General features: G+C 63.3%; 54 protein-coding genes and 1 tRNA gene (1 of these 55 running past the window's edge). 34 read left to right on the forward strand and 21 right to left on the reverse strand.

Features of this window, described 5'->3' with window-relative positions:
- Positions 1-8: 8 nt before the first annotated feature.
- Both ACIQ36_RS00830 and ACIQ36_RS00835 read right to left on the reverse strand, forming a co-directional pair.
- The gene (locus ACIQ36_RS00830; protein WP_395824394.1) at positions 9-1,172 is read right to left on the reverse strand and encodes an ABC transporter permease; all 1,164 of its coding nucleotides are present in this window, start codon (positions 1,170-1,172) and stop codon (positions 9-11) included.
- Positions 1,173-1,178: 6 nt separating this feature from the next.
- The gene (locus ACIQ36_RS00835; RefSeq protein ID WP_395824397.1) at positions 1,179-2,117 is read right to left on the reverse strand and encodes an ABC transporter substrate-binding protein; all 939 of its coding nucleotides are present in this window, start codon (positions 2,115-2,117) and stop codon (positions 1,179-1,181) included.
- A 155-nt stretch (positions 2,118-2,272) separates the two neighbouring features.
- Here ACIQ36_RS00835 and ACIQ36_RS00840 point away from each other — a divergent pair, with 155 nt between their 5' ends.
- The 10 genes from ACIQ36_RS00840 (at position 2,273) to ACIQ36_RS00885 (ending at position 14,862) form a co-directional block, all read left to right on the forward strand.
- A complete protein-coding gene (locus ACIQ36_RS00840; RefSeq protein WP_395824400.1) occupies positions 2,273-2,860 on the forward strand; it encodes an ANTAR domain-containing response regulator in 588 nt (195 codons plus the stop codon).
- Between the two features lie 212 nt (positions 2,861-3,072).
- Positions 3,073-4,137 carry a CmpA/NrtA family ABC transporter substrate-binding protein gene (locus ACIQ36_RS00845; protein WP_395824404.1) on the forward strand — a complete coding sequence of 355 codons (1,065 nt, stop codon included), beginning with the start codon at positions 3,073-3,075 and terminating at the stop codon, positions 4,135-4,137.
- Between the two features lie 12 nt (positions 4,138-4,149).
- On the forward strand, positions 4,150-5,421 hold the full coding sequence (locus tag ACIQ36_RS00850; protein ID WP_395824407.1) for a CmpA/NrtA family ABC transporter substrate-binding protein: 1,272 nt from the start codon (positions 4,150-4,152) through the stop codon (positions 5,419-5,421).
- Positions 5,422-5,454: 33 nt separating this feature from the next.
- Entirely contained in the window at positions 5,455-6,303 is an 849-nt protein-coding gene (ntrB, locus tag ACIQ36_RS00855) for a nitrate ABC transporter permease (protein ID WP_395824410.1), read from the forward strand.
- 14 nt (positions 6,304-6,317) lie between these two features.
- Positions 6,318-7,103 carry an ABC transporter ATP-binding protein gene (locus ACIQ36_RS00860; protein WP_395824413.1) on the forward strand — a complete coding sequence of 262 codons (786 nt, stop codon included), beginning with the start codon at positions 6,318-6,320 and terminating at the stop codon, positions 7,101-7,103.
- An 11-nt stretch (positions 7,104-7,114) separates the two neighbouring features.
- Positions 7,115-9,562 (forward strand): nitrite reductase large subunit NirB, encoded by a 2,448-nt coding sequence (gene nirB, locus ACIQ36_RS00865; protein WP_395824417.1) that lies wholly within the window; start codon positions 7,115-7,117, stop codon positions 9,560-9,562.
- On the forward strand, positions 9,563-9,898 hold the full coding sequence (gene nirD, locus ACIQ36_RS00870; protein ID WP_395824419.1) for a nitrite reductase small subunit NirD: 336 nt from the start codon (positions 9,563-9,565) through the stop codon (positions 9,896-9,898). It begins immediately after the preceding gene.
- Positions 9,899-9,903: 5 nt separating this feature from the next.
- Positions 9,904-12,585 (forward strand): molybdopterin-dependent oxidoreductase, encoded by a 2,682-nt coding sequence (locus ACIQ36_RS00875; RefSeq protein ID WP_395824422.1) that lies wholly within the window; start codon positions 9,904-9,906, stop codon positions 12,583-12,585.
- Entirely contained in the window at positions 12,560-13,948 is a 1,389-nt protein-coding gene (cysG, locus tag ACIQ36_RS00880; protein WP_395824425.1) for a siroheme synthase CysG, read from the forward strand. Before ACIQ36_RS00875 ends, cysG begins: the two co-directional genes overlap by 26 nt.
- The gene (locus tag ACIQ36_RS00885; RefSeq protein WP_395824428.1) at positions 13,945-14,862 is read left to right on the forward strand and encodes a glycosyl transferase family protein; all 918 of its coding nucleotides are present in this window, start codon (positions 13,945-13,947) and stop codon (positions 14,860-14,862) included. The genes cysG and ACIQ36_RS00885 overlap by 4 nt, the downstream gene beginning before the upstream one ends.
- On the opposite strand, the gene ACIQ36_RS00890 is transcribed toward ACIQ36_RS00885, so the two are convergent.
- A complete protein-coding gene (locus ACIQ36_RS00890; protein WP_395824431.1) occupies positions 14,844-15,881 on the reverse strand; it encodes a methyltransferase domain-containing protein in 1,038 nt (345 codons plus the stop codon). The genes ACIQ36_RS00885 and ACIQ36_RS00890 overlap by 19 nt on opposite strands.
- 133 nt (positions 15,882-16,014) lie before the next feature.
- Positions 16,015-16,248, reverse strand: coding sequence for a hypothetical protein (locus ACIQ36_RS00895; RefSeq protein ID WP_395824434.1), 234 nt, complete (start codon positions 16,246-16,248; stop codon positions 16,015-16,017).
- A 55-nt stretch (positions 16,249-16,303) separates the two neighbouring features.
- On the opposite strand from ACIQ36_RS00895, the gene ACIQ36_RS00900 reads away from it, so the two are divergent.
- A complete protein-coding gene (locus tag ACIQ36_RS00900; RefSeq protein ID WP_395824437.1) occupies positions 16,304-16,999 on the forward strand; it encodes a CHASE3 domain-containing protein in 696 nt (231 codons plus the stop codon).
- A 63-nt stretch (positions 17,000-17,062) separates the two neighbouring features.
- Positions 17,063-17,875, forward strand: a complete 813-nt coding sequence (locus ACIQ36_RS00905) for a methyl-accepting chemotaxis protein (RefSeq protein ID WP_395824440.1) — start codon at positions 17,063-17,065, stop codon at positions 17,873-17,875.
- A 132-nt stretch (positions 17,876-18,007) separates the two neighbouring features.
- On the opposite strand, the gene ACIQ36_RS00910 is transcribed toward ACIQ36_RS00905, so the two are convergent.
- Both ACIQ36_RS00910 and ACIQ36_RS00915 read right to left on the reverse strand, forming a co-directional pair.
- Positions 18,008-18,484, reverse strand: a complete 477-nt coding sequence (locus tag ACIQ36_RS00910) for a YcgN family cysteine cluster protein (protein ID WP_395824443.1) — start codon at positions 18,482-18,484, stop codon at positions 18,008-18,010.
- A gap of 83 nt (positions 18,485-18,567) precedes the next feature.
- Entirely contained in the window at positions 18,568-19,593 is a 1,026-nt protein-coding gene (locus tag ACIQ36_RS00915; RefSeq protein WP_395824445.1) for a cysteine synthase A, read from the reverse strand.
- 104 nt (positions 19,594-19,697) lie between these two features.
- On the opposite strand from ACIQ36_RS00915, the gene ACIQ36_RS00920 reads away from it, so the two are divergent.
- The 10 genes from ACIQ36_RS00920 to ACIQ36_RS00965 all read left to right on the forward strand — a co-directional run bounded on the left by ACIQ36_RS00920 (position 19,698) and on the right by ACIQ36_RS00965 (position 29,918).
- A complete protein-coding gene (locus ACIQ36_RS00920; protein ID WP_395824448.1) occupies positions 19,698-20,462 on the forward strand; it encodes a class I SAM-dependent methyltransferase in 765 nt (254 codons plus the stop codon).
- 132 nt (positions 20,463-20,594) lie between these two features.
- Positions 20,595-20,720, forward strand: coding sequence for a type B 50S ribosomal protein L36 (gene ykgO, locus ACIQ36_RS00925; protein WP_084627548.1), 126 nt, complete (start codon positions 20,595-20,597; stop codon positions 20,718-20,720).
- Positions 20,721-20,872: 152 nt separating this feature from the next.
- Positions 20,873-21,319, forward strand: coding sequence for an RrF2 family transcriptional regulator (locus ACIQ36_RS00930; RefSeq protein ID WP_395824452.1), 447 nt, complete (start codon positions 20,873-20,875; stop codon positions 21,317-21,319).
- A 76-nt stretch (positions 21,320-21,395) separates the two neighbouring features.
- The gene (locus ACIQ36_RS00935; RefSeq protein ID WP_395824455.1) at positions 21,396-21,968 is read left to right on the forward strand and encodes a flavodoxin family protein; all 573 of its coding nucleotides are present in this window, start codon (positions 21,396-21,398) and stop codon (positions 21,966-21,968) included.
- A 124-nt stretch (positions 21,969-22,092) separates the two neighbouring features.
- The gene (locus ACIQ36_RS00940) at positions 22,093-23,574 is read left to right on the forward strand and encodes an FAD-linked oxidase C-terminal domain-containing protein (RefSeq protein WP_395824579.1); all 1,482 of its coding nucleotides are present in this window, start codon (positions 22,093-22,095) and stop codon (positions 23,572-23,574) included.
- Between the two features lie 9 nt (positions 23,575-23,583).
- Positions 23,584-24,789, forward strand: a complete 1,206-nt coding sequence (locus tag ACIQ36_RS00945) for an FAD-binding protein (protein WP_395824458.1) — start codon at positions 23,584-23,586, stop codon at positions 24,787-24,789.
- 4 nt (positions 24,790-24,793) lie between these two features.
- Positions 24,794-26,104, forward strand: coding sequence for a glycolate oxidase subunit GlcF (gene glcF / locus ACIQ36_RS00950; protein ID WP_395824461.1), 1,311 nt, complete (start codon positions 24,794-24,796; stop codon positions 26,102-26,104).
- A gap of 36 nt (positions 26,105-26,140) precedes the next feature.
- Complete coding sequence (locus ACIQ36_RS00955; protein ID WP_395824464.1) at positions 26,141-26,371, forward strand: hypothetical protein; 231 nt, start codon at positions 26,141-26,143, stop codon at positions 26,369-26,371.
- A 409-nt stretch (positions 26,372-26,780) separates the two neighbouring features.
- Complete coding sequence (locus tag ACIQ36_RS00960; RefSeq protein WP_395824467.1) at positions 26,781-28,958, forward strand: TonB-dependent siderophore receptor; 2,178 nt, start codon at positions 26,781-26,783, stop codon at positions 28,956-28,958.
- 60 nt (positions 28,959-29,018) lie between these two features.
- Positions 29,019-29,918: an ABC transporter substrate-binding protein gene (locus ACIQ36_RS00965; protein WP_395824470.1), complete on the forward strand. Its 900-nt coding sequence runs from the start codon at positions 29,019-29,021 to the stop codon at positions 29,916-29,918.
- Here ACIQ36_RS00965 and fhuF read toward each other — a convergent pair.
- The 7 genes from fhuF to ACIQ36_RS01000 form a co-directional block, all read right to left on the reverse strand.
- Positions 29,915-30,670, reverse strand: a complete 756-nt coding sequence (gene fhuF / locus ACIQ36_RS00970) for a siderophore-iron reductase FhuF (RefSeq protein WP_395824473.1) — start codon at positions 30,668-30,670, stop codon at positions 29,915-29,917. The genes ACIQ36_RS00965 and fhuF overlap by 4 nt on opposite strands.
- Positions 30,643-32,655: an iron ABC transporter permease gene (locus tag ACIQ36_RS00975; protein WP_395824476.1), complete on the reverse strand. Its 2,013-nt coding sequence runs from the start codon at positions 32,653-32,655 to the stop codon at positions 30,643-30,645. The genes fhuF and ACIQ36_RS00975 overlap by 28 nt, the downstream gene beginning before the upstream one ends.
- Positions 32,622-33,437, reverse strand: a complete 816-nt coding sequence (locus ACIQ36_RS00980; protein ID WP_395824479.1) for an ABC transporter ATP-binding protein — start codon at positions 33,435-33,437, stop codon at positions 32,622-32,624. Before ACIQ36_RS00980 ends, ACIQ36_RS00975 begins: the two co-directional genes overlap by 34 nt.
- A 61-nt stretch (positions 33,438-33,498) precedes the next feature.
- Positions 33,499-34,809, reverse strand: a complete 1,311-nt coding sequence (locus ACIQ36_RS00985) for a lysine N(6)-hydroxylase/L-ornithine N(5)-oxygenase family protein (RefSeq protein ID WP_395824482.1) — start codon at positions 34,807-34,809, stop codon at positions 33,499-33,501.
- Positions 34,806-36,623, reverse strand: coding sequence for an IucA/IucC family protein (locus ACIQ36_RS00990; RefSeq protein WP_395824485.1), 1,818 nt, complete (start codon positions 36,621-36,623; stop codon positions 34,806-34,808). Before ACIQ36_RS00990 ends, ACIQ36_RS00985 begins: the two co-directional genes overlap by 4 nt.
- Positions 36,620-37,549: a GNAT family N-acetyltransferase gene (locus ACIQ36_RS00995; RefSeq protein ID WP_395824487.1), complete on the reverse strand. Its 930-nt coding sequence runs from the start codon at positions 37,547-37,549 to the stop codon at positions 36,620-36,622. Before ACIQ36_RS00995 ends, ACIQ36_RS00990 begins: the two co-directional genes overlap by 4 nt.
- 3 nt (positions 37,550-37,552) lie before the next feature.
- Entirely contained in the window at positions 37,553-39,322 is a 1,770-nt protein-coding gene (locus ACIQ36_RS01000; RefSeq protein ID WP_395824490.1) for an IucA/IucC family protein, read from the reverse strand.
- A 120-nt stretch (positions 39,323-39,442) separates the two neighbouring features.
- Between ACIQ36_RS01000 and ACIQ36_RS01005 the strand changes: the two genes are divergently transcribed.
- Complete coding sequence (locus tag ACIQ36_RS01005) at positions 39,443-40,645, forward strand: MFS transporter (protein WP_395824493.1); 1,203 nt, start codon at positions 39,443-39,445, stop codon at positions 40,643-40,645.
- A gap of 233 nt (positions 40,646-40,878) precedes the next feature.
- Entirely contained in the window at positions 40,879-41,424 is a 546-nt protein-coding gene (locus tag ACIQ36_RS01010; protein WP_395824496.1) for a histidine phosphatase family protein, read from the forward strand.
- A gap of 51 nt (positions 41,425-41,475) precedes the next feature.
- Here the strand turns inward: ACIQ36_RS01010 and ACIQ36_RS01015 are convergent.
- From ACIQ36_RS01015 to dapB, 3 genes are all read right to left on the reverse strand, one after another.
- Positions 41,476-41,560, reverse strand: a tRNA-Leu gene (locus ACIQ36_RS01015).
- Between the two features lie 76 nt (positions 41,561-41,636).
- Positions 41,637-42,248: a bifunctional nicotinamidase/pyrazinamidase gene (gene pncA, locus ACIQ36_RS01020; protein WP_395824499.1), complete on the reverse strand. Its 612-nt coding sequence runs from the start codon at positions 42,246-42,248 to the stop codon at positions 41,637-41,639.
- 2 nt (positions 42,249-42,250) lie between these two features.
- A complete protein-coding gene (dapB, locus tag ACIQ36_RS01025; protein ID WP_395824502.1) occupies positions 42,251-43,054 on the reverse strand; it encodes a 4-hydroxy-tetrahydrodipicolinate reductase in 804 nt (267 codons plus the stop codon).
- Positions 43,055-43,186: 132 nt separating this feature from the next.
- Here dapB and ACIQ36_RS01030 point away from each other — a divergent pair, with 132 nt between their 5' ends.
- A complete protein-coding gene (locus ACIQ36_RS01030; protein WP_395824505.1) occupies positions 43,187-44,200 on the forward strand; it encodes an alpha/beta hydrolase in 1,014 nt (337 codons plus the stop codon).
- 23 nt (positions 44,201-44,223) lie between these two features.
- A complete protein-coding gene (locus ACIQ36_RS01035; protein ID WP_395824508.1) occupies positions 44,224-44,859 on the forward strand; it encodes a LysE family translocator in 636 nt (211 codons plus the stop codon).
- Positions 44,860-44,865: 6 nt separating this feature from the next.
- On the opposite strand, the gene metW is transcribed toward ACIQ36_RS01035, so the two are convergent.
- Entirely contained in the window at positions 44,866-45,465 is a 600-nt protein-coding gene (gene metW, locus ACIQ36_RS01040) for a methionine biosynthesis protein MetW (protein ID WP_395824510.1), read from the reverse strand.
- Positions 45,462-46,610, reverse strand: coding sequence for a homoserine O-acetyltransferase (locus ACIQ36_RS01045; RefSeq protein WP_395824513.1), 1,149 nt, complete (start codon positions 46,608-46,610; stop codon positions 45,462-45,464). The genes metW and ACIQ36_RS01045 overlap by 4 nt, the downstream gene beginning before the upstream one ends.
- 240 nt (positions 46,611-46,850) lie before the next feature.
- Here ACIQ36_RS01045 and pheA point away from each other — a divergent pair, with 240 nt between their 5' ends.
- From pheA to ACIQ36_RS01065, 4 genes are all read left to right on the forward strand, one after another.
- Complete coding sequence (pheA, locus tag ACIQ36_RS01050; RefSeq protein WP_395824517.1) at positions 46,851-47,732, forward strand: chorismate mutase; 882 nt, start codon at positions 46,851-46,853, stop codon at positions 47,730-47,732.
- A gap of 33 nt (positions 47,733-47,765) precedes the next feature.
- Positions 47,766-48,863 (forward strand): histidinol-phosphate transaminase, encoded by a 1,098-nt coding sequence (gene hisC, locus ACIQ36_RS01055; RefSeq protein WP_395824520.1) that lies wholly within the window; start codon positions 47,766-47,768, stop codon positions 48,861-48,863.
- Positions 48,860-49,741: a prephenate/arogenate dehydrogenase family protein gene (locus tag ACIQ36_RS01060; protein ID WP_395824523.1), complete on the forward strand. Its 882-nt coding sequence runs from the start codon at positions 48,860-48,862 to the stop codon at positions 49,739-49,741. The genes hisC and ACIQ36_RS01060 overlap by 4 nt, the downstream gene beginning before the upstream one ends.
- A 70-nt stretch (positions 49,742-49,811) precedes the next feature.
- Positions 49,812-50,222, forward strand: coding sequence for a VOC family protein (locus tag ACIQ36_RS01065; RefSeq protein WP_395824526.1), 411 nt, complete (start codon positions 49,812-49,814; stop codon positions 50,220-50,222).
- On the opposite strand, the gene ACIQ36_RS01070 is transcribed toward ACIQ36_RS01065, so the two are convergent.
- Both ACIQ36_RS01070 and ACIQ36_RS01075 read right to left on the reverse strand, forming a co-directional pair.
- On the reverse strand, positions 50,170-50,697 hold the full coding sequence (locus ACIQ36_RS01070) for a MarR family winged helix-turn-helix transcriptional regulator (protein WP_395824529.1): 528 nt from the start codon (positions 50,695-50,697) through the stop codon (positions 50,170-50,172). The genes ACIQ36_RS01065 and ACIQ36_RS01070 overlap by 53 nt on opposite strands.
- The gene (locus ACIQ36_RS01075) at positions 50,697-51,884 is read right to left on the reverse strand and encodes an Acg family FMN-binding oxidoreductase (RefSeq protein WP_395824532.1); all 1,188 of its coding nucleotides are present in this window, start codon (positions 51,882-51,884) and stop codon (positions 50,697-50,699) included. Before ACIQ36_RS01075 ends, ACIQ36_RS01070 begins: the two co-directional genes overlap by 1 nt.
- A gap of 143 nt (positions 51,885-52,027) precedes the next feature.
- Between ACIQ36_RS01075 and ACIQ36_RS01080 the strand changes: the two genes are divergently transcribed.
- Together ACIQ36_RS01080 and ACIQ36_RS01085 are read left to right on the forward strand one after the other, a co-directional pair.
- Entirely contained in the window at positions 52,028-52,867 is an 840-nt protein-coding gene (locus ACIQ36_RS01080; protein WP_395824535.1) for a GyrI-like domain-containing protein, read from the forward strand.
- Entirely contained in the window at positions 52,864-53,688 is an 825-nt protein-coding gene (locus ACIQ36_RS01085; RefSeq protein WP_395824537.1) for a GyrI-like domain-containing protein, read from the forward strand. Before ACIQ36_RS01080 ends, ACIQ36_RS01085 begins: the two co-directional genes overlap by 4 nt.
- 5 nt (positions 53,689-53,693) lie before the next feature.
- On the opposite strand, the gene ACIQ36_RS01090 is transcribed toward ACIQ36_RS01085, so the two are convergent.
- A complete protein-coding gene (locus ACIQ36_RS01090) occupies positions 53,694-54,572 on the reverse strand; it encodes an SMP-30/gluconolactonase/LRE family protein (protein WP_395824541.1) in 879 nt (292 codons plus the stop codon).
- 133 nt (positions 54,573-54,705) lie between these two features.
- Here ACIQ36_RS01090 and ACIQ36_RS01095 point away from each other — a divergent pair, with 133 nt between their 5' ends.
- Both ACIQ36_RS01095 and ACIQ36_RS01100 read left to right on the forward strand, forming a co-directional pair.
- A complete protein-coding gene (locus ACIQ36_RS01095; protein WP_395824544.1) occupies positions 54,706-55,284 on the forward strand; it encodes a YqaA family protein in 579 nt (192 codons plus the stop codon).
- Positions 55,285-55,517: 233 nt separating this feature from the next.
- Positions 55,518-55,775 carry the 5' portion of a hypothetical protein gene (locus ACIQ36_RS01100; protein ID WP_395824547.1) on the forward strand. It continues 78 nt past the right edge of the window, so only the first 258 of its 336 coding nucleotides appear in the window; its start codon is at positions 55,518-55,520; its stop codon lies beyond the right edge, outside the window.

A 55,775-nucleotide genomic window follows, 5' to 3' on the forward strand; every position in this document is an offset into this window, starting at 1 on the left:
GAATTTAATCATGCCGTGCGTCCCCGTTGGGCGAGGGCGGCGAGCAGCCGGAATAGCGCGTCAAGGGTGAGGGCCAGCAGCACAATCGGCACCGCGCCCAGCAGCACAAGGTTTCCGGCATTGGCGGAGACGCCTTGGAACATGAGCGCCCCCAATCCGCCCGCGCCAATCAGGGCGGTGACGGCGGCAAGGCCAATTGTTTGCACAAGGGTAATCCGCACCCCAGAAAGAATGACGGGAAGGGCCAAGGGCAGTTCTACCTGCCAAAAAATCTGCCGAACCGTCAGCCCCATGCCGCGCGCCGCATCCAAAGTGGCGGCGGGAACGCCTGCGAGCCCTTCCGCCATGTTGCGCGTCACCGGGAGAATCGCATAGAGCGTGAGCGCGACCGTTGCCGGGGCAAGGCCGATGCCGCTAATGCCGAGGCGTCCCAAGGCGGGAAACAGCGCCGCGAGTTCAGATAGCGGGGCCATCAGCAGCCCGAAGAGGGCAATCGACGGGATGGTTTGGATCAACCCAAGCGTTCCCAAAACAGGGGCTTTCAGCGCCGGGTTTCGGTGCAGGCGCACCCCGAGCGGCAGGCCGAGCGCGAGGGTGGGCAGCAGCGCGAGGGCGACGATTTCCCCATGCCGGAACACCGCCTCGGCAAAGGCTTCGCGCTTGGCGCCATATTCTTTTAACAGGGCAAGATTATCGAGCGCGCCGCTTGTCAGCAGCAGGACGGCGGGGGCGAGCCCTAGCACCATTAGCAAACCACGCCCGGCAGGGGGCAGGGCTAAGCGCTTGCCCGCATCCACCGCCAGCAGCCCCGCGAGCCCCACTAGCATCCAGCCGCCTGATCCGAAGGCGGTTCGGCCCAGGGGGGAGGCTTGGGCGTCTGCCACCACCCCCGCGCCCCAAAGGTAGAGCGGCGGCACGGTAAGGGCGGCGGTAAGCGCTAGGAGCGCGCGGGTTTTCACACTGAGCCGGGGAAATGCGCCCGCCGCGAAGATCGTCAGCAGGGCGAGCCCGAGGCCGATCACCAGCGGCAGCGGCAGCGCCTCCCACGGCACCGCCCGGCCCGATAGCAGCCGGTTCGGGGCGTGGGTGAGGAGCGGCAGGCCAAGCCCGGCCAAGACAGCGCCCAGGCCGAGCAGGAGATAGACCCGCGTTCCCGTCGCCTCCGGCGGCATGCTGGGTTACTTCTTCACAAAGCCCTTTTCGGCCAAATAGGCGGCGGCAACCTGTTTAGCGTCTTGGCCTTCGATGGCGATTTTGGCGTTGAGACCCCGCAGCACATCGGCGTTCAACGAGGCAAATACCGGCTCCAAGCTGGTGCGGATGGCGGGATAGGCGGCCAGCACCTCCGCCCGAACCACAGGGGCGGGTTCATAGACGATCTGCGCGCCCTTATTATCTTCCAAGGCGACAAGACCCAGGGCCGAAATCGCGGCATCGGTGCCGTAAGCCATGGCGGCATTCACGCCGGAGGTTTTTTCGCCCGCCGCGCGCAAGGTGACAGCGGTATCGCCGCCCGCCAGCACCAGCAGTTGATCGGGTTTCAAGGTAAAGCCATAGGCGGCTTGGAAGGCCGGCAGGGCTGCGGGGCTTTCAACGAATTCCGCCGAGCCTGCGAGCTTCACCGCGCCGCCTTTGGCGACCCACGCGCCAAACTCTTCCAACGTCTTTAGCTTATTCGGCCCGGCCACATCCTGGCGCAGGGCGATTGCCCAGGTATTGTTGGCGGGGGCCGATTTCAGCCAGACCAGCTTGTTCTTTTCATCCAGGCTGCGGGCGCGCTCGTAGCCCTCCGCCGATTTCTTCCAGACGGGATCGGAATCTTGGCTGTGGAAGAAGGCCGCATTGCCCGTGTACTCGGGATAAATATCGATCTCGCCCGCCAGCAGCGCGCCGCGCGTGATTTTCGTCGGGCCGAGTTGCAGCTTGCTCACGGTTTTAATGCCGTTGGCTTCCAGCGTTTGCTGAATGAGATTACCGAGCAAGCTTGCTTCCGCATCAAGCTTGGAGCTCACGCGCACCGGATCGGCGGCGTGCGCGCCCGTCACCAGTCCTAACGCGATGAGGAGCCCCGCCCCTGTGTGAGCGGCACGCTGACGGAGGATGGAACGCATCGTCATGGCTTATCCCTTTCAGGGGAGGGTGAATAAAATGAGAACATAAGCGCCTTCTTGGACAAGCATCAAGTGTTTTCGGCCCGCCCTATTTCGCTCTCACGCGGGAAAGGGTTACAGGCACGGCGGGGCATGGCCCATCCCTTGCTTCCGAAGGCGCTATGAAACTCCGAGTTCTGGTTATCGACGCGAATGAAACGCGGGCAGCGGGCACGCAAGCGGCGCTTGCGGCGGAGGGCTGCATTGTGCTGACCCCGCCGCCCGCGCCGATGCCGCCGCTCGCCGATCTGGTGCAGGCGCTAAGGCCCGATGCCGTGCTGATCGAGATGGATAACCCCAACCGCGACGCGCTGGAGCAAGCGCAAATCCTTCAGCCGGGCGGGCGCGGCGCACCGATTTTGCTCTTCGCCCCCGGCGGCGATGAAGAGGCCGTGGCGGAAGCCTTGCGCGCCGGGGTAAGTGCCTATGCAGCGCCGGGGGTGGATTTCGGCAAGGTTAAACCGCTGCTCGATCTCGCCATTGCCCATTTCCGGGCCTTCTCCACCCTGAAGGCGGAGCTTGCTGCGGCGCAACGATCCTTAGCGGATCGTAAGCTGATCGAACGCGCCAAGGGCATCGTCATGCGCGAGCGCGGCTGTGAGGAGGAGGAAGCCTATCGACACCTGCGCCGCCTCGCCATGGATCGCGGCCAGCGTCTTAGCGAGATTGCTCAACAAATCATCACCGTTGCCGAGTTGCTGTCGAAATAGGCAGTATTGTTGAAAAAAATAGGGCCTGCTTCCTGACCAACGTGCTGCACTGCCGCGAAACCTGGACTTGGCACGCAGATTGCTAAATCGGGTTCAGGTGTAAGGGGCAATGGCGTCCCGAACCCGCAGGACAATGGCGTCCGAAGACCGATTGTTCCCCGATTCTGGGGGCAGTTAGGGCTTCGGGCGCCTTTTTGTTTTTGGAGCCGCCTATGCCGTCTTTGGCCGATCCCGTCAGCCCTGCTTCCGCTGCCACTGCCACCCGCGTCGCGGTGAGCCTTGGCTTCATGCCCTTGACCGACTGCGCCCCGCTGATCGTGGCGCAGCAGGAGGGTTATTTTGCCGCCGAAGGGCTGGAGGTGAGCCTGTCGCGCGAAGCCTCCTGGGCCAATATTCGCGATAAGGTGCTGGTCGGCGCGCTGGAGGGTGCCCAGATGATCGCGCCGATGCCGCTCGCGATGAGCCTCGGGATCGCAACGCCCGTAACGCCAATGGCGACGCTGCTGACGCTGTCGGTGCAAGGCAATACGATTGCGCTGGCGCAAAGCCTGCTCGATGCGCTGGGGCCGGAGGCCGCTTTCGAACGCCCGCTCTCCGCCGCCCGGCTGAAAGCGGTTCTGCCGGAACTGACCGCCCGGCGCGGTCGCCCGCTGACCTTCGCCGCCGTCTTCGGCATCTCCACGCATATGGTGCAACTGCGCGATTGGCTGGCGGCAGGGGGGATCGACCCGGATGCGGACCTGCGGGTGATCGTCGTGCCGCCCGCCCAAACCGTGGCGCAGATCGAAGCGGGTAATCTCGATGGGTTTTGCGCGGGCGAGCCCTGGGGCTCCTGGGCAGCGGCGCGCGGCGTCGGGCAACCGGTGGCGCTGAGTTCCGATATTACGCCGGGCATGCCGGAGAAAGTCTTTGCCGTGCGCGCCGATTTCGCCGCCCGCGCGCCGGAAACCGTGTCGGCGCTCATTCGGGCCTTGGTGAAAGCTGGGGCCTGGTGCGATGCGCCCGCCAACCGGGCCGAGCTTGCGCGTCGTCTCGCCGCGCCTGAATTGCTCGATCTGCCCGAAGCGGTTATCGCCGCCTCCTTGACGGCAGAACCCCCCTTCACGCCGCGCTTTCACCAGTTCAGCGGCCCCTGGCAACGCCCCGATTTAGGCGCGGGGCAAGCCCTGCTGACGAGCCTCAAGCGGTGGCGCTTGGTGCCGCCCGAAACCGATTCCGCCGCCGTCGCCCGCTGCTTGCGCGCCGATCTCTTCGATCTTGCTTTTTCTGCCGCTTAAGGAGTTTGACCCATGCGTGATTTTTCCCGTCGGACGCTGCTGAAAACCTCCGGCATGGCCGCCACGTTGGCCGCCGCAAAATCCCTGTTTCCGGCGGGCGCTTTTGCCCAAGGGGCGGGGCTTGAAACGACGAAAGCCACCTTGGGCTATATCGCGCTTACCGATGCGAGCCCGCTGATTATCGCCAAGGAAAAAGGGCTGTTCGCCAAGTACGGCATGCCCGATGTGGAGGTGGTAAAACAGGCAAGCTGGGGCACGACGCGCGATAATCTCGAACTCGGGTCGGGCGGCGGCGGCATTGATGGCGCGCATATTCTGACCCCGATGCCCTATCTGCTGCAGCTTGGCAAAATCAGCAAAAACAATCAGCCCGTGCCCATCTCCATTGTGCTGCGGCTCAATACCAATGGTCAGGCGATTTCGGTCTCGAACGCGTATAAAGATCTGAAGGTCGGCCTCAATTCGGCCCCGCTGAAAGATGTGTTCAAGGGCGTTGCCGCCAGCGGCAAGGAAATTAAAATCGCCATGACCTTCCGGGGCGGCACCCACGATCTCTGGATTCGGTACTGGCTGGCCGCCGGCGGGATCGATCCGGATAAGGACGTTCAAACCATCGTCGTGCCGCCGCCCCAAATGGTGGCGAATATGAAAGTCGGCTCAATGGAAGCCTTCTGCGTTGGCGAGCCGTGGAATGCCCAATTGGTCAATCAGGGCATCGGTTACACCGCCGTTTCGACCGGGGAGTTCTGGAAGGATCACCCGGAAAAAAGCCTCGCCTTGCGCACGGACTGGATCGAGAAGAATCCGAAAGCGGCGGTCGCTCTCACCGCCGCCGTGCTCGAAGCGCAACAATGGTGCGATAAGCCCGAGAATAGGGAGGAAATGTGCACGATTGTCGGCAAGCGCGCGTGGTTCAACGTGCCGGTTGCCGACATTATCGGGCGGACGAAGGGGGATTTCGATTTCGGCACGGGCCGGAAAGAAACCAATGCCCCCTATGTGATGAAGTTCTGGGCCGACCACGCCTCCTACCCGTTCCAAAGCCATGATTTATGGTTCCTCACGGAAAATATCCGCTGGGGCGTGCTCGCGCCGGAAACCGATCTTGCGGGCACCATCAAGGCCGTGAACCGGCAAGACGTGTGGCGGGAGGCGGCGAAGTTGATCGGGGCAACCGGCCCCGAGGGCACCAGCCGAGGGGTCGAGACCTTCTTCGATGGCATCAAATTCGACCCCGCCAATCCGCAAGCCTATCTGGCCGCGCAAAAAATTAAGCGCGTCTGATTTCGCTGCCGCCCCTGCCTTAGGAGAGTTCCCATGACCGATACGCCGCTTCCCTCCCCAGCACCGGGCCTGACCTTGCCCCGCCTTCCCGCCTTTGCCGCCTTCGGCAAATCGGTGGCGGCGCGGGTGTTGCCGCCCTTGGTGATGTTGGTTTTGCTGATCGGTCTATGGGAGCTCGCCGCCAGCGGGCCTAAGGCGGCGCTGCCCTCGCCGAGCCTGATTTTCAAGCAAAGCCTGGAGTTGATCGTCGATCCGTTCTACGACCGGGGCGGGCTCGATAAGGGGCTGTTTTGGCATATTCTCGCCAGCCTCACCCGCGTGGCGCAAGGCTTTGCCATTGCCGCCGTGGTGGGCGTGCTTACGGGGGTGCTGCTGGGCCAAAGCCAACTTGCGCTGCGTGGGCTCGACCCTTTGTTCCAAATCCTGCGCACCATTCCGCCGCTTGCGTGGTTGCCGCTCTCGCTGGCCGCTTTTCGCGACAGCAATCCGTCGGCGATTTTCGTGATTTTCATTACCTCGGTCTGGCCGATCCTGATCAATACCTCCGTGGGGGTGCGCGCCATTCCGCAAGATTATCGCAACGTTGCGGCGGTCTTGCGACTCAATCATCTTGAGTTTTTCTTCAAGATCGTCCTGCCCTCCACGGTTCCCTATATCTTTACGGGTCTGCGCATCGGGATCGGCCTGTCGTGGCTCGCCATTATTGCCGCCGAGATGCTGATTGGCGGCGTTGGGATTGGCTTCTTTATTTGGGATGCGTGGAACAGTTCCAACATCTCGGACATCATCGTCGCCCTCGTCTACGTCGGTCTGGTCGGCTTCTGCCTCGACCGGGTGATCGCGGGCATCGGGGCTCTCTGCGCCCGTGGCGCTAAAGCGTAAGGGAGGCCGGGATCATGACGAAACCCTATCTGCAAATCAGCAACGTGGGCATTCAGTTCGGCACCAATACCGTGCTTCAGAATGTTTCCCTCGATATTCAGCGCGGCGAGTTTCTGGCGATTATCGGCCACTCGGGTTGCGGTAAATCGACCTTGCTCAATATCGTCGCCGGGCTGCTGCAAGCCACCACGGGCGGGGTATTGCTGGAAGATAAAGAAGTGAACGCGCCGGGGCCGGATCGGGCCGTGGTTTTCCAAAACCATTCGCTGCTGCCGTGGCTGACGGTGGAAGAAAACGTGCGCCTCGCGGTGGATAAGGTCTTCGGCAAAACCAAAAGCCGGGCCGAGCGGCGCGACTGGGTGCGCCATAATCTCGATCTCGTGAACATGAGCCACGCGCTCGTGCGTCGCCCCAATGAGATTTCCGGCGGGATGAAGCAGCGCGTTGGCATTGCCCGCGCCCTTGCGATGGAGCCGAAGGTTCTGCTGATGGACGAGCCCTTCGGCGCGCTCGACGCCCTCACCCGCGCCCAGCTTCAAGATACGGTGATGGGGTTGCAGCAGCAGCTCAATAATACCGTGCTGATGATTACCCATGATGTTGACGAGGCGGTGCTGCTCTCCGACCGCATCGTAATGATGACCAACGGTCCTGCCGCCACCATCGGTGAAGTGCTGACCGTGCCGCTGGCCCGCCCCCGCGACCGCCTGGCGCTGGCTGCCGATCCCACCTATGTGGCCTGCCGCGCGGCAGTGCTGCAATTCCTCTACGAACGTCACCGCCACCCAACGGCGGCGTGAGGAGCCCGATTATGCGAGACCAAATTTCCCCCGACCGTTCGCGCCTGCTGGTTATCGGTAACGGCATGGCCGGGATGCGCACCGTCGAAGAGGTGCTGAAGCGCGATCCCACCCGCTACCGGGTGACGGTGATCGGAGCCGAGCCGCACGTAAACTATAACCGTATTCTGCTCTCGCCCGTGCTAGCGGGGGAGAAGAGCTTTGATGAAATCGTCATCAATAGCCGCGACTGGTACGATGCGAACAATATCGAGTTGATTGCAGGCGATGCGGCGATTGCGATTGATACCGCGCAAAAGCAGGTCACGACCGCCTCGGGCCGCGTGGTTTCCTACGATAAGCTGCTGCTGGCGACGGGTTCCAACCCGTTCATTCTGCCGGTGCCGGGCAAGGAGTTGCCGGGGGTTTGCGCCTTCCGCGATATGTCGGACGTCGATACGATGCTGTCGGCAGCCCAGCGCTACAGCGATGCGGTGGTCATCGGCGGCGGGTTGCTCGGGCTCGAAGCGGCCAATGGGCTCGCGGCCCAGGGGATGAAGGTCAGCGTCATTCATTTGATGGATACGCTGATGGAGCGCCAACTCGATCCGGCGGCGGCGACGTTACTAGCCGACGATCTAACCCGGCGCGGCATCGACATTATCACCGGCGCGGTGACGGAAGCCCTGATTGGGGCCGATCGGGTGCAGGCGGTGCGCCTGAAAGACGGTCGGCAAATCCCCGCCGATCTGGTGGTGATGGCGGCGGGTATTCGCCCGAATATGAGCCTCGCGCAGGCGGCAGGCCTCGCCTGCAATCGCGGTATCATCGTCGATGACGGGCTCGGCACGTCTGATGCCTCGATTTATGCCGTGGGCGAATGCACCGAGCATAACGGCCAGATGGTTGGGCTGGTCGCGCCGATTTGGGATCAGGCCAAGGTTTGCGCCGATCACCTCACGGGCAAAACCACAAGCGCCTACAGCCCGATCCAGCCCCCGACGCGCCTTAAGGTGACGGGCATCGATATGCTCTCGGTCGGCCAATTCAACGGCGGCGAGGGCTGTGAAGATATCATCCTGCGCGATGGCTCACGCGGTGTGTATAAACGCCTTGTTCTGAAAGACGATATTCTTGTCGGCGCGGTGCTCTACGGCGACGCCAAGGACGGCGGCTGGTACGTCGATCTGATGGGCAAAGGCGCGCCGCTCGGCGATTTGCGCGATACGGTGATCTTCGGGCCGGGGTTAACGGCGAGCGGCTCTGCCGACTCCGGCCTCGCCGATCTGCCCGACGAGACCGAAATCTGCGGCTGCAATGGCGTGTGCAAGGGCACGATTATGGCCGCGATTGCCGACAAGGGCCTGACGACGCTGAAAGAGGTGAAGACGCAGACTAAGGCGGCTGCCTCCTGCGGCTCCTGCTCCTCCAAGGTCGAAGGCTTGCTGGCTCTCGCGCTCGGCGGCGACTATGAGGCTAAGACGGTCGAAAGCGTCTGCGGTTGCACCGACCATTCCCATGAGTTCGTCCGCGCCGCGATCCGCGACCAAACCCTGAAGAGCATTCCGCAGGTGATGAAAACCTTGGGCTGGCGCACGCCCGGCGGCTGCGCTTCCTGCCGCCCGGCGCTGAATTTCTATCTACTCTGCGCTTGGCCGGGCGAGTACGAAGACGATAGCCGCTCGCGCTTCATCAACGAGCGCGCCCACGCCAATATTCAAAAGGATGGCACCTTCTCGGTCATTCCGCGCATGTGGGGCGGCGTCACCACCTCGGGCGAGTTGCGCGCCATTGCCGATGTGGTCGATAAGTATGAAATCCCCAGCGTGAAGGTCACGGGCGGGCAGCGCATCGATTTGCTCGGCGTGAAGAAGGAAGATCTGGTCGGCGTTTGGGCCGATCTCAATGCGGCGGGCATGGTCTCCGGTCACGCCTACGGCAAGGCGTTGCGCACGGTCAAAACCTGCGTCGGCTCCGAATGGTGCCGGTTCGGCACGCAAGATTCGACCGGCATGGGCATTAAGCTGGAGCGGATGACCTGGGGGTCCTGGCATCCCCATAAGGTGAAACTCGCCGTCTCTGGCTGCCCGCGTAACTGCGCCGAAGCCACGATTAAGGATTTCGGTGTTATCGCGGTCGACTCGGGCTGGGAACTTCTGATTGGCGGCAATGGCGGCATCGCCTTACGCGGGTGCGATTTCCTCGTGAAGGTCACGACCGAAGAGGAAGTCTTGGAATATTGCGCCGCCTTCCTCCAGCTCTATCGGGAAGAAGCGCGCTACCTGGAGCGCACCGCGCCCTGGGTGGAGCGGGTCGGGCTCGCCTCCATCAAATCCCGCCTGCTCGACGACGCTGAAAACCGCCGCGCGCTGGCGTCCCGCTTCGCCTATGCCCAAAGCTTCGCGCAGATCGACCCCTGGGCCGAGCGCGTCGGCGGCATGGATGCGAATGAGTTCAAACCGATGCTGGTGGAGGCGTAAATGGCGCTTTGGCTCGATATTGGCCCGGCGGCGGATGTGCCCAGCCAGGGCGCGCGCAAACTGATGTTTGCCGGGCGGCAAATCGCGATTTTTCGCACCGCCGAGGGCAAATTCTTCGCGCTGGAAGACCGTTGCCCGCATAAGCAGGGGCCGTTGTCGGACGGGATTGTTCATGGCGATTGCGTCACCTGCCCGCTGCACGGTTGGGTGATTAGCCTTGCCTCGGGCACCGCCCAAGGGGCCGACGCGGGGCAGGTGCTCAGCCTGCCGCTGGCGCTCGAAGGCGACCGCCTGAAACTCGATATCGCCGTTCTCAGCTCTGCTGCCGCCGAGTAACTGCTATGCCCGACGCCGCCCTCACCGTTCTGCAACGCACCACCTGCCCCTATTGCGGGGTCGGCTGCGGCGTCGAGATTCTGTCGGCGGACGGTGGGGCGAGTGTATCGGTCCGCGGCGATGCCGCCCATCCTGCCAATAAGGGGCGGCTCTGTTCGAAAGGCTCCGCCCTTGCCGAAAGCCTGACCCTGCCCCATCGGCTCACGCACCCCCTGTGGGACGGCGCGGCGGTTTCCTGGGATCTCGCGCTGGATGAAATCACCGACCGGCTGCGGGAGGTTCTGGCAACCGACGGGCCGGAAGCGGTGGCCTTCTACGGGTCCGGCCAACTGCTGACCGAGGATTATTACGTCCTCAATAAACTCGCCAAAGGTTTCCTCGGCACGGGGAATGTCGATACCAACTCGCGCCTCTGTATGGCCTCGACCGTGGCGGGGCATAAGCAGAGCTTTGGCACCGATACGGTGCCGGGGCTTTACGACGATTGGGAGTTGGCCGATCTCGTAATCTTGGTCGGCAGCAATACGGCGTGGTGCCATCCTGTGCTATTCCAACGCCTGCTCGCCGCCCGCCGCAGCCGGGGCCTCAAGATCGTGGTGCTCGACCCGCGCCAAACGTCCACCACAGCAGACGCCGACCTGCATCTGCCGCTTCGGGGCGGCTCTGACATTGCCCTGTTCAGCGGTCTGCTGCGGGCGATTGCGGACGGCGGCGCGGTCAATGCCGCCTATGTCGCCGATCATACGCGCGGGCTGGACGAAGCCCTCGCCACCGCCCCCGATCTTACCACCGTGGCCGCCGCGACCGGCCTGTCGCCCGTGCAAATCGCTGCCTTCTATAAGCTCTTCATCGAGACGCCGAAGGTCGTGACGGTGTTCAGCCAAGGCATCAATCAGTCAAGCCACGGCAGCGATAGCGTGTCGGCGATTCTGAATGTGCATTTGGCGACGGGCCGCATCGGCACCCCCGGCGCGGGGCCGTTCTCGATCACCGGCCAGCCGAATGCCATGGGCGGGCGGGAAGTCGGCGGGCTCGCCAACCAGCTCGCCGCCCATATGGATTTCGCCTCTGAGGCCGACCGCGACCGGGTGCAGCGCTTCTGGAACGCCGCCAATCTGGCGCAAAAGCCGGGGCTGAAAGCCGTCGATCTTTTCCAGGCGGCGGCGGATGGGAAAATCAAATTCCTGTGGATTCTCGCGACCAATCCGCTCGCGAGCCTCCCCGATGCCGATATCGTCCAGGCGGCTTTGGAGCGCTGTCCCACGGTGATTCTCTCCGATTGCGTCGCCGATACCGAAACGGCGCGTTATGCGCATTTTCTGCTCCCTGCCGCCACTTGGGGCGAGAAAGACGGCACCGTTACCAACTCCGAACGGCGGGTATCGCGCCAGCGGGCCTTCCGCACCCCCCAGGGCGAGGCGAAACCCGATTGGTGGGCGTTGGCCCAGGTCGGGCGGCGGCTTGGTTTCACCGAAGCTTTCGCCTACGAAACCTCCGCCGATATTTTCCGCGAGCATGCTGCCCTATCAGCGTTCGAGAATGACGGGCGGCGCGATTTCGATTTGGGCGGGGCGGCCACGCTTTCGAACGACGGTTATGACGCGCTACCGCCCTTCTGCTGGCCCTGGCGCGCGGGCGAGGCACCCAGCTTGGAAACGCGCTTCTTCGCCAAGGGCGGTTTCTTTACGCCGGATGGGCGGGCGCGCTTCATTCCGACCGGGCCGACCGCGCCACTCAGCCAAACCAGCCCCGATTTTCCGCTGGTACTGAACACGGGCCGCGTGCGCGATCAATGGCACACGATGGGCCGCACCGGAGCCACACCCCGGCTGATGAACCATCAGCCGCGCCCAACGGTTTCCATCAACCCGCAAGATGCGGCGGCCCTGGGATTGGCGGACGGCGATTTGGTGCGGCTCACCAGCGCTACGGGGGCGGCGATCCGCCTCGCGAGCATCACCGACGCCCAGCCGCGCGGTGAAGTTTTCGCCTCGATGCATTGGAACGGCGCTTGGTGCGGCGGCGGGGCGGTGGGGCGGGTGATTGCGCCGAATGTCGATCCGCGCTCGGGTCAGCCGGAGTTGAAATTCACGCCCGTTGCCCTCAGTCGCATTACGCCGCGCTGGCAAGGCTATGCGCTGCTGCGGGATGCGCCGGAACCTTTGGCGCAGGGGGATTTGCCGGGGCTGTTCTGGTGCAAGCGCCCCTTGGGCGACGCCTGGGCCGTCGAGCTTTGGGCATTACCCGAGAGCGACGCCGTGCCCGATGGCGCGTCGCTATTGGCGGCGCTGATGGGCGATGCTGCTGATGCGTGCGTGCCACTGACCGTGGTCGATTCGGCGCGCGGGCGTTGGCGCAGCGCGTATCTGCAAGACGGCAAGCTGACGGCAGCCCTGATGCTGGGACATGGGCCGGAGATGGATCAACTTCTGCCCTTCTTTACCGAAACCAGCCTGACCAATGCGCAAGAAGTCCTCGCCGGTCGGGTCGCGGCCCCCAGTACCGGACCGATGGTTTGCGCCTGCTTCCAGGTGAGCGCTGAGCGTATCCGTTCCGTCATCGCGTCCGGGGAAGCGACCAGTGTTGAAGCGATCGGCGCGCTGCTGAAAGCGGGCACCAACTGCGGCTCCTGCCTTCCCGAACTGAAAGGATTTCTGCGCCATGCCGATGCCCCGCTTGTCGCGTGAATTGCCTGACCCCTCGGGCGCTCTGTCGCATTTTCCAGTGTTTTTCGATCTGACGAATGTGCCGGTTCTCGTGCTCGGCTCGGGCGATCTGGCCGAAGCCAAGGCTCGCCTTGTCGCCCGGTCGGGCGCGCGCGTGATCCGTTGGGATCGATTGGCGGAGGGGGCCGACCTTACGCCGTTCCGCTTTATCATCGCCGCCCCGGTGGGGGATGAGATCGACCTTGCCGCGCTGCGGACCGCCGCCCGCGCTGTGCGGGTGCCGCTGAATGTGGCCGATACGCCTGCTTTTTGCGACTTCATCCTCCCGGCGATGATCGAACGCGGCCCCGTCACGGTGGCGGTTTCGACGGGCGGGACGGCCCCGATTTTGGCCCGCCTGCTGCGCGCGGTTCTGGAGAAAGCCATTCCCCCTGGTTACGGGCTGCTCGCGAGCCTCGCCGGGCGCTGGCGGGAGCGGGTGACGGCGGCACTGCCGGAGGCCCCGCGCCGGAAAGCTTTCTGGGAAAGCATGCTCTCGGGCCCGATTGCCGATCTGGCGCTCGCGGGCCAAGCGGAGGCCGCAGAAGCTGCGATAGCGGCGGCGCTGACCTCGGACCAGCCGACGCCGTCCTATCCCGTCGCCCTGGTCGGAGCCGGGCCGGGTGATCCCGAGTTGCTCACTTTGAAAGCCGCCCGGCTGATAGGGGCTGCCGATATTATTCTCTATGATGCGCTGGTCAGCGACGGCGTGCTGCGACTTGCGAAACGCGAGGCCAAGCTGATCCCCGTCGGCAAGCGCTGCGGCGATAAAAGCTCGATGCCGCAGGAAGCCATCAATCAGGCGCTCTTGGAGGCCGCGCGCACCGGCGGGCGCGTCGTGCGCCTCAAGGGCGGCGACCCTGGCGTGTTTGGCCGGGCCAGTGAAGAAATCGCTTATCTCGGTGCCCATGGCGTTTCGAGCGAGCTTGTCCCCGGCGTCACGGCGGCGCTGGGGGCAGCGGCGGCGCTCCGGTGTTCCCTCACACAACGGGGCGTCGCCCGCACTCTTACCCTTGCCACCGCGCAGACCGAAGATGGGATGGCGGACCATTGGGCCGGGCTTGCCAAAGCGGGCGGCACCTTGGCGCTCTATATGGGCAAAGCGGCGGCGGGGCGGCTCGCGCGGGACCTCATCGCGGCAGGGCTCGATCCCGCAACCCCGGCGGTGGCGGTGGAAAACGCCTCGCTGCCGCATCAGCGGGAGAGCATCACCAATCTCGCCGAACTGCCCTTCGCGCTCGCCGATGGCCGGTTCGAGGGGCCGACACTCTTGCTGATTGGGGCGGCTTTGGCGCAGACTCAGGACCGAGTTTCTTCGGCTCTGGAGGTTGCCCCGGCGGCATGAGCGTTCACGATACCCATTCTTTCGCCCCTTACGTCCGCACCCTGGGCCGAGGGCCGGGCCGCTCGCGCTCGCTGACGCGGGAGGAGGCGCGCGACGCCCTGACGCAGATTCTGACCGGCCAGGCGCTACCGGAGCAGGTTGGAGCCTTCCTCATGCTGCTGCGCTATCGCGGCGAGGACCCGGACGAAATGGCGGGGCTGGTGGAAGCCGCGCGCACGGAAATTCCGGCGTGGGACGTGGGCGGCGTCGATCTCGACTGGCCCTCCTACGCCGATGGGCGCACGCGCGGGGCCGCGCATTTTCTGCATGCGGCCAAGTTGATTGCGCAGAGCGGGAAGCGCGTCCTGCTGCACGGGCTTCCCAGCGGGCCGGGGCGGGAGGCGATTGGCGATGGTCTTGCGGAAACCGGCATTCCGATCGCCGATACCGAAGGCGCAACGCGCGCGGCGCTCGATACGGGCGGTATCGCCTTTGTGCCAACGACGAGGCTCGCGCCGGGGATCGCCCGCTTGCTCAGTCTGCGCGGGATTTTGGGGCTGCGCTCGCCGATCAATACCGTGGCGCGGCTGCTGAACCCGTTCGATGCGGCGGCGGGGGTCGATGGCGTGTTCCATCCCCCCTATATCCATGTGCATTTGGAGGCGTCGAAACGCCTGAACCGCGTGCGCTTGGCCGTGCTGAAAGGTGGCGGTGGCGAGGCGGAGCGGCGACCGGAGAAGGTGATTACCGTGCATCTGCTGCGGGGGCAGGCGGTCGAAGAAATGCTGTTTCCCGCTCTTTGTAGCGCCGATGCCGACGATGCGCTCGAGGGGCGCGCCACGGTTCAGGCGACCGTTTCGCTTGGTTTATTGGCCCTTGGTGTGGCGGAAACGGTGGCGGCAGCAGAGGCGGCGGCTCAAATCTTGATCGTGTAACGGGTCATGGCGATGGCGTCTTCGTCCAAGGCCGTGCGGAAGGCGGCCCAGCGCTCCGAATCGGTGGCCACGGTCGGCAGCAGCGGGCGCGGAATCGTCCCGGCTTCCAATTTTCCCGAAAGCTCGCCCCAGATTTTATTGATCCGCTCCACATAGGCCGGGCTGATATTCTTGCTGGCGGCATCGACGTTGAGGGAGAAAAACGTCTCCATCATCTGCGCGTGCGACCAGAGTTGCGGCGTTGGGTTCATCAACTTCAGCCAGGCCTGCAAGGCTTCCCCGGCCGCCGCCGAGCGGCGACTGGTGCCGCCGAGGCTGGCAACGCCCAATTCGGTCATCACCATTTCCGTGATAACGACGGTGCCGCCGCGTTTGGCCGCGCGCACGATTTGTTGCATCAAGCGGGCTTTATTGGCGACCGGTGTTAGAATCTCGTGGGCGGCGACGATATCGAAGCTATTGGCTTTGAACTGCGCCGTTGCCGGATCATAGGCCGTCACGGCGGCCTTCTGCGACAGTTCAGCCGCGTCTGAGCGCTGTTGCGCGATCCCGGCCAAAGCGGCGGAGGGGGTCATTGAGGTGGGCCAACAGCCGTAGTGGCGGGCGAGCACGCGGGAGAGACCGCCAAGGCCCGCCGAGGCAATCAGCACTTGGCTGGCCACCGTAATCGGCAGATCGGCGAGCGCTCCCGCGGCAATTGCGCCATCACCCGGCCCCAGATTATCCTCGCCCCACAGAAATTCGGCAGCGTCAATGCGCGTCTGCGTCCAATAGCTGTCGGCGGCAACAGCTTTGAGCGGCGACGGCGCGGCCTTGGGGGGCGCGGCTTTTACGGCGGGGGGCGGCGGCGCGCTGACGGCAGGGTCGGGCGGCAGCGGATCGGCGCGCTCGGTGAGCAGCAGCACATTATCCGCAACGCCGACTGGCGCGGCGTCGGCCAGCGAGAGCGTCAGTTTCGGGGGCGCGTGATGAATCGGGGCACGGGTGGGGGGCGGCTGTTTCTTACCGAACCAGGACATGATCGGCGGCTCCCTCCTCGCGTGATCGTTACAACCGAAATGACAGCGGCAATTGTGGTCTGTTCTGAGGGGCTTGGTCAAGGGACGAGATAAAGTGAGGATTTGCGTAAATATTTAGATATTTACAAATAAATTATCTCGACACGCTATAATATTCCAATATACGATCCCTTGTACGAAGTTCGAATTGGGTTAGATCAATCGAAATATTTGCATTTTTTCCATAGTCCCATGCACCCATCGTACCTTGCTGCTGCCCTGGTTTTTCGCGATGTTCGACCCTCAAAATGCTTGGAATGGAGAGCTTGCCATGAGTATTTTGCAAAAAAAAACTTTCGGTTAAGCTCGGCGCGGCATTCTTGCTCATATCTCTAATTACCGCCATCTCTGGCGGTCTTATTGTTAAATATTTAGATGATTTGGTGAAGAGCTCACTTATAACCAAACATACTTACGAAGTGCTCGATGCCGTCGCCATCATTCTCGAGGCCATGCTGAATCAGCAAACCGGCTTGCGCGGTTATATTGTCCTGGTCTCGGAGGATGCCTTGACGCCCTTCACGCAAGGGCAGGCGCAGTATACAGCGGCTCTTGAAACAGCCAAGCGGTTGACGGCCGATAATCCTGCCCAACAAAAGCGGCTGGCGGCAGTGGCCGAAACGGCTGAAGCCTGGAGTCGGGAGTTTGCTTCACCGGTTTTGAGCGGTCTCCGCGACCCGCAAGGGCTAGCACGGGCGCTTGAGATTGCAAAATCGGGCGCAGGCAAGCAAATTTTCGACCGGTTTCGAGTACAATTGCGCGAAATTGAAGATATTGAGCGCGATTTACTGGACGCCCGCTCTAAAGAATTCCAGAGCACCAGCCAAGTTGCGCAAACCATCGCCATCACGGCGATTATCGTCACGATCATCGGCGCAATCCTGCTCTCGGTCTTCGCCAATCGCGGTATCACCGCCCCTGTGGTGCGCATGACCGCCTCGATGGAAGCGCTCAGCCGCAAAGCCTATGATGCCGCGATTCCCGGCGCGAATCGGCAGGATGAAATCGGCAAAATGGCGCAGACTCTGCTGCTCTTCCGCGCCTCAATGCAGCAGGCCGACGCGCTGGCCCTGGAATAGGAAGCGGCCCGCGCCGCCGAAGACGCGCGCCGCACCAAACTGGAAGCCCTGACACGCGATTTCTTGACTAAGATCGATACGATCGTCCAAGGCCTCGGCACGGCGTCCAGCCAAGTGCGCACCAATGCCGAATCGCTCGCGGGGACGGCGGGACAATCCACCGCCCAGGCGGCGGCGGTCGTGAGCGCCACCGATCAGGCCGCAAGCAATATGCAAACCGTGGCCTCGGCGGCGGAAGAACTCTCGACCTCCATCGTCGAAGTCGCTCGCCGGACGGAAAACGCCGCGACGGTTGTACGTAAGGCCGTGGATGAGGCGGATGAAACCAACTCGGTCATCAAGGGCCTCGCCGCCTCCGCCGATAAGATCGGCGAGATCGTCAGCCTCATTCAGAATATCGCCGGGCAAACCAATCTGCTGGCGCTGAACGCCACCATTGAAGCCGCGCGCGCCGGAGATGCGGGCAAAGGCTTTGCGGTGGTGGCAAGCGAAGTCAAAAGCCTCGCCAATCAGACCGCCAAGGCGACGGACGATATCCAAAGCCAGATTTCGACCGTGCAGGACGAAACCCGCCGCGCCGTCGAAGCCATTAATAGCATCAGCGGCACAATCCGAACCATCGACGATATTACGGCGGCCGTCGCGGCGGCGGTTGAGCAGCAGGGCGCCGCCACCCGCGAAATCGCCCGCAATGTCACCGAAGCCGCAAGCGGCACCGAGCAGGTAAACCGCAATATCGCCGGCGTCTCACGGGCCGCCAGCGAGACCGGCCAAGCCGCCCATGAGATGCTATCGGCCTCCAACAGTCTGGCGCAACAAGCCCAGACGCTTAAACAGCATGTCGACCGCTACGTGAGCGACGCAGCGGCGGCGTAACCGTCGCCGAGGAGGGGGCTTGCCCCTTCCTCGCGTGCCTTCGGCGAGAAAACCTATGCTTTTTCAACGCTCAAACGCCGCGCGGGCTCAAGCGTTTTTCGATTTTCCGATTCGGTTTAAAGGCGAAAAACGCTAAGCTTCGGCGCTCGGCCATTCGATGATGTGGTGCAGATACGCCTGCTCGTCGGTAATCGTGGTTTCGCTCACGACGCGCCCCCGAACCGAATGGCCAGCGCGCACCACCGAGTCGGGATCGCCGGTCAGCAGCGGGTGCCACGCGGGCAAAGGCTTACCTTCCGCCATCCGCCGATAGGCGCAGGAGGGCGGCATATAATAGAGGCTCTCGATACTCTCGGGCGTCACCTTCACGCATTCCGGCACTTCTGCGAAGCGGTTTTCGTAATCGCAGCAGCGGCCGGTTTTGGCATCGAGCAGGCGGCAGGCGATATTGGTGAACTCGACAATGCCCGACGGCTCGCCCGCCTCATCCTCATATTCGAGCTTGGCAAGGCAGCATTTGCCGCAGCCGTCGCACAGGGCTTCCCATTCCGCAGGGGAGAGGGTGAGGAGGGTTTTGGTTTCCCAAAAGCGGGGCGTGAGGCTGGGCATGGTTAGCTCGATACGGTCGGTAGCGTGATAGCGCAGTAGATAGACCGAATCGCGTTGCCCTGCCCAGCCTTAACCCGTTCGTCCTAAGCGAGCCAACTCGGCACGGGCAGATTGCGGGCGCGCAGGAACTCAGGATTGAAGAGTTTCGACTGATACCGCGCGCCGCCGTCGCAGAGGATGGTCACAATGGTATGCCCCGGGCCGAGGGTGCGGGCGACTTGCATCGCGGCGGCGATGTTGACGCCCGCCGACCCACCGACGCATAAGCCATCATGTTTCAACAAATCGAACACGACCGTCAGCGCTTCGGTGTCGGAGATGCGCACCGCGCCATCAAGCACGACGCCCGCAAGATTGCCGGGCACGCGGCCTTGGCCGATCCCTTCGGTGATCGAGGTGCCCTCCGCGACCAACTCCGCGCCCGTCGCCCAATTGTAGAGCACCGAGCCGTGGGGATCGGCGAGGAAGATTTTCGTTGCGGGGGCTGCAGCTTTCAGCGCGGCGCTGATGCCCGCGAGCGTGCCGCCGGTGCCGACCGCGCAGGTGAAAGCGTCAGGGGCTTTGCCGGTGATCGCCTGGACCTGCGCCAGAATTTCCGGCCCGGTGGTGGCCGCGTGGCCGTTTCGGTTGGCGAGATTTTCAAACTGATCGGCGAATAGCACGCCGTTCGGCTCAGTCGCGGCGCGCTCTTCCGCCACCCTACGGGCGACATGCACGTAATTGCCGGGGTCCTTGAAGGGTTTTGCCGGAACCAGCATCACTTCCGCCCCAATCAGCCGGAGAAAATCGATCTTCTCCTGACTTTGGGTTTCCGGCATGACGATCAGGCTGCGGTAGCCGCGCGCGTTGCCGACCAGGGCAAGACCTATGCCGGTGTTTCCGGCGGTGCCTTCAACGATCAAGCCGCCCGGTTTCAGCGTGCCCGCCGCTTCCGCCGCTTGGACGATGGCGAGCGCCGCGCGGTCCTTCACCGAGCCGCCGGGGTTCATGAACTCGGCCTTGCCGTAAATCGCGCAACCGGTCGCCGTCGAGGGGCCGTTTAGATAAATCAACGGCGTTTGGCCAATGGCGGGAAACAGACCGGGGGCGACGAAGGTTTCGCCGGGCATCGACTTTCTCCAATTTACAGTGTGATTTGGAAAACTCGGTTTCTATGTAAGCTCTGGCAAAACTATGCGCAAGTATAGGGACGTTTTCCGAAAGCAGGGCAGGCATGAGCGGCTTTAAGGATCATTTTTCGGGCGTGGCCCAAGGCTATGCCACTTATCGACCGCGTTATCGGCCCCAATTGGCGGCGGATTTGGTGGCGCTGTGCGCGCAGCATCGGCTTGCGTGGGATGTGGGGTGTGGCTCCGGGCAGTTTTCGGCCTTGCTCCCGGCAGTTTTTGAGCGGGTTGTCGCGACGGACGCCAGTGCCGAGCAGGTGGCGGCGGCGATCCCGCACCCCCAGATCGAGTATCGCGCGGCGCGGGCGGAGGCGAGTGGCCTGCCCGATGGGTCGGTCGATCTCATCACCGTAGCCCAAGCGGCCCATTGGTTCGATCTGCCCGCCTTCTATGCCGAATGCGCGCGCGTCGCCGCCCCTGGGTGCCTGCTGGCGCTCATTACCTATGCCCATATGCGCCTGCCCGATCCGCTGATGCCGCTGTTTTGGCATTTTTACGAAGACGTGCTCGGCCCTTTCTGGCCCCCCGACCGCCGCCATGTGGAACAGGGGTATGCGACCCTGCCGTTTCCCTTCGAGCCGCTCGCACTGCCGCCGCAAACGCTGGAGGCAGCTTGGGGATTGGATCAGGTCTTGGGCTATGTCGATACCTGGTCGGCGGTGCGCGGATTGCTGAAAGCCGAGGGCGATGGGCGCTTGCAGGCCTTCAAGGTGGCCTTCGGCAAAACCTGGCTTGAAACCCAAGGCGCGGGGGCGCAATTGCCGCTCGATTGGCCGGTCACGGTGCGCGTAGGGCGGGTTCGGCCCGGTTGAATTAGAAACTAGGGGCTTTTTCAGACTCCTGCATTGACAGGGGCAAAGCCGCTGGGTAGGTTCCACGCCTATTTTTGACTTAGCTTCCTGGCCGATTTCCTGGCCGGACCTTGAGACCCAAAGGCTTGCATCATGAAGATCGTCAACTCGCTGAAGTCCATGAAGACCCGCCACAAGGCTTGCCGCATTGTGCGTCGCAAGGGTCGCGTGTACGTGATCAACAAGCAAAATCCGCGCTTCAAAGCCCGCCAGGGCTAATCTTACGCGGCTTTGGCCGCTAAGATGCGTCGATTTGCTGGTACACTAAGGCACCGCAGGCCTGCTTGCGGTGCCTTAGTGTTTTTTTAGCTTGTAGGCTTGACGTCGTTATCCTTGAACTGTATCTCTAATTGTGACGATTGGAGGGGCGCATGGGCGCACGCAGCAATCGGTTTGCGGTTGCCCTGCATGCTTTGGCGGTGATCGCCGAGCGTAAGGGGGAGCCAGCATCGTCGGACTGGATCGCGCAGAGCATCGGCACGAACCCGGTGGTGATTCGCCGGGCGATGGCACCGTTGCGCGATGCGGGACTGGTTACGTCCGTCGCGGGAGCATCCGGGGGGTTTTTGCTGGCAAAACCGGCGGAACTCATCGGATTGAACCAGATTTGGACGGCGGTTGAGCCTGGGGGAAGCCTTGCCTGCCATGAAGGTAGCGAGGATTGCCCGGTCGCCGCCCAGCTTCCGCCGATCATGGCCGAAATCGGCCAGGATATGGACCGGGCGCTGGAAACCAGTCTCAGGGCCTGGCGCTTGTCCGATGTGACGCGGCGCCTGTGTCCGGAGATGATAGCGTTGCGGGCTCAAAAGCCCCTGTGATCGTCGAGAAGAGGAGCGGCCCCTGGGCCGTTTTTCTTTACGCTGAAATGTAACAATTATAGATACGGTGATCCTCATGGCAAAAGTAGCAATCGTTTATCATAGCGGCTTTGGGCACACGGCGGTTCAGGCCGAAAGCGTTGCGAGCGGCGCGCGCAGCGTTCCGGGCACCGAGGTGACGCTGGTCAAGGTGGACGAATGGGAAGCGCATGTGAACGCGCTGAATGCCGCCGACGCCATCATCTTCGGCGCGCCGACCTATATGGGCAGCGCCTCGGCCCAGTTCAAAACCTTCATGGATGCGACGGGTAAGATTTGGTACGGCCAGGGCTGGAAAGACAAGCTCGCCGCCGGTTTCACCAACTCGGCCAGCCAGAGCGGCGATAAGCTGAACACGCTGATCCAGCTTGCCATCTTCGGCGCGCAGCATGGGATGATCTGGGTCTCGCTCGGCGAATTGCCGCAGAATAATAGTTCGCAATCGTCGCCCGATACGGTCAATCGCCTCGGCAGCTTCTTGGGCGCGATGGCCCAGTCGAACAACGACCAAGGCCCGGAATTGGCCCCGCCCGCCGCCGACCGCAAGACGGCGGAAATTCTGGGCGCGCGCGTCGCCACCCAAGCTGCCCGCTGGGTGATGGGCGCGTAAGGCGCGACTTTCGGTCTCGCCCCTACGAAAGTTTATCCCCTTTCCCTTGCTCTTAACGTTTTGCTTGTTATCGTCTGATGCAAGCCGAATAAGAAGGCGCAAGGGGGAGGGGATTATGGTTCAAATGCCGGTGCCGGATGCGGGCATTCTGGCGCGGCGCGACGATATCGTGCGCGCGCTCTATGCTTTGCTCCCCGAGAGCTGCGTGATCGCCGATGCGGTCGCCCGCCGCGCTTACGAGTGCGATGCGGTCAGCGCCTACCGTCAACTTCCCCTCGCGGTCGTTCTGCCGCGCACGACGGCGGAGGTTTCGGCGGTTCTGAAATATTGCCACGAAGCAGGCGTTCCTGTCGTGCCGCGCGGGGCGGGAACCTCCCTTTCCGGTGGGGCCTTGCCGGTGGCCGATGGCATTGTTCTGGGCTTAGGCAAGCTCAACAAAATTCTCGATATCGATTTTGCGAACCGCGCCGTCGTCACGCAGCCGGGCGTAACCAACCTTGGGATTTCCAACGCCGTCGCCCATGCCGGTTTCTATTATGCCCCCGATCCCTCCTCGCAGATCGCCTGCACGATTGGCGGCAATGTGGGGGAAAATTCGGGCGGCGTGCATTGCCTGAAATATGGGCTCACCACCAATAATATTCTCGGGCTCGAACTGGTGCTGATGGATGGCACCATTCTGCGCCTCGGCGGCAAGCAGTTGGAAGCCGGGGGCTATGATTGGCTCGGGCTGCTCACGGGGTCCGAGGGGCTGCTGGGGGTGATTACCGAAGTCACCGTGCGCATCCTTCGTAAACCCGCCACCGCCCGCGCGCTGCTGCTGGGCTTCCCCAGTTCCGAGGCGGCGGGCGACTGCGTGGGACAGATCATCGCGGCGGGCATTATACCCGGCGGGATGGAAATGATGGACCGCCCGGCGATTCACGCCACCGAAGCCTTTGTGAACGTCGGCTATCCGTTGGACGTGGAAGCGCTGCTGATCGTGGAACTCGATGGGCCGCCGGTGGAGGTCGATCACCTCATCGAGCGGGTGTCGGCGATTGCCGATCGCTGCTCCGCCACGACCAAGCGGATTTCCAATAGCGAGGCCGAACGGATGGCCTTTTGGGCCGGGCGAAAGGCCGCATTTCCGGCGGCGGGGCGCATTTCGCCGGATTACCTGTGCATGGACGGTACGATTCCGCGCCGGGCGCTGTCGCAGGTGCTCACCCGGATGAACGAGCTTTCCCAGCAGTACGGCCTGGGCCTCGCCAATGTGTTTCACGCGGGCGACGGTAATTTGCATCCGCTGATTCTGTTCGATGCCAATAAGCCCGGCGAACTGGATAAGGCCGAAGCCTTCGGCGGCGATATTCTTAAGCTCTGCGTGGAAGTCGGCGGCGTTTTGACCGGCGAGCACGGCGTTGGGGTGGAAAAGCGCGACCTGATGCCGGTGATGTTCTCCGAGATTGATCTCGACCAGCAGCGCCGGGTGAAGGACGCCTTCGACCCGCAAGGGCTGCTCAACCCCGGCAAGGTCTTTCCGCTTCTCAGCCGCTGCGCCGAGGGCGGCAAGATGCATGTTGCGGGCGGTGCGCTGCCCCATCCCGATCTTCCCCGTTTCTGAGGCGCGCGCATGTTCACCCCGCTCAACGCCGCCGAACTGTCCGATCTGGTGCGCAGCACTGTCGCTGAAGGCGCGGCGCTGGCCCTGCACTCCGGCAATTCGCTTTCCGCCCTCGGCCACCCGCCGCGCGGCGACCGCCCCCATCATTCCCTCTCGCTCGCAGGCTTCGATACGATCATCGCCTATGAGCCCGACGAGTTGGTGCTCACGGTCGGGCCGGGGATTCCGATGGCGGAGGTTAAAAGCCTGCTCGTCGAACGCGGCCAACATCTCGCCTTCGAGCCGCCCGATTGGGGGCCGCTCTATGGGCAACCGGCGGGCATTGGCACGCTGGGCGGCACCCTCGGCGCGGCGCTGGCGGGATCACGCCGGGTGACGGCGGGCAGTGCGCGCGACCACATGCTCGGCTTCCACGCCGTCAACGGACGCGGGGAAATCTTCAAAGCGGGCGGGCGTGTGGTGAAGAATGTGACCGGCTATGATCTGCCCAAGCTGGTCACGGGGGCTTTCGGAACCCTCGTTGCGCTGACCGAAGTGACGGTGAAAGTCGTCCCCGCGCCCGAGACGGTCGAAACCCTGATGCTGCCCCGGCTGAACCCAGCGCTGGCGACAAAGCTGATGTCCCAAGCTTTGGGGAGCCCCCATGATGTCGGCAGCGCCGCCTATCTGCCCGCGAGCGTAGCGCGCGATCTTATTCCCGGTACAAGCGATAGCGCGACTTTGATCCGGCTTGAAGGCTTCGCCGCCTCGGTCGAAGCGCGGGCGGCGGCGTTGATGGCGGATTTGGGCGTGGCGGTCGAGCGGTTGGGGGCGGGGGTCTCGCGCACCCTGTGGCAGGCGCTCAGCGATGCCGCGCCGCTGGTGGGGCTGCATGAAGATTGCCTGTGGCGCATTTCCGTTCCCCCCACCGAGGGCGCGGCGATTCTGGAGGCGGTTCAGGCAGCGCGGCCCTTGGCGACCGGCTGGCTCGATTGGGGCGGCGGCTTGATTTGGCTGGCCCTACCCGCCCACCCAGGGGAGGGGGACGGGGGCGCTGCGTTTCTGCGCGGTCTCGTGAAAAACGGACACGCGACGCTGATCCGCGCGCCGGAGCGGGTGCGGACGGCGGTGCCCGTGTTTCAACCGATGCCGCCCGCGTTGGCGGCGCTCGCCCGGCGGCTGAAGGCATCTTTCGACCCGCACGCTGTGTTCAATCCGTCGCGTTTAGGAGCCTGAGGCGATGCAAACCCATTTCAGCCTCACGCAATTGGCCGAAACCGGCGTCCAGGATGCCGATAAAATTCTGCGCACCTGCGTCCATTGCGGCTTCTGCACGGCGACCTGCCCGACCTATCTGCTGCTCGGCGACGAGCTCGATAGCCCACGTGGGCGCATCTATCTGATGAAGGACATGCTGGAGAATGCGGAAACACAGGCACCGACCGAGGCCCATGTAACCCATATCGACCGCTGCCTGACGTGCCTGTCGTGCATGACCACCTGCCCGTCGGGCGTGCATTACATGCATCTGGTCGATCAATCCCGCGCCCATATCGAGCATCACTACCGCCGCCCCTGGGCCGACCGGCTGGTGCGGGGGATTTTGGGCAAGGTCATGCCGAACCCGACCCTGTTCCGCCTCTCCTTGATTGCGGCGCAACCGGCGCGGCTGGCCCTGCCGCTGCTGCGCTCTTTCACCGGAAACGGCTTGGTGAAACGGCTGGTCGCGCTGTTGGAAACGGCGCGCCCCCCCGCCGGGCGCACATCCATCGACCGGCCCGGCCTGCATAAGGCTGCGCCCGGCGTGCTGACGCTGAAGCGCGTCGCCCTCATGAGCGGTTGCGTGCAAAATTCCCTGCGGCCCGAGATCAATGAGGCCACCGTTCGGCTGCTCACCCGCCTCGGCGTCGAAGTGCTGGTGCCGCCCGCCGCCTGCTGCGGCGCGCTTAACCATCATTTGGGCCAGGAAGAGGCGGCGCTCGCCCGCGTGAAAGCCAATGTCGCCGCCTGGGAAAAGCTATTGGATGCCGGGTGCGAGGCCATTCTCATCACCGCCTCCGGCTGCGGGACGACGGTCAAAGACTATGGCCATATGCTAAAAGACGATCCCGCCTGGGCAGCCCGCGCAGGGCGGGTTGCAGCGGCGGCGAAGGACGTGTCGGAAATTCTGGAGCGCTTGGAATTTCCGGCGACCAAAGCCGCCGAGCCGCTGCGCCTCGCCTATCATTCCGCCTGCTCCATGCAGCACGGTCAGCGCCTGAAAACGGGGCCGAAAGCCCTCCTAGAGCAAGCGGGGTTCACGGTGATGGAGGTGCCGGAAGGCCATATCTGTTGCGGGTCGGCGGGCACGTACAGCCTACTGCAGCCCGATCTGTCCCAGCAGTTGCGCGACCGGAAGCTGGGCAATATCGCGCTCACCAAACCACAGGCGGTGGCGACCGGGAATATCGGCTGCCTCACGCAGCTTCAAGCCGGGCTGCCGGTGCCGATTGTGCATACGGTGGAACTGCTGGATTGGGCCTATGGCGGCCCGAAACCGGCAGGGCTCTAAAGCGTTTCAAAAACAGGGTCGGCGGGGGAAATATACGTGCAGGCCGGCGGGAATGGGCTTGAAAGCCTGGGCTTGAAAGCCAGGCGGCAACGCTTGCGGCGCGACGTTTATCGCATCTTGGAAAGCCCCACGGGCGGCGGCTGGGTGCGCCGCTGGATCGACGCCAGTCTTATTCTGCTGATTCTAGTTAACGCTGGGCTGGTGTTGGTGGAAGAAGCGCTGGCCCCCGGTGCCCATGCCGCCGAGCGCAGTAAATTCCAGCCTTAGCGCGACCACGACGTAGCAAAGACGCATCCCATTGAACTGCGCCGGGTTTACCCGAAGCTGTTTAGTTTAACCTATGCTGCCAATGCTGATTCTCCCAGCTTGGCGTAACATCGATCCTCCTTCCCATATTGCTCAGTAACCCGGCCCGCTTGCCCGTATGGCCTCCGGCCGTCTTCACTCATTGCGTGAGGGTGTGCGCCGAGCACCCAAGCTTACTTGCTATCGAGGCGATGGCCGCATTCGGATCGCTAGCCCAACGTCATCGGCACAGCGTTGCTCTGCGAAAATGCGCCTTGCCGCAGGTTACTATTGCGAGTCATTCGCAGGTTGCCTATTCTCCGCCGCGATCAATCCGTCCGCGCAAGCAGCCGCCAGCGTTTTAGGTACCGCTTCTTGCTCGGAGACTAAAATGCAGAATGCATTTCGCACGTCCATTGCCCGACCCCGCAGTTCTCTTTTGTGTCTGGCGCTGGCCGCCACCGCGCTAACGGGGCTGACGCCAGTGAGCGCGAGCTATGCGCAGACCGCGCCACAACCGAATGCTCCTGGCACCCCGACCGCCCCCGTCCTGCTGCCGGGCCTCACCGTCGAAGGCGAGCGCACGGCCTTCAGCCCCGTCGAAGGCTATCGCGCCCGGCGGAGCATTACGGGGGCGAAGGGCGATTCGCTGCTGAGCGACACGCCCGCCAGTGTGCAGGTCGTCCCCCATCAGGTCTTGGAAGATCAAAACGCGGGACGGACCAGCGACGCCCTTAAAAACGTCTCGGGCATTACCTCGGCCACCGGCTCCTACCGCTATTTCAACGATTTCACCATTCGCGGCTTTTTGCTGAACGGGAATAATTATTTCCGCGATGGCTTACGCGACGATAGCTTCAGCCAGTCGCAAAGCCTTTACGGCGTTGAGCGCGTCGAAGTGCTGAAAGGCCCGGCGTCCTTGCTCTATGGGGCTTCGCAGCCCGGCGGCTCGCTGAATTTCATCTCCAAGCTGCCCACCGCGACGCCGTCCTATCAAGTCGATGTCGGCTATGGCACCGATAATCATTGGCAGGGCATGGCCGACGCCAGCGGCCCGCTTACCGATAATAAATCCATCCGCTACCGCCTGATTGCGGCCATAGATCAAACCGACCGATTCATCGACTATATGGATTCAACCCGGCGCTATTTGAACGGCACGCTTCAATTCGGTGCCGACCGCGACACCACCTTCACCCTGCAGGGCGAATATCGCGAAGGCTCGGAGCCGAATTTCTACGGCGTTCCCGCCTATGGCACGGTCGATACCAGCCGCATCAAACTGCCGCGCAGCCGCAGCTTCCAAGAGGAGAATGATTCGCGCGATTATTTCGTCGTCTCGCTGACCGGCACGCTCGACCATCGCTTCAATGATATTTGGTCGTCGCGCACGCAACTGCGCGCCACCATGCACGAGTTTGAATATAGTGGCTATATTCCGTCCAGCTTGAACGCGACCCGCACGGCGCTAAACCGCAATTACACGCTCGGGAAGCAAGAACCCTATTCCTATAGTTTCGATACCAACCTGACGGGTAAGTTCGATATTGGCGACATGCCGAATACGCTGATTGTCGGCGTTCAGTCGGATTATTCGACGAATAAGGTCGAAACCTATCGGCAAGCGGGCACGCTTCCCGCCATCTCTTTGACCAATCCGGTCTATGGCACGCGCCCGACCGCGCTGGCGATCCAGAATAATTATACCGGGCGAAATTTTACCAAGAGCCTCTATGCGCAAAACCAGTTGGAGCTGACCCCGCAGTTTCAAGTTATCGTCGGCGCGCGTCTCGATAGCGTCGATCAGGATTTGATCGATTACACGGCAAAACGCACCCTCAGCCGCGAAGACACCGAGGTGACGGGCCGCTACGGGCTTATTTACAAGCCGACCTCCAAACTCTCCTTCTATACGGCCTATTCGCAATCCTACCTGCCGAACTCGCCCTCGACGCTGGACCGCAACGGCGCGAACTTCGGCCCGGAAAGCGGAACTCAGGTCGAAGTAGGGATGCGTTACGATTTGCTGCCGGGCCTCACCGCGTCGGCCGCCGTCTTCCAAATCGACCGCACGGATGCGCTGGCGACCGATCCGCTCAATGCTACGCGGGCGGTGCAAATTGGCGAACAACGCTCGCGCGGCGTTGAAGTCGATGTGACCGGCGAAATCACCAAGGGCTGGAACGTTATCGGCAATTACACCTACGTCGATGCTAAAATTCGCAAAGACACCGCGTTCCAAACGGGCAACGAAATGCCGAACGTTGCCAAGCATAGTGCCCGCCTCTGGTCGGTCTATGATTACGCGCTCGATGATCGGTCGGGGCTTGGTATTGGTGCGGGCGTCAATTGGGTTGGCGCGCGGCAAGGCGATCTTGGCAATACCTTTAAGCTTGCGAGCTATACAATCGTCGATGGCCTGCTCTACTACCGTTACGACGGGCTGAAGATCTCCCTGAACGCCACCAACCTGCTCGATGAAGAGTATATCGAAGGCTCCACCTCTGCGGTGCGCGTCTATCAGGGCGAGCCCCGGCAGGTGATGCTGCGACTGTCGTCGAAGTTCTAAGGCGCGTGACGTTAAGACGGGGCGACTGGCCCCGTCTTTCCTTTGTGGGGGTATGTGTTAATGACCAACCGTTGCTTTGGTTTTGCTCGCCGCGCGGGCGTTGCGGCCCTCTTGGGTCTCGGGCTGGTGCTGGCCGGTGGCCGCGCGATGGCAGCGCCCAACCGAATTGTAACGCTGGAATTCATGGCGACCGAATCCGTTCTCGCACTTGGAGTCACCCCGATTGGCGCGGCGGATTCGGCGGGGTATCGCGGTTGGGTGTCCGGGCAACCGTTACCGACGCGCGTGACCGACGTCGGTACGCGGCAAGAACCGAGCCTGGAAGCCATCGCCAGCTTGAAGCCCGATCTTATTATCGGCCCCGCTATGCGCCTGAAGCCCATCGAAGCGCGGCTGCAAAGCCTTGCGACAACCGTCTTGCTGGAGGGCTATCCCAAAGATCCCGCCGCCAATCAGCTCGATTTCATGCTGAGCGAGTTTCGCCGGATCGGGGAGATCTTGGGCCGGGCCGAGGCGGCGGAAAAGGTGATCCAGCAGCTCGATAGTAGCCTTGCGGCCCATAGGGTGCATCTGGCGGTAGCAGGCCGCAGCGGCGCGGTTCTGGTGGCGCAATATCTGCCCGGAACGCCGCGGTTGCGGGTTTTCACCAACAATAGCCAAGTGGGCACTCTTCTGGCGCGGCTGGGCCTGACGAACGCCTGGACGGCCCCCAATGATGTTTATGGATTTTCCACCGTCACGGCGGAGGCGCTCGCGCCGGTGACGGACGCGACTTTGCTCATTATCGCCAATCCGGCCGATACGGGCTGGCAAGCGCTGCAAACCGGGGCCGTTTGGCAGGCGCTCGCCCCGGTTCGCGCCGGGCGGGAACGGCTGCTGGACCCGAAAACCTGGACCTTCGGCGGCCCGGTCTCGGCGCAAGTGCTGGGCGATGAAATCGCGGCAGCCCTTCAGCGTTAGGCTTTCACGGCGTCGGTCTGAACGCGCTCCAACCACAGGTCTACTGTCATCTTGGGGCAGGTCGAACAGAGCGACTGCCCCGCAATGAGGTCGCGCACGCAGCAAACGCGCCGTTGTCGAACCTTTTCCGGCAAGCCCGCAACGCCCGGCGCGATCCAACGGATCTGATGGAACAGCGGGTTCGCGCTGCCATCGGGGCGCTTGGCCGTCTCAAGTAAGGTTTCGCGGAGGGCCGTCGCCGGGGGGGCGACGGCTTCCAATCGCTCCAAGGTTGCGGTGAGAAGATTGGCGGCGTTCGACCAAACCACGCGCGGCGCAAGCCGGGTTGATCCCTTCAACGCCTGCGCCAATAGGTCGAGATGGGCGTAGAGCCCGGCTAAAGCCGCCTCTCCCCCCGATGCCGCGCCGAGCACCACCGCCGAGGCATCGGCCCGAAGCGCGCCTCTATCCGGCGACAAATCCAAGGGCACGCCGCCCACCAGCGCAATCATCGGCGCGGGAATAAGGCCGCGCAGATAAGTTTTCGACCAGAGCGACGCAACCGCGCGCCGGTCACTTCCCGCAGGATAGCGCTGCCCGAACCCATCCAGATGGACGGCGATAGCCTCGATGGAAAGATAGGCCGTTACCGGAATATCGTCGGCCATCGGCGTCACCGCGAGCGCCGCGCCAAACCGCGCGAAGGGGCCTTGAAACACGCTGGAGAGGCGGTCGATATCCACCATCATCGCCCCACCCGTCGCAGCAGCCACAGAAAATAAGGCGCGCCGAACAGGGCCGTCATCAGCCCGGCGGGCACGTCGCGCGGGGCAAGCACCACGCGCCCGATCAAATCCGCAACCCCTAGGGCGAGCGCCCCCAGCGCGGCGGCCCCGATCACCTGCTCCCGGCCCCGGCGTGCGCCCAGCAGGCGCGCGGCATGGGGGGCAATCAGACCCACGAAGCCAATCGCGCCGACAATCGCTACCGCCGCCGCCGAACAGGCGACCGCCACCAGCAGAATTTCCACCCGTGCCCGCCCGACCGCGAGTCCCAGGCCCCGCGCCGTATCGCGCCCCAGCGCCAATAGGTCGAGCCGCGCCGCCAGGAGCCACGCCAAGGGCAGAAGCACGCTCGCCCAAATCACCAGAACTACCGCCGCCGCCCACCCGCGACCATAGGTGCTGCCCGCGAGCCAGACGAGCGCTTGGCCGAGTTGCAGCCGCGAATCCAGAATCAAAAGCCGGGCCAGTGCCCCGGCGAGCGTGCCGACGACAAGGCCGATCAACGCGAGGCGGGCGGGACCGAAGCCGCCTTTCGCGCTGCCCAGCAGCACCAGCGCCAAGGCCCCGAGCCCCCCGCCGAAAGCGGCGGCTTGCATCCCCAGAATGCCCGCCGTCGGCCAGGTTAGCAGGAGCGTTAGCGCGGCAACGGAGGCCCCAGGCGCGACGCCGAGCAGTTCCGGCCCGGCCAAAGGATTGCGGATTACGCCTTGCAGCAGCGCGCCGCTCGCCCCGAGCAGCGCGCCCGCCGCCAGCGCCGTTACCGTGCGCGGCAAGGTCAGATCGGCATAAAGCGCGGCGGCAAGGCCAGAGGCCGACCAATGGGCGATCAGCGCCGCCGCAAGCCCGGCAAGAAGAACCCCGCCCCATCGAAAGAGACGCAGGGGCTGTGGGGTGGCCGATGTCCCCTCGCTCGTCCGCGCCCCCGCCTCCGGGCTGCGCTGGCGCTTCACCAGGATATAGAGCAGGGGCGAGCCGAGCAGCGTGATCGCCACGCCCGCCGGAATAGGCAGCGCGCCAGTCGAAAGCTGCACGGCAACCCAATCGGCCGCCACCAACAGCGCCGCGCCCCAGAGCCCCGCCAAGGGAAGCAGCACCCGATGGGTCCGCACGCCAAGGAGACGCAAGATATTGGGCGCTAAGGTTCCAACGAGCCCAATCGGCCCGGCCACACAGACCGCGAGCGCCGCCAGACCCGTTGCGAGAAGCGCCGCCGCCCCTTCCACCCGGCGCACCCCCAGACCGAGCCCCTGGGCGGTCTCGCGCCCCAACGCCAGTAGATCGAGCCCGCGCGCGAGCAGCACCAAACCGATCCCGCCCGCGATCCCCCAGGGCAGGCTTGTCCTAAGATTAACCCAGCCGGTCTGCGTCAAAGCGCCCGTTACCCACAGCGCCAATCCCGCCGCCCGCTCTTCGGACGCCAGCATCAAGGCGATAGACCCCGCGCCCGCCGCCAGCGAAACGGCAACCCCCGCCAGCAGCAAGCGCAGCGGCGGCGCGGCAATCCCGCCCGCGACGGCAACCGTCAGCACGGTCGCGGCGATGGCCCCGATGAGCGCAATCAGCAGGATCGACACCGGCAGCGACGGCAGCAGAACGAGGGCTAACGATAAGGCCAGTTGCGCCCCCGCCGTCGCCCCCAAAAGATCGGGCGCGGCGAGCGGATTGCGCATCACGGCTTGCAGCGCCGCGCCCGCGAGGCCAAGCGCGGCCCCGACGAAGACCCCCGCCGCCAAGCGCGGGCCATAGTGATGCAGCAAAAGCGCTTCCGCGAGGGGCGCGAGGGGACGCCCCGTCAGGAGATCCGCGACACTCGGCCATTGGCTCGCCGGGATCTGGGCGAGCGCCGCCCCGCCGAGCACGAGAAGTGCCGCCAGTGCGAGCCCGGCGGCCCGCGTCGAAACCGACCGCGACGGCGCGTCGAGGGGCTGCGCGAGCCCCGTCACGCCGCCCCCGGCAAATCGGCGGGCAGGCACAGCAACGCGCCCGAGAGCGGGTGACGCGCTAGAACAATCTCAAGGTCGAAGACGCGGCGCAAACACTCCGGCGTTAAAACTGCCTCCGGCGCGCCTTGGGCGACAATCGCCCCGTCGCGTAAGAGCACCAGCGCGTCGCTATAGGCGGCGGCCTGATTGAGGTCGTGCAGCACCCAAACCACCGTGATCCCTTCTTCCCGGTTCAAGCGGCGGATCAACGTCAGCACGTCATGCTGATGGCGAATGTCGAGATAGGTTGTCGGCTCATCCAGGAACAGAAGATCGGTGCGTTGCGCGAGCGCCATGGCAATCCACGCGCGTTGGCGCTCGCCGCCCGATAGCGCCGCCAGGGGTCGGTCACGGAACCTGATAAGCTCCGTGCGCGCCAGGGCCCAATCGATGGCGGCGCAATCGTCCGGCCCAGGGCGGCCGAAAAGCCGCAAATGGGGATGCCGCCCCAGGGCGACCAATTCGCCGACGGTCATCGCTGGGGGCACCTCGGGCGTTTGCGGCAAAATGGCGACGCGCTGGGCGAGGGATCGGGGCGCGAGCGTCGCAATCTCCTCGCCCTCTAACAGCACGCGCCCGCCTGTCCGCGCCGCAAGACCGCACGCGCCGCGCAATAGCGTGCTTTTGCCGGACCCATTGGGGCCGCAGAGCGCCGTGATCGCGCCTTTGGCAAAGCTTACCGACACCTGCTTCAGAACCTCGCGCCCGTCGTAGGCGATGGTCAGATCGTGGACCGAAAGGGCCACCGGAGCGGAGTTGGATTCGCTAAGCATGATCCGGCTATAACAATATTGCGAATGCGACGCAATCGTATTGTCGGGATTTTCCTTGTCCCTACATCGCGAGCTTAAACCCTTCGGGCGGCGGATTTGCCGAGGTCCAGCGCAGCAAGGAAACATCGCCCTCAACGTCATAGAGTGTTCGCCCGACGAGGGCGTTAACGATGGTGGCACTACGCCACGCCATCAGGCTCAGTTGCGGGTCGGCGATCCCAAAGCTCTGACGCCCAACGTTCTGGGCAAAGATGCGCCGATCCGCTGGCCCGTCCCACACGACGCTGTAATCATCGCCCATCACGAAACGCTCGTCGGCGTCGAGGTGCAGGCGGCCGCGCAGGCCGTCGAGATAGGTGGGTAAGCGGACCTGATAGCCCGTCGCGAGAACAACCACATCGGCCTTCACCGCTTCGATGCCGCCGTCGAATCCGTTGCGCAGCGTCAGCCGATAGCCGGTTTCGGCGCGCTCCAATCCGGTTGCCTCGCGGAACGGCAGGAGTTCCGCATAGTCGGTGCGGCCTTCCAAATGCACCAACTCGTAAAGCCGCTGATAGAGCGCGGTGAGCGTGGAATGGGAAATGCCGTCGCTCGCAAGCTTCTGGCTGGCAACGATGCGCTCCTTCCGGTGCGCGGGCAGCGTCAGAAAGGCTTGCACGTAGCCCGGCATGAAAAATTCATTCGTGAAGGGGGCTTCATCAATCGGCGCGAAGGTTGGCCGCCGACTGATCCAGGTAATGCCGGACGGCGCGCGCGCGGGGGATTCGGTGAGAAGGCTCAGCACGATTTCCGCGCCCGACTGCCCGCCGCCAACGACCAGAACGTGACGGCCCGCCAGCGGCGGCGTGTCGAGCAAATAGCGGCCCGAGTGCAAACACTCCGGCCCCAGCATGCCGCCCGCCCAGTCGGGCGTATAGGCCACCGGCCCCGTGGCGATGGCAAGATTGCGCGCCCGCACCGGCCCGCTGTCCAGTTCAAGGTGGAACAGGTTATCGCTGCCGAACGCGACCGACTGGACGCTTTCGTTAAAGGCCAGACTCTTCAGTTGCCCCGCCACCCAGGCCATGTAATCGGCGAACTCGATGCGCAAAATCGCGCTGAATTCCGCCGAGATGAACCGATACAGCCGCTTCTTGGCGACAAGATAGGCAAGGAAACTATAGCGGCTGGTGGGATCGGCGGCGGCGACCAGATCCTTCAGCCAGCTCGTTTGCAGCGTCGTATTGGCGAGCATCATGCCGGGGTGCCACGCGAATTCAGCCCGCCGATCGAAAAAGCGAACCTTCTGATCCTGGATCGGGTCGAGCAACGCCGCGAGGCTCAGATTAAACGGGCCGATACCGATACCGGCGAGGTCGAGAGGCTGGGTCATGCGACGCCTTCCAGTGCGGGGGCAGAAACGGAGGGGGGAAGCGTGGATAGGCCCGCGCGCTCCCCGATCCACAGCGGGTTTTCGAGCGGAGAGCCGACAATCGGAACCGGGCGTTGGGCGGCATCGCTATAGCCGATGGCAAGCCGCACGCGGTTGATGCAAACGCGGTGGAGGCTCGGGGCGAAAACATCGAACAATGCAAACCGCGCCGTAAGTTCGGGATGCCGCGCCTGATAGCGCCGCAAAACCCCCGCCAAAAGGCCATAGAAGCGCGGCTCCTCGGTCAGGCCGTCGTCGCGTAAGGTTTCGGAGAGAAAGCGCAGCGTAGTGACGAAATGGCCCGTCAACAGCCCGTGGGCGACATAGAGCGCCGGTTTGCGGGGAAGCGCCGCGCGGGCGGCGGCATCCAGGCTCTCAAGCTCGGGGAAATCATCCTCCACCAAATCGAGATCGCCCTGGAAATCCTTCAAGGTCACGCCCACGGGTACGCCGTTCCGCAAGATCACGCTGATATTCTGACCGTGGGCGATAAAGCCGACGCCATAGCGCGCCAAGAAATGATAGAGCGGCACCGTGACGGCCTCGAACAGCGCCACCAGCCAAGCCTCGGGCGACAGGCCCGATTGGGCGATCCAGGCGCTCACCAGCGACCGCCCGTCGCCCGCTTTCTGCCAGAGCGCGCCCAGCATAATCACGGCTTCCCCAGCGCCCAGCGCGGGCACCGGGCTTTCGCGCCAAATCGCGCCCAACATTTCCCGATACTGATAGGGCGCGTCGGGCAGCGCCTCATAGAAGGGGTGCGGGTAGAATATCCCGGCGGGCTCGCCCTGGACTATCACCCGGCGCGGCGCGGCCAATTCGGCATCCTGCGCCACGGTTTGCTTCAACCACGCCGAAATCAGCGGGCCGACCGACAGATATTTCCCCGGAATCCCGCGCCAGGCGGAGGTATTGAGAATCGTCAGCGGTAATTTTAGGTGCATCGCCGCGGGCCGGGCGGTATTCGCCAAAGTGCGCAAGGATTGCAGCGGTTGATAGGCGTCGCCGAAGCTGCCCAAGGGCACCAGATGCCCCGAGGCAATGTCGCCACCGAAGGCCGACACGATCATCGCTTGCCACTGCCACGGGTGAACGGGCAGCGGCAGATACTCGTCTGACGACAGCCCTTTTTCCCGCAACAGCGTTGCATACCGGACCTGATCGTCTGGGGAGAGTGATTGCGCCAACAGGCTTTCAGGCGTGATGCCTGCTGCAAAAGCCCAGCGACAGCGGCTCTTGTGCGCGGCAACCCACATCAGCGGGAAACGGGTTTGAAACTCCGGCGCATAGCGCTGTAGGTCGGCCAGCCCCCAACCCAACCGCCCCTTATTGCCGGGGGCTTTCGGGTGGCCGTCGAGATGGGCTTGCAGCGTATCGCCATCGAGTGCCGTCAGCGTTTCAGCCGTTTGCCCGGCATTGGCGGCGGAAACCGCGCCATCGGCCAGCAGCGTATTCAAAAGCTCGCGCGCGTAACCCGCCAGCGCATCGGGAGCCGCCCCCAACTCCTGACGCGCGTCGAGCAAAAACGTCAGCAGATCTTCGGCAAGAACCCCGTCGCGCGTTAAGCTCGCGGGATCAATGGTCAGGCTGCTCCAGATGCCGCGCACCGCCTGGAACCGATAGGTCACGCCCGAGGCCAGCGCCAACCGCCACCATCCCGGCACATCCTCCGCAACCGGCGCAAGCGCCTCTTCGTAAGCGAATTCCCGAATGGTTTTTGCCAGCAACGCGCGGTTACGCCCGCCCCAATTCTCGGTCAGGAAGGCGGGACTCACAGGCCGACCTCGGTAAAGAACCGGCGGCGCTCGCAGACCATCAAGGCGGCGCGCTTATGGGGAAAATCGAATTCCTTCACCTTGTCGAAAGCGCAATCGGCGGCATAGCGCAGCATTTTGACGTGGCTGGCGCGCGGCTCGCCGACAACCCGGCGGGTGCGCGGGTCTTCCAGAAAAAGATAATGGGTGATGGTGCGGAACCACGCCAAGGTGCGCACGCGCCCGAGATGGGCGGCATTGCCGATCAGCGCGTGCCAGCCGTGATCGTAGGGGTCGGCGTCATAATGCGGCCCCAGCCGGTCTTCCATCGCCCAATAGGCTTCGAAATAGGCCGACGGCACGCCGTCGATTTCACCGATCAGACCATAGGCGTGGGGATCGTCCTCCAGCTTGGTCAGATAGTCGAAAAGCTCCTCTTTGGGTTTTGCCAACTCCCAGAAAAACGCGACCCGGCCCTGGTTCATCCAATCGTGAAACAGGTCAAGATCGGCGTGGCGGTCGATCACGCGCAGGCTCATCACCGCTTGAACTTGCGGGTCGAACCGTTCGTAGACGCGCCCGACCGGCTGGCGTGGCCGCAAGGGATGGCCTGCGGGGGTGAGGATTTCCGGGAAAATCGGCCGCGCTGCCGTCAGCGCCGAGCCCGACCATTGGTGAAAGCCGCGCCGGTCCACCCAGGCGTGGGGGACGCCGGTATCGGGATGGGCTGCCACGCCCTGTATGAGCCCCGCGTCGGCCCCAACCCCAAGCGTGGTCACGATATCCAAGGGCACCCAAAGGCGCAGCGCGTCGGGATGCGCATGGAAATAGCGGCGAATCGCGGCGTGTAAGCCGGCTTCGCTGTCCGGCCTTTCGGTCAGAATTGGGTGATTCGTCCCCGTCTGAACGGCGGGGGCGGGGGCGTCGAGCGTAGCGGAAAAAGTCATGGGTTAGGCCACCAGGGGATTGGGGAAATCGTGATAGAGGGTGATGGGATCGATTGCGGCACCCGCCTCGTCCAACCCGCTGAGCGCAATGAGAAAATTACCCTTCGTCGTCAGATCGGGCGCGGCCAACCCTAGGGCAAACAGCCGGTGATCGCGCCTTGGGCCTGCGGCGAGATCCTCCAAAAAGCCGCGCCAGAGCTCGAACAAAGCGGCCTCGGTGATCTGGCCCGAGCGCGCAATCGCGGCGATGGTGAGGAACACCGCATTGAGGAAGATGTAATAGGAAATGAGCTTCGCCGCCGTTTCCGACGAAAACCCCGAACAGCCGGAGGTGCCGATATCGGGAATATGCTCGGCAATCGCCGCCTCGAACTCCACCACATAGGCCGTGCCCTGGCAGTCGCGGAACATCGCCGTTGCGGGGAGATCATCGGCAAGACCGATCAGCAGATTTTGCTGATGTGCGCCGAACAGCAGGCCGAAATCGCTCGCCGCCAGCAGCACCGGGGCGATGGCAACGTCAAGGAAACGGTCGAACCACAGGCCCGCCGCCTCGGCCCAAGGCAGGCCGCGCGCGCGGCTCACGCGCCCAATCAGTTCGACAATCCAGGCGTCGCCGCCGGTTGGATGGTCCTGGCACAGCGCCGCCAACATAGCGACGGGCGCATCGGGCCGATTGATTGGGTTTTCGCGCAGCACGACCAGACTATCGGGAAGCGCCTGCCCATCGGCGGCGCGCAACATCGCGTAAACTGGCTCGCCGAGAAACCGGAACTGTGGGCTTTGGGCGCGTAAGGCCTCGCCAATCGGACTATCGAGAATGCGCTGAACCTGAATCCCCCGATCCACCTCGTCTTGCCGCAACACGCGCACGGAGTTGGTGACTTGGATGCTCAGCGAGACCTTCAGCATAAACGGGGCATGGGGTGCCCAAAGCGAGCGGACCGAGGCCGTCGGCCACCAGGGCGCGCCGTTTGCGTCCAGCACGCGGATCGCGCCCCGGTCGATTTGGGCGGCAACCTCGGGCGTTTCCCGCAGGCGCGCCCATTGCCAGGGGTGCATGGGAAGCAGCACGCGCCCCGGCTCGGCAGAGACTGCCTCCGCGTGCGCCATCGCGGTCAAAGCGCGCACGCCGAAGCCGGGCGCGGCCTCGCCGATCACGAGCGCCTCGGGCGCGACGGATAGCCAGATCAAGGGAAACGACCCGCCCAATTCGGGGGCATAGGTCTGATCCTCCCCGTGGAACGCATCGCGGGATTTGGGCGCGGGATGCACCGGATGCCCGAGCAACAACCCCTGTTCAGCGGCCAAAAATTCCGGTGGCCGCGTTAGCGCATCCGAGACTTCTGCGCCCCGTGCCGTAATAGAGGCATCAATCGCGGCACCAGCGTCCAGCGCGCGCGTGAGGAGTTTTTCCCGATGGTCGGGCGTCGCAAGATCACCGAACGCCCCCTCGCGGAGCAAACACGCCAGTCCGTCGGGCACCGAAATCGGCTGCGGGGCCGCCTGCGCCGTCACGAAACGCCACTCTGCCGCAAATGCATGCCGACCTGCGGAACTGTCGTGAACAACTGGGATTGCAAGCCAGCTCCCGCCCCCAAGCGCCAGCCGCAGGACTGCCCCCTCGCGCGTCCCAATCGCCGTTTCACGGAGTAGGGCGTTCAGCAGCCCGCCCGCGACATGGTGCAGGCCCGGATTCGGTAGGGAGGCTGACGCATTCTGCACGTCCCGCGCTCCGCCATCCGGAGCGAGCAGGGCGGTATCCTGGCGCATCTCAAATCTCTCTGGTGTTTCGGTGATAAAGAATGCTATTCAGAATCATTCGCATTTGCAAGGCGTTTCTACAGCGCGATATGCTGCCATATGGAAAATGAGACGCAGGGGGCGATCAATTTGCCTAAAATTTTATATCATCTTGCTGCGGGCTCTCTTTTGGTTGGATTGGGGCAGGGGGCTCAATTCGCTCTACTGCCGCTGGTTGTTGGGCTGACCCACTTATCTCCCGCCACTATCGGCTTTATCGTCGGCCTCAGCACCCTCATGGGCATTCTAGGCGCGCTTCTGTGGGGACGTATCGCTGATTCCTATGGGCCGAAGCGCGCCGCGCTCTGGGCGATGGCGGTCTATGGTCTTGCTCAAATCGGCCTCCTTCTCAGCTTGATTGCGGCCCGTGACGAGGTGCTGGCCGGGGCGGGATTGGCCGGGGCGATTCTCGCCGGGCGTTTGCTCCATGGGCTTTCGGTTGCTGGGATTCATCCGGTTCTGCAAAGTTGGGCCAGCCGCCTGACCGGAGCCGCCGACCGGCTGCGCGGGCTCGCGCGCCTCTCGGCGGGGCTCAACATCGGGCGTTTGATCGGCCCGGCCCTCGCGGCGGCGGCGATTTGGCACCCGCTATTGCCGTTCATCCTTATCGCCTTTCTCGCCCTTCCAGGGCTGCTCGTGCTCGCGGCGTTGCCATCGGTGAAAGCGGTTCCGATCGACAGCCCGGCCGCGCCTTTAGCCTGCCGCCCGCGCGGCTTTGACTGGAGCCCCGTTTCAGGGTTTCTGCTCACACTGATGGTCGGCCAGATCTACGGCATTCTTGGCCTTTACCTGCAGGCCGTAGCCTCGCTCAGCGACGGTGACGCCACGGCGGTGATGGGGGGCATTCTGAGTGCCGCCGCGCTTGCGGGTTTGGGTGTTCAGATTTTGATTATTCCCCGCCTAAACTTGGATGCGAAGCGCCATCACGGCCCCATCGCCGCCTTTTCTTCAATCTTCATCGTCATCCTGGGCGCGCTTGCACCGATCTTGGCCGAGGGCATTGGTGGCGGCATCGTGAGCGCCTGCCTGCTCAGTGTCGGCGCGACCTTACTCGCCGCTTTGATGACGGCGCGCGTCAGCCTGCGGGCCGCCTTAGGCCGTCTCGGGCGCGCCGCAGGCCGTCAGAGCGCCGCGCAGACTGCCGGTTATGCGGCAGGCGCGGCCCTGGGCGGCTTTCTGTTCCAACTTCTCCCGACGGCCCCCTTCTGGTGTGCCGCAGTTGTAGGGCTTTTTCTGCTGGCCTCCGAGCATATGGATCAACGCGGCGACCTCAAAGATGCCGCCGGTGTATGAGCGGGCCGCCCACCGATGCGCTTTTCCGGGGTATCCAGGAAGGGGTTTTCTTCCCACGTTTTTACCCCAAGTTTCATTCCCAGAAGATTACCGTGTCGAACCTGGCGATGGTGCGTAGGGGCGACGCGCGCTAAGGGGAAGTAGACACCTATGCACGATATATCAGCGTCCATCGCGTCTATAATCTCAAGGTTTAGCCGATGACCGCGCCCCTATCTCGGTGGTTATTTGGGATGCTGGTCGCAGTGGTCAGCTTGGCTGTGCTCGGGTCTAACCCCGCAGAGGCTTCCGAGGATGCGGCCTGGGATGCGCTCCGGCAGGGCGGCATTGTGCTTTTCCGCCACGCCAACGCGCCCGGCGGGGGCGACCCGGCCGGAATGCGCCTCGACGATTGCACCACTCAGCGCAACCTTGATGACGCGGGCGTTGCGCAGTCGCGCCGCATTGGCGACGCTTTCCGATCGCGTGCCATAGAGGTCGGCGCGGTGCTGACCTCGCAATGGTGCCGGGCCCGTGACACTGCCGAATTGGCGTTTCCGGGGCGAAAGCGCGATGAAACCGCCTTCAATTCCTTCTTCGGCGACGCCTCCAAAGGCCCCGCGCAGACCGCCGCCGCTCGCCGCATTCTCGCGGATTGGCGCGGGCCGGGCGCGCTTGTGGTCGCGACGCATCAGGTCAACATTACGGCGTTGACGGGCATTTCGCCGCTATCCGGAGAAGGGGTTGTTGTTACGGTCGAAAACGGAACGATCAGCGTCGTTGGAAGCATCAGGCCTTAACGTCCCCCAAAACGCAGAAAACCCCGCATTTCTGCGGGGTTTCTGAAGAATTGGTGCCCAGAAGAAGACTCGAACTTCCACGCCTTGCGGCACAGGTACCTGAAACCTGCGCGTCTACCAATTCCGCCATCTGGGCGCCGTGGGGGAGTTTCTATAAACCTTGGGCCCCGCTGTCAACTGAGTGTCATCAAATAATTCGTCAGGCTTGCGTATCAACCGGCTTTTGTGAGGGTGACGCCCCGAGCCGAAAGCCGCGCCCAGGCCGCCGCAAGCGAGCCGTTAAGGTCGATCGCGCGGCAGGCGTCTTGGAACACACGCACGCGGAAGCCTTGGCGGGCGGCATCCTCGGCGCTCCAGGCCACGCAGAAATCGGTTGCAAGGCCAACGCAATCGACGAACCGCACCTCTCGGTCGCGCAGATAGGCCCCGAGGCCGGTTACGGTTCCGTCGGCCTCGGCGAAGGCGGAGTAGCTATCGATGGCAGCGCGGAAACCCTTGCGCAGGATCAGCGCAGCGTGAGGAATATCAAGGTCCGGATGAAATTCGGCACCGGGCGTCCCCTGGACGCAATGGTCCGGCCAGAGGGTTTGCAGCCCGTAGCGGAAATCTACCTCCTCGAACGGCACGCGGCCTGGGTGCTGGCTGGCGAAGGATTGATGCTGCGGTGGGTGCCAATCTTGCGTCAGCACGACCAGATCATAATTCCGCGCTAGCCGATTGATCGGGCCAACCACGCCATCACCATCGGGCACCGCCAGCGCGCCGCCCTTACAGAAATCCCGTTGAACGTCCGTTACCAGCAGAACGCGGCCAGCGTGATCCATAATTATTGCCCCAAGCCTAAAACATCGACCATCGAATAGCGCCCCGGCGCGCGCCCGGCGCACCATTGGGCGGCGCGTACGGCCCCGACGGCATAGATATCACGGCTTTGCGCTTTATGCGTTAGCTCGATCCGCTCGCCTTGCCCGGCGAAAACGACCGTATGGTCGCCGATCACGTCCCCGCCGCGCAAAGTTGCAAAGCCAATATCCCCGACCGGGCGCGGCCCGGTATAACCATCACGGCTGCGCACGGCGTGATCGGCAAGATCAATCCCGCGCCCGCGCGCCGCCGCTTCCCCCAGGGCAAGGGCGGTGCCGGACGGCGCATCGACCTTATGGCGGTGGTGCATCTCGACAATCTCGATATCCCAATCGGCCTCCAAGCTGCGGGCCACCCGCTCGACAAGTTCGGTGAGGAGGACGACGCCGAGGCTCATATTCGGCGCTTTTAAGATGGGAACCGACAGGGCGGCGACCGCGAGCGCTTCTTCCGCCGCCTCATCGAGCCCGGTGGTGCCGAGGATCAGCGCGGTTTGATGCTGGGCGGCAAGGTTGGCGTGCAGCGGCGTTGCGGCGGGCGAAGTGAAATCGATCACCGCGTCCGAGGCGGCGAATAGCGCGTTCGTATCGGTGGTCACGGCAACGCCGAGCGGCCCCAGGCCTGCCAGCAACCCGGCATCTTGCCCGACGGCTGCCGCGCCGTCGCGGTCAGTCACGCCCGCTAAGGTAGCCCCCTCGGTGCGGGCAACCTGCCGGATCAGCATTTGCCCCATGCGCCCGCCACCGCCAACAATACCGATCTTCATCAGGCTCTCCCATTCCTCCCGCGTTACGACGGATAGAGGGGGCGCAGTCTCTTCCCCTGTCAAGACCTCTCGCCCTTCTGGCAGCACCGCGTTAGGCTGCACGCGCCCTAGTGTATTTCCGAGGTGTTTACCGTGCGTAAAGATCGTTCCGCTCCCGTTGGTACTGTTACTCCATTGTGGCTGGAGTCGCGCGCTCTCCAGGCCAATTTAACCGGCGAGGAGACGCGGCGGCGGATCGATCTCTATTTGCCGAATGGGCATACCGGGGCGGGATTGCCGCTGCTGGTCGATCTGGTCGGTTTCACGGCGGGCGGCCCGGCGCATACCAATTGGAAGAACCACGGCGAAAGCCTGCCGGAGCGCTTGGATCGGCTCATCCATTCTGGCGCAATGCCGCCGGTCGCCGTGGCCTTTCCCGATTGCTTCACCCGGCTCGGCGGCAATCAATATGTGGACACGCCCGTTCTTGGGGCGTGGGAGCAGTTTTTGATTGCCGAAATGCTGCCTTTTCTGGAGGACCAGTTTGGCTGCGGCGGCCCTGGCAAGCGCGGCGTGTTCGGCAAATCCAGTGGGGGCTATGGCGCGATTTATCACGCGCTGAAACACGGCGGCAGCGTGTGGAGTGCGGCGGCCTGCCATTCGGGCGATATGGGGTTCGAGCTCATGTATCGGCACGAATTCCCCGCCGTGTTGCGGACCTTGGGCAAATACGGCGGCAGTATTTCGGCGTTCTTGGAGCATTTCCACACGACGCTCAAAACCCGCGACGAGGATTGGATGACGATCATGCTGCTGGCCCAAGCCGCCAGCTTCGATCCCGACCCATCCGCGCCCTGGGGCCTCCGGTTGCCGGTCGATCCTTACACCTGCGAGCTTATCCCGGAGCGGTGGGCCAATTGGCTCGCCTATGATCCGCTCACCCTCGCGCCGAAGCATTTGGCCAATTTGCGGGCGCTGAAAAGCCTGTTCATCGATTGCGGCGACGTGGATCAATATAATCTTCTCTACGGCGCGCGGCGCATGCACCAGTTTCTAACGGCGAATGCGGTGCCGCACGCGTATCAGGAGTTTCCCGATAACCATTCTGGTATCGATTACCGGATGGATGTGAGCCTGCCGATTTTGGCGAAGGCGTTGGTGGGGTAGGCGCGACTTGACGGAGAGACACGATGGGAATTCACGATCTTTGGCTTTTTCTGCTCGCTGGGGCGCTGCTGAACATTACGCCGGGGCCGGATATGGCCTTTATTGTCGCCCGAAGCACACAGTATGGGCCGCGCGCGGGGATCGCGGCGGCGCTTGGAATCGGCGTGGGCACCTTTGTTCACATCACCGCCGCTGCCGTTGGGATTTCGGCGCTGATTCTGGCGTCGGCCTGGGCTTTCACGTTGGTGAAATGGGTTGGCGCGGCCTACCTTGTGTATATCGGCCTGCAAACCTTGTGGGCGAGCTTTAAGCCGGTCGCGTCGGTCGCCCAACCCACGGCAGCGTCGAGCGCAAGTTTGCGTCAAATCTTTTTCCAAGGGGTTTTGACCAATGCCATGAACCCCAAGGTCGCCATCTTCTTTCTGGCCTTTCTGCCCCAGTTCGTCGCGGCGGACGCCCCGTCGAAAGCGGCGGCCTTTGTAACCTTGGGTTTGATTTTTGATGCGGTCGGCACGGTCTGGAATATTGCCGTTGCTTGCGCGGCGGGTTGGCTCGCAACCCGGGCTCCGTCGCAGCGCCTCAAGCTTTGGTTGGAACGGGGGATCGGCGCGCTCTTCGTTGGCGTTGGGGTTAAACTCGCGCTCACCAACCGGCCCTAAACCGGCCTAACGCCCCTTAAGCAAACACACCACTTGCGGCGCGAGCAGATTCGGGAAGCGCGCCGCCCAGGCCGGAATCGGGTCGCCTGCCGAGGTCAGCGCCCGCATCCGTTCGATTGTCAAATCCAGATCAGCGGCGAGGGTTTGGAAATCCTGCACGGTGCAGAGGTGAATATTGGGCGTATCGTACCAAGCATACGGCAGGTCGGGCGTATTCGGCATATGCCCGCCCGCCATTAAAGCCCAGCGCACGCGCCAATGGCCGAAGTTGGGGAAGGAGACGATCACCCGCCGCCCGATCCGCGCCAGATGCGACAGCACCGCGCGCGGGGCGCGGGTGGCTTGCAGCGTTTGGCTGAGAATGGCGTAATCGAAACTGCCTGCCGGATAGTCGGCAAGGTCGGTATCCGCATCGCCCTGGATCACGGAAAGCCCGCGCGCAACACACCCATTCACCCCGGCTTGCGAGAGTTCAATGCCGCGCCCGTCCACCTGTTTGGTGCGGGCGAGGTAATCGAGCAGGCTGCCGTCGTCGCAGCCAATATCGAGCACGCGGGTGCCGGGGTCGATCATCTCGGCAATGGCGAGCAGGTCGCGGCGAATCATTGGCTCAGCCCCCGCAGGCGGGCGCAGCCCTGGATGAAGCCGCCTAAGACGGCGAACATCTCCGGCTCGTCCAGTAAGAAGGCATCGTGCCCCCGGTCGGTCTCGATTTCGCAGAAGGAAACGTTCGCGGCAACCGCGTTCAAAGCATGCACCAGCGCCCGGCTTTCCGAGGTGGGAAACAGCCAGTCGGAGGAGAAAGACAGAACGCAAAAGCGCGTTTTACTGCCCGCAAAAGCCTTTGGCAGCGAGCCGAACTCGGCGGCGAGATCGAAATAATCCATCGCGCGGGTGATATAAAGGTAGGAATTGGCATCGAACCGATCCACAAACGCCGCGCCCTGGTAGCGCAAATAGCTTTCTACCTGAAAATCGGCATCGAACCCGAAGGTGACGGCGGCGCGGTCTTGCAACGTGCGCCCGAATTTCCGGTGTAAGGCCGGTTCCGACAGATAGGTGATATGGGCCGCCATCCGGGCGACCGACAGGCCGCGCGCGGGCACACAACCCGCGTCGGGATAGTCGCCATTGCGCCAATCGGGATCGGCCATGATTGCCTGCCGCCCGACCTCGTGAAAGGCAATATTCTGCGCCGAATGCCGGTAAGAGGTGGCGATGGGCACGGCGGCAAACACCCGCTCGGGGTAATGGGCCGCCCAAGACAACACCTGCATGCCGCCCATGGACCCGCCGACGACGGCGAACAGCGTATCGATGCCGAAATGATCGATCAGCCGCGCCTGGGCGCGCACCATATCGTTGATGGTGATGACCGGGAAATGGATCGCATAGGGCTTGCCGGTCGCAGGGTCATTTTCCAGCGGCCCGGTGGAGCCCATGCACCCCCCCAGCACATTCGAGCAGATGATGAAATAATGGGCCGGGTCGATCACCTTGCCGGGGCCAATCAGCAGGTTCCACCAGCCTTCGCGCCCGGTAATTGGGTGCTTTTCGGCGACATATTGATCGCCGGTGAGCGCGTGGCAAATGAGAATCGCATTGCTGCGCTCGGCGTTCAGCGTGCCATAGGTGGTGACGGCGAGGCTGAAGGGCGCAAGGCTCTGGCCGCTATCCAGCGGCAAGGGCGCGTCGAACTTAATCACCTGCCGGGTGGCGGCGGGCGTGGGGGAAAGATTGGCGGTAGTCATAACGGGCGGTTGCCACTCCCAAAGGACCGACGCTAACGTTAGCGCCGTCCGATTACTCGGAACCAAGCCCGCATAGGACGCGATTGCGGGGGCGCGCGTCAATGCCTGTTTTATATCTCGACCCAAGATGTCATCCTGCATCGCTTGCCCCTTCCGTGATGGCTGCGGGCGCGCTACGTTCCTGCCAGAAGTGTATTTGTTGGGTTCCTGCTGGAACTCTGTGATGTAAGTGAGACTAGGATGACCGACGCTGGCGATAGCACCCCTCCCGTCCCGACCGAGGCGACCCCGCAACGGTTGCTGGCCTTCCGTGAGGAAATCGATCAGATCGATACGCAGCTCCATGATCTGTTGATGCGTCGGGCCGAGGTTGTGACCGAGGTTGGCGCTTGGAAGCGCGGGCAGAATGCCATTGTGCTACGCCCGGCGCGCGAAGCTGAAATTTTCCGCCGTCTCGCTGCCCGGCATCAAGGGCCGTTGGCGTTCGGGGCGATTGCCCGCATCTGGCGCGAGATCATCGGCGATATGACGATGATGGAAGGCAAATTTACCATCGCCGTCTATTTGCCCGAAGGCGATGGCGTCTATTGGGATTTGGCGCGCGACCATTTTGGCGTGCTGCCGGCGCTGATGGTGCATCTTTCGGCTGGATCGGTTTTGCGCGCGGTATCGGACGATACCTCCACGCTGGGCGTACTGCCCTGGCCCCAGGAAGGCGACCCGGACCCGTGGTGGCAGTATTTGCAGCGGGCGGACGATAAGTCGCCGCGCATCGTGGCGCGTTTGCCCGCCTATGGTCCTGCGAATGGCCCCTCGGCGCTCGTCATTGCGCGCGCGCCGATGGAAGCCTCGGGCGATGACCGCAGCTTCATCGTCGTCGAAACCTTGAAGGAAATCAGCCGCACGCGGCTGTTGTCGCGTGCGGGGGCCGCCGGGTTCACGGTCGATTGGATCACCGATCAACTCGATAAACCGGGCCTGCCGGGGCTGCATTTGATCGAGGTTGAAGGCTTCGTGACCGAGAGCGATCCACGCCTCCACGCGCTCCACCGGGACAACCCGGAAGAAATCGGCCAGCCCCGCATCATTGGCGGATACCCTGTGCCGTTGCGGCGCAAATAGCCTCCCTTCATTTTGACTAGAAAAGTTACTCCCATGAGCAAGGCACCCGTTCCGCGCCCTGGTATTCTGGATATCGCCATCTATGTGAGCGGCGCAAACCAGGTCGGGGCGACCACGACGCTGAAACAGCTTTCCTCCAACGAAGGCGCGCTGGGGCCAAGCCCGGCGGCGGTCGCTGCCCTGCGCGACATGGCGGGCGAAATGCACCGCTACCCCGATGGCGGCAGCACGGCCTTGCGCGAAGCCTTGGCGAAGAAGCACGGGCTTGATGCCAGCCGCATCGTCTGCGGGGCCGGGTCGGACGAGCTTATCGCCCTGCTGCTGAAATCCTACGCCGGGCCGGGCGATGAGGTGCTGTATAGCCAACACGGCTTCCTCATGTACCCGATTGGCGCAAAGACCGTGGGGGCAACTCCCGTCGCCGCCCCCGAAACCGCCCTGCGCACCGATGTGGATGCCATGCTGGCGGCGGTGACGCCGCGCACCCGCGTCGTGTTCGTCGCCAATCCCAATAATCCCACCGGCTCCTACCTGCCGCCGGACGAAATCGCGCGCCTGCACGCGGGGCTGCCTGCCGAAACCCTGCTGATCATCGACGCGGCCTATGCCGAATATGCGGAAGGCCGCAATGATTACACGGCGGGGATCGAGCTGGTCGAAGCGCATCCGAATGTCGTGATGCTGCGGACCTTCTCGAAGATTTATGCGCTGGCCGCTTTGCGTTTGGGTTGGGCCTATTGTTCGGCTCCGGTCGCGGATGTGCTGAACCGGGTGCGTGGGCCGTTCAATGTGAGCTTGTCGGCGCAAATCGCCGGGCTGGCTGCCGTGCAGGATGGCGATTTCCTCGCCCGCTCCCGCGCCCATAACGAAGCGTGGCTGCCGTGGTTGACGGAAAAGCTCGCCGGCCTGGGCCTTGCGGTCGCCCCCAGCGCTGGGAATTTCGTGTTGGTGCGCTTCCCTGAAACCCCCGGCAAAACTGCGCCCGAGGCGTGGGACTATCTCGCCCAGCGCGGTGTGTTGATCCGCAAGATGGCTTCCTACGGGTTGCCGCACTCCTTGCGCATTTCGGTGGGGCCGGAAGAGGAGCTTCAGGAGGCCGTGCGCCTGCTGACTGAGTTTCTGGCGGCATGAGCGTAGCGCCCTTCAACCGGGTGCTGATCGTTGGGATCGGCCTGATCGGCAGTTCCTTGGCGCTGGCGTTTCGCAAAGCCGGGCTCGCCACGCAGATCGTTGCGCTCGACCATACGCCGGACCATGTGGCCGAAGCCTTGCGCCTCGGTTTGGTCGATGCGGCGGGCGATGATCCGGCCCTGGCAACGGGGGCCGATCTCGTTATCCTCTGCGTGCCCGTGGGCGCATGCGGCAAGGTTGCGGCTAAGCTCGCGCCCTTCCTTGCCCCCGGCGTCATTCTGACCGACGTAGGCTCGGTCAAGCAGGCGGTGGTCCGCGATGTGGCCCCGGTTTTGCCGGAGGGGGTGCAGTTCATCCCCGGCCATCCGATTGCGGGCACCGAACATTCCGGCCCCAGCGCCGGGTTTGCCGAACTCTTCGAGGGGCGTCACTGCATTCTGACGCCAACCGAAACCGCCGATCCGGTAGCGGTCGCGCGCCTGCAAGCCGCGTGGGAGGCAATCGGTAGCCTGGTTACGATTATGAGCGCCGAGCATCACGACCGGGTGCTGGCGATTACCTCGCACCTGCCGCATCTCATCGCCTATACGATCGTCGGCACCGCGACCGATCTTGAAGAGCATATGCAGCAGGAAGTGATCAAATATTCCGCAGGCGGCTTTCGCGATTTCACCCGGATTGCCGCCTCGGACCCGATCATGTGGCGCGATGTGTTTCTGAATAACCGCGAGGCGGTGCTTGAAATGCTCGGGCGGCTGCACGAGGACCTAGGCCTGCTCGCCCGCGCCATCCGCATCGGCGACGGCGCAACCCTGGAAGAGAAATTCACCCACACGCGCGCGATCCGGCGCGGCATTATCGCGGCAAAACAGGCTTAGGATGGCTTGATATTTCTCCGAAAGCGGCGTAGCTTGCGCTCATTGTTCACTTTTTGTTTCGGAGAGTGTTATGAGCCTGAATGCCTATCTCACCTTCGGCGGCACCTGTCGGGACGCCATGAATTTTTATGCCGAGTGCCTCGGGGTCGAACTTGAGATGATCTCGACCTTCGCAGGCACCCCCGCCGAAACTTACGTGCCGCCGGAGTGGCGCGATAAAATCATGCATGCCTCCTTGCGGTATGGCGGCGTTGCGCTGATGGCGTCGGATGGTATGGGGCCGGGGGATGTGACCCATGGCGGCTTCAGCGTTTCGGTGCAGGCAACCTCGATTGAGGAGGCCGAACGGCTATTTGCCGCCTTGGGCGCGGGCGGCGCGGTGACGATGCCGCTGGAAGAAACCTTTTGGGCCATCCGCTTCGGCACGCTTATCGATCAGTTCGGCGTTCCGTGGATGGTGAATCTCGATCGTCCGATGTAGCGCTTGGCGGAGTGCGGGGGGCGCTCGGTCCAGCCTCCCGCGCCGCATCGAGCCAGCGTCGAAACTCTGCAAGCTTTGGCACGAGATCGTTGAAAAAGGCATTGCCGAAGGTTTCGGTCATGGTAGCCATATCCGGCCCGAGGGCGGCAATCGCCGCCTCCCGCGCCGCGCGCCCGGCGTCGGTCAGATAAACCCGCTTGCCGCGTCCATCTTGCGGGTCGGGAGTGATGGTGACGAGGTTTTTTTCCGCGAGTTTTCGAACCACTTCCCCCATGCTGGCTTTCGTCACCTGAAGCGCGCTCGCCATCCGCACCAAACTGCGCCCATCGCCCATCCGTACGAGATGATTGAGCGCGGTGAATTGGGCGAGGCTCATGTCTAACGGCATCACCTGTTCAAACCGCCGCCCGGCCAGTTGGGCAATAATCCCAATCTCGTTGAGCAGTTGAAAGGCGGGCGGCGGGGGATTGGGCATTAGAAAGCCATCGAAAGTTTCGGCCCGGCGGCGATCAGCGTCGCAGGATCACGCCGGGGGGCGGGAGAGACCGTGGGACCATAGCCGATCCGGGCGATCATCTGCACCCGTTCTGGCGCTTTACTGCCGAGTTCGGCCAGCAAGCGCTGCTGCGCGCCCGCCATTTCAGGATATTCCTGCAAAAGCTGGCTCATTGGGTGCAGGGCGAGACCCGCTTGCGTTACGCTGAGGGCGAGGCGTTGATAGGCCCGCCCGGCGGCGATTTGATCCTCGCGGCGGTTGGCCGGCGTGGTCAGCCAAATCAGCGCCGGGGTGCCGTCGGTCATCGCTTTATAAAGGTCGAGCCCGGTTTGAAAACCGCTGCTGGTGGGGTCGGCCAGGGCTTCGCGCGTGATGATCCCAGTGCGGGCGAGCACTTCGATCATACCGCCGCCGATATCGATGCCGTCGCGGTGTTGGGCGATTTCCTTCGACCCAATCCGCATCAGCTTGACGCTTTCCAGAAACGTGCGCGGCAGGCGGGTTTCGATCTCCATACCCTCATAGAGCAGCCCGCGCAGCCGGGCCACGCGGTCGGCGGCGGCGGTGGCCTCCACGCGCACGTCGGCGGTGCTGAGCGCGGTGAGGGCGCGCAACTGACCGTCGCTAGGCGGGCGCTTGGCATCGAACGGCTCCTTTACACTGCGGCGCAGGGTAATTGCGGCGGCCAGCGGATCGGCGGAGCCGCCCGCGCTCAAGCGAATATCGGCAACCGGGCGATGATCGACCCCATCGGCGCTAAAACTGCCCTGCGGGAATAGGCTCACCTCGGCCCGATACCCGGCAAGACCGGCCCCGAGCACCAGGGTTTCCAGAAAACAGCCCTGACCGATCACGATCTGGCGGCTGAACGGATCGGTCTCCGGCAACAGGCGGCTGCGGTCGACAAAGAGGCGCATTTGATCCTCGCCAACCAACTCGATCAGCCAGGATTGCAGATTATGCGGATTGGGGGCGAGGGCGGCGTAGGACAGCGCCCGTTCGCGCGGATCGCGGCCCTGTCCTGCTGCGCGCCATGGGGCGATAGCCACGGCGGGGACATTGGGGATTAGACTAATGCCCACGCCGCCAGCAACGGCGGCCGTGCTGAGGGCGGCAAAGCCCCCCAGAGTCCATTTCAGAAAGCGGCGACGGTTGGTCGGGGCCATGAGGTGCTCCATTAGTAAGGGTCCATACCAGTAGTATGGCTCCTTACTACATGTTGCTGTCAAGCGATCTTTTGGCAGGGGCCAAATTCGCAAGATTTATCAAAGCCGCTTATGCTTCTCTCAATCGCAAGAGGAGGAGGCGGATGGTGGCAACAGCTTATGAGGCGCGCATTCTGCGGGCCGTCGATCATCTCTGGGCGAACCTAGATGCGCCCTTGGATTTGGACCGATTGGCGGAGGTCGCTTGCTTCTCGCCCTATCATTTCCACCGCCTCTATCGCGGGATCACCGGCGAGACGGTGGCGGAAACCGTGCGGCGGCTAAGGCTGCACCGGGCGGCGGGCGCGCTCTTGGCCTCCGAACGCCCGATTGCCGAGATTGCAGCGACGGCGGGATATGGCAGCCAAGCGGCGTTTACCCGCGCCTTTGCCGCCTCCTATGGGGCTGGGCCGGGCCTCTATCGTCAGTCGGCGGCTTCAGCTCATCAATTGGAGGAAAAAATGGTTCCGGTCGAAACTCTGTATCTACCGGCCTTACCGTGCCTCGCCTTAGCGCATGTTGGGCCAGAGCAGCACATCGATAAGGCCTTCGAAACGCTGGCGCTTCACGCCGCCCCGCGGGGGTTGATGACGGAGACGACGCGATTTTTCGCCGTCTATTACGATGATCCCACGCTGGTGCCCGCCGAAGCGTTGCGGTCGCACGCTTGCCTCACGGTGCCGCCCGATACAAGGGCCGAGCCGCCGCTGGAAAGGCTCACGGTCGGCGGTCGGCGCTATGCGGTGGCGCGCTTTATCGGCCCCTATGCCGAATTGGAGCGCGCCTATCACTGGCTCTATAGCACCTGGTTGCCGCAGCAGGGGGTCGAGCCGGGCGATGCGCCGTGTTTGGAGGAATATCTGAATGATCCCAAACAGGTGCCGCCTGCCGAGTTGGAAACCCTCATTTACATCCCCCTAGCCGAAGCGGGTCTTCAACCATGAGCCTGCCGCCTTACGAAGCGCGCATTCTGCGGGTCGTCGATCATCTCTGGGCCAATCTCGATGCGCCCTTGGATCTGGACCGGCTGGCGAAAATCGCTTGCTTCTCACCCTATCATTTTCACCGGCTCTATCGCGGGATCACCGGCGAGACGGTGGCGGAAACGGTGCGGCGATTGCGTTTGCACCGGGCGGCGGGGCAACTCGCGCAGTCCGACCAGCCGATTGCCGATATCGCCAACCGCGCCGGGTATGGCAGCCAAGCCGCCTTCACCCGCAGTTTTTCCGCCGATTACGGCACCCCGCCGGGGCTTTACCGCCTGAGAACAACCTCTCCCAATGCTATGGAGGATAAGATGCTACCCATTGATTTCGTAACCCTGACCGATCTGCCCTGTGTCGCCGTGGCCCATCGCGGCCCGTATATGGAGATCGGCAAAGCCTTCGAGCAGGTCTCGATCTACGCGGGCACGCGCGGGCTTATCGGGCCGGAAACACGCATGTTCGGGGTTTATTACGACGATCCCAATGCCGTGCCTGCCGCCGACTTGCGCTCGGAGGCCTGCCTTACCGTCCCGCCCGGCACCGACATCGCCGCGCCCGCCCACGCGCTCACCATCGCGGGCGGACGTTATGTGACGGCGCTGCACACCGGCCCCTATGCCGAACTCGAAAAAGCCTATCAGTGGCTGTTCGGCGCCTGGCTACCGACCAGCGGCCACGAGCCCGATGATCGGCCCAGCTTGGAAGAATATCTCAACGACCCCCGCACGCTACCGCCGACCGAGTGGCAGACGTTGATTTACATTCCGTTGAAGGGGTAAGCCGCTTACCGAACGGGCGGAACCGGCTGCCCCTTCACCGAAACCGCGACCTTAAACAGCGATCCCGCGAGGGGTTCGGCGGCTTGTTCGGCTTCCGTTAGCCCCTCGCAGGCGCTGGTGATATAGAGAGTTTGCAGGTCCGCGCCGCCGAAAGCCACCATCGTGCAGCGGCTCACCGGCAGGCGGATTTCTTCCAGAATATCGCCTGCGGGGCTGAAGCGCAGCACGCGACCCCCGGCGAATTGGGCGCTCCAGTAGCAACCTTCCGCATCCATCGCCGCGCCATCGGGCCGTCCGCCCTCAGGCGGAAGGGTGGCGAAGACCGTTCGCGCGCCGATCTGGCCGCTCGCCGGGTCCATCGGGTAGGTGTAGATCGCATGCGCGCGCGTGTCGGAATGATACATCCGGGTGCCATCGGGCGACCAGGCGAGGCCGTTGGAGACCATCACGTCGCTCGCGCGGGATTCAAGGCCCATTTCGGTCAGGCAATAAAGCTCCGCACTGCGTTCGGTGCGCGGCTCGTGCATCGTGCCGACCCAGAAACGGCCCTGCGGATCGGTTTTGCCGTCGTTGAAACGGTAGGTTTTTGGATCATAGGGGGCGGCGGCAATCGCGCTTTGCTCCCCTGTTGCGGGATCAAAACGAACTAAGCCCGAGCGCAAGGCCAGCAGCAGCGCCCCATCGGCCCGCACGGCGACACACCCAAGGGCTTCATTGAAATCCCATTGTGCAACCGCCCCCGTCGCTGGGGTGAGCTGAAACAGGCTTGGCCCATTAATATCCACCCACCACAGGCAGGCGCGCGCCGCATCCCACACCGGCGATTCCCCGGTTTTGCAGCGCTGTTGCACATTAAGTTCGACCGGCCCCACAAGTTTCGACATAATTTGCTCCTAAGAAAGCCCCGCCCGGAAGCCCTTCTAGCGGGTTTCATCCGCCTTGTCTCTTGACCGCTTTCCGGGGCCGTGGCACACCGCGCAACGCCTTTCCCCCTGCCAGAATCGGACGCCGATTTCCATGCTGCGCCGCCTTTACGATTGGGTTATCGCCAAAGCGGGCACGCCCCAGGCCACTTGGGCGCTCGCCCTGGTGTCGTTCGTCGAAAGCTCCTTCTTTCCCATTCCGCCCGATGTGATGCTGGTGCCCATGTGCCTCGCCAATCGGCGGCGGGCGCTGTTTTACGCGGCGGTCTGTACGCTGGCCTCGGTTGCGGGCGGGTTTCTGGGCTATGCCATCGGCTATTACCTGTGGGAAGCGATTGGCTCCTGGGTGATTCAGAGCTATGGGCTTGGCGCGAAATTCGACGAGTTCCAAAAAGCCTTCGCCGAGTATGGCTGGTGGATCATCGTTATTAAGGGCATGACGCCGATTCCCTATAAGCTGATTACGATTGCCTCGGGCGTCGCGCATTTCCCGCTGCTGGCCTTTGCGTTCGCCTCAATCCTGTCGCGGGCGATGCGGTTTTTTCTGATTGCCGGGCTGCTCTATTTCTTCGGCGAGCCGATCCGCGCCTTTATCGAGAAATATCTGACGCTGCTGACAAGTGTTTTCGCGGTGCTGTTAGTCGGCGGTTTTGTCGCGTTGCGGTATTTGTAGGGGCAATTGGCGGCTGAGTGAAAGACGCGGTCGGAGTGAGGGGGAAATTATGCCAAACAATTCACGTTTTTCGCCGCCGTCACGCTTGAAGCGCGCATTTGCGATACTGGGTATTGTTGCGTCAACAATATATGTTTTGGCTTTTTTTACCTGGCCCTTGCTAATTTTGCTATTTTTTGGGTCTTCAGCTTCTCTTGATGAGTCCGATTATTTGCCCCCCCTCCGAGGAGAAAGTGATCTCGAGTGATTTGCTGCTGAATCAATATTTGGAAAATATTAACCAAATCAGAACTGCGTTTCGTTTCAATGATGTGGACGCAAAACTTGTCTGTTCAGCCTCTCACCGTGTGTTTCCCGATCGGAAAGATATTGAGATACCTTGGAACATAAAAGATGCAATTGAGCGGCAATTTGTAAATTTTCTTCTTTTCTATGATGAAAACGATAAATTCCTCGTGGCACTCAAAGCGGAATACCGTGTTTGGCCGCCG

Source organism: Elstera sp. (genome assembly GCF_044372965.1).
Taxonomy (GTDB): domain Bacteria; phylum Pseudomonadota; class Alphaproteobacteria; order Elsterales; family Elsteraceae; genus Elstera.

What these genes read in the sequence shown, in the direction of transcription:
- ACIQ36_RS00830 (WP_395824394.1), bottom strand. Translation starts at nt 1,172, where the DNA reads ATGCCGCCGGAGGCGACGGGAACGCGGGTCTATCTCCTGCTCGGCCTG.
- ACIQ36_RS00835 (WP_395824397.1), bottom strand. Translation starts at nt 2,117, where the DNA reads ATGACGATGCGTTCCATCCTCCGTCAGCGTGCCGCTCACACAGGGGCG.
- ACIQ36_RS00840 (WP_395824400.1), top strand. Translation starts at nt 2,273, where the DNA reads ATGAAACTCCGAGTTCTGGTTATCGACGCGAATGAAACGCGGGCAGCG.
- ACIQ36_RS00845 (WP_395824404.1), top strand. Translation starts at nt 3,073, where the DNA reads ATGCCGTCTTTGGCCGATCCCGTCAGCCCTGCTTCCGCTGCCACTGCC.
- ACIQ36_RS00850 (WP_395824407.1), top strand. Translation starts at nt 4,150, where the DNA reads ATGCGTGATTTTTCCCGTCGGACGCTGCTGAAAACCTCCGGCATGGCC.
- ntrB (WP_395824410.1), top strand. Translation starts at nt 5,455, where the DNA reads ATGACCGATACGCCGCTTCCCTCCCCAGCACCGGGCCTGACCTTGCCC.
- ACIQ36_RS00860 (WP_395824413.1), top strand. Translation starts at nt 6,318, where the DNA reads ATGACGAAACCCTATCTGCAAATCAGCAACGTGGGCATTCAGTTCGGC.
- nirB (WP_395824417.1), top strand. Translation starts at nt 7,115, where the DNA reads ATGCGAGACCAAATTTCCCCCGACCGTTCGCGCCTGCTGGTTATCGGT.
- nirD (WP_395824419.1), top strand. Translation starts at nt 9,563, where the DNA reads ATGGCGCTTTGGCTCGATATTGGCCCGGCGGCGGATGTGCCCAGCCAG.
- ACIQ36_RS00875 (WP_395824422.1), top strand. Translation starts at nt 9,904, where the DNA reads ATGCCCGACGCCGCCCTCACCGTTCTGCAACGCACCACCTGCCCCTAT.
- cysG (WP_395824425.1), top strand. Translation starts at nt 12,560, where the DNA reads ATGCCGATGCCCCGCTTGTCGCGTGAATTGCCTGACCCCTCGGGCGCT.
- ACIQ36_RS00885 (WP_395824428.1), top strand. Translation starts at nt 13,945, where the DNA reads ATGAGCGTTCACGATACCCATTCTTTCGCCCCTTACGTCCGCACCCTG.
- ACIQ36_RS00890 (WP_395824431.1), bottom strand. Translation starts at nt 15,881, where the DNA reads ATGTCCTGGTTCGGTAAGAAACAGCCGCCCCCCACCCGTGCCCCGATT.
- ACIQ36_RS00895 (WP_395824434.1), bottom strand. Translation starts at nt 16,248, where the DNA reads ATGAGCAAGAATGCCGCGCCGAGCTTAACCGAAAGTTTTTTTTTGCAA.
- ACIQ36_RS00910 (WP_395824443.1), bottom strand. Translation starts at nt 18,484, where the DNA reads ATGCCCAGCCTCACGCCCCGCTTTTGGGAAACCAAAACCCTCCTCACC.
- ACIQ36_RS00915 (WP_395824445.1), bottom strand. Translation starts at nt 19,593, where the DNA reads ATGCCCGGCGAAACCTTCGTCGCCCCCGGTCTGTTTCCCGCCATTGGC.
- ACIQ36_RS00920 (WP_395824448.1), top strand. Translation starts at nt 19,698, where the DNA reads ATGAGCGGCTTTAAGGATCATTTTTCGGGCGTGGCCCAAGGCTATGCC.
- ykgO (WP_084627548.1), top strand. Translation starts at nt 20,595, where the DNA reads ATGAAGATCGTCAACTCGCTGAAGTCCATGAAGACCCGCCACAAGGCT.
- ACIQ36_RS00930 (WP_395824452.1), top strand. Translation starts at nt 20,873, where the DNA reads ATGGGCGCACGCAGCAATCGGTTTGCGGTTGCCCTGCATGCTTTGGCG.
- ACIQ36_RS00935 (WP_395824455.1), top strand. Translation starts at nt 21,396, where the DNA reads ATGGCAAAAGTAGCAATCGTTTATCATAGCGGCTTTGGGCACACGGCG.
- ACIQ36_RS00940 (WP_395824579.1), top strand. Translation starts at nt 22,093, where the DNA reads ATGCCGGTGCCGGATGCGGGCATTCTGGCGCGGCGCGACGATATCGTG.
- ACIQ36_RS00945 (WP_395824458.1), top strand. Translation starts at nt 23,584, where the DNA reads ATGTTCACCCCGCTCAACGCCGCCGAACTGTCCGATCTGGTGCGCAGC.
- glcF (WP_395824461.1), top strand. Translation starts at nt 24,794, where the DNA reads ATGCAAACCCATTTCAGCCTCACGCAATTGGCCGAAACCGGCGTCCAG.
- ACIQ36_RS00960 (WP_395824467.1), top strand. Translation starts at nt 26,781, where the DNA reads ATGCAGAATGCATTTCGCACGTCCATTGCCCGACCCCGCAGTTCTCTT.
- ACIQ36_RS00965 (WP_395824470.1), top strand. Translation starts at nt 29,019, where the DNA reads ATGACCAACCGTTGCTTTGGTTTTGCTCGCCGCGCGGGCGTTGCGGCC.
- ACIQ36_RS00980 (WP_395824479.1), bottom strand. Translation starts at nt 33,437, where the DNA reads ATGCTTAGCGAATCCAACTCCGCTCCGGTGGCCCTTTCGGTCCACGAT.
- ACIQ36_RS00985 (WP_395824482.1), bottom strand. Translation starts at nt 34,809, where the DNA reads ATGACCCAGCCTCTCGACCTCGCCGGTATCGGTATCGGCCCGTTTAAT.
- ACIQ36_RS00995 (WP_395824487.1), bottom strand. Translation starts at nt 37,549, where the DNA reads ATGACTTTTTCCGCTACGCTCGACGCCCCCGCCCCCGCCGTTCAGACG.
- ACIQ36_RS01000 (WP_395824490.1), bottom strand. Translation starts at nt 39,322, where the DNA reads ATGCGCCAGGATACCGCCCTGCTCGCTCCGGATGGCGGAGCGCGGGAC.
- ACIQ36_RS01010 (WP_395824496.1), top strand. Translation starts at nt 40,879, where the DNA reads ATGCTGGTCGCAGTGGTCAGCTTGGCTGTGCTCGGGTCTAACCCCGCA.
- pncA (WP_395824499.1), bottom strand. Translation starts at nt 42,248, where the DNA reads ATGGATCACGCTGGCCGCGTTCTGCTGGTAACGGACGTTCAACGGGAT.
- dapB (WP_395824502.1), bottom strand. Translation starts at nt 43,054, where the DNA reads ATGAAGATCGGTATTGTTGGCGGTGGCGGGCGCATGGGGCAAATGCTG.
- ACIQ36_RS01035 (WP_395824508.1), top strand. Translation starts at nt 44,224, where the DNA reads ATGGGAATTCACGATCTTTGGCTTTTTCTGCTCGCTGGGGCGCTGCTG.
- metW (WP_395824510.1), bottom strand. Translation starts at nt 45,465, where the DNA reads ATGATTCGCCGCGACCTGCTCGCCATTGCCGAGATGATCGACCCCGGC.
- ACIQ36_RS01045 (WP_395824513.1), bottom strand. Translation starts at nt 46,610, where the DNA reads ATGACTACCGCCAATCTTTCCCCCACGCCCGCCGCCACCCGGCAGGTG.
- pheA (WP_395824517.1), top strand. Translation starts at nt 46,851, where the DNA reads ATGACCGACGCTGGCGATAGCACCCCTCCCGTCCCGACCGAGGCGACC.
- hisC (WP_395824520.1), top strand. Translation starts at nt 47,766, where the DNA reads ATGAGCAAGGCACCCGTTCCGCGCCCTGGTATTCTGGATATCGCCATC.
- ACIQ36_RS01060 (WP_395824523.1), top strand. Translation starts at nt 48,860, where the DNA reads ATGAGCGTAGCGCCCTTCAACCGGGTGCTGATCGTTGGGATCGGCCTG.
- ACIQ36_RS01065 (WP_395824526.1), top strand. Translation starts at nt 49,812, where the DNA reads ATGAGCCTGAATGCCTATCTCACCTTCGGCGGCACCTGTCGGGACGCC.
- ACIQ36_RS01070 (WP_395824529.1), bottom strand. Translation starts at nt 50,697, where the DNA reads ATGCCCAATCCCCCGCCGCCCGCCTTTCAACTGCTCAACGAGATTGGG.
- ACIQ36_RS01075 (WP_395824532.1), bottom strand. Translation starts at nt 51,884, where the DNA reads ATGGCCCCGACCAACCGTCGCCGCTTTCTGAAATGGACTCTGGGGGGC.
- ACIQ36_RS01080 (WP_395824535.1), top strand. Translation starts at nt 52,028, where the DNA reads ATGGTGGCAACAGCTTATGAGGCGCGCATTCTGCGGGCCGTCGATCAT.
- ACIQ36_RS01085 (WP_395824537.1), top strand. Translation starts at nt 52,864, where the DNA reads ATGAGCCTGCCGCCTTACGAAGCGCGCATTCTGCGGGTCGTCGATCAT.
- ACIQ36_RS01090 (WP_395824541.1), bottom strand. Translation starts at nt 54,572, where the DNA reads ATGTCGAAACTTGTGGGGCCGGTCGAACTTAATGTGCAACAGCGCTGC.
- ACIQ36_RS01095 (WP_395824544.1), top strand. Translation starts at nt 54,706, where the DNA reads ATGCTGCGCCGCCTTTACGATTGGGTTATCGCCAAAGCGGGCACGCCC.